Raw genomic sequence first — 57,671 nt, forward strand, 5'->3', positions numbered from 1 at the left:
CCTCTCCTTTTCCTTTTGTCTCGACAACTTTAGGATAACAAAAGAGAGGGGAATGAGTGTATTTTTTTGACTTCTTTTAAAGCCTTGATAGAACTGAGGACACCACCACATTTAGTATAGAGCCAAATTTAGTGTTTTGAATGAAACGAAAAACCCTTGTAACTTATTTAAAGTAACAAGGGTTTAACTCTATTTTCGAGTGGGTATAGATTATTATACTGATGAAAAAATCTATCCGTTTTTAAAATACATTTGCCGGATTCACTCGGCTACCATTTTTATAAACTTCAATGTGTAAGTGAACGCCTGTAGAATTACCTGTACTTCCCATTACTCCAAGTTTTGATCCTTTAGTAACTGTTTGACCAGAACTTACACTAAGAGAAGATAGATGTGCGTATATTGTTTTATAACCATTATTATGATTAATAACTACTTTATTTCCATATCCGCCGCTATCCCAACCAGCAGATTCGACTACTCCATTGTCCGCTGCTAGAATCGAACGATTACTTACGCCTGCAATATCCATTCCTTTATGATAAGAACCCCATCTTGGACCCATATGGCTAGTTACTCTACCACCAACAGCAGGCCAACCGAATTGTCCAGAACCACGTGAGGGCACGACTTTTGTTCCTTTAATAACAATATCTTTAACAGGTTCTTTTGTAGTCTCTTCATTAACTACTTCTCTAGATACTACTTGTCCATTTCGTTTTTCAATAGCATATTGAACTTTCTTTTTACCGTTTTGACCCTCTTGTTTTATTTTAGTGTCACCTTTATAAAGGTCATCCGATTCAACTACTTCTTTTTCAAAAGCTATTGTTTCTTCAACTAGCTCTTCTTGTATAACGATGACATCCAAAAATGGCTTATACTCTGTAACATTAATTTCTTGACCGATTTGTAGGATTGAATCCTCAGTAAGTGATGGGTTTAATTGTAAAAGCTTTTCAGCACTTAAATCATACTTACTAGCGATTTTTCCTAGGACTTCACCTTTTTCAACTTCATGTTTTTTATCTTCTAACGTTCCTTTTTTCAATAGTGTTTGTCCTTCTTTTTCATTAAGTACCTCTTGGGGTGAAACTTTTTGGGTAGAATATGAAACTTCTTCTGATAATTGTACGTCTATTATTTGAGAATCACCGATAGATAAAGTTAATTCTATTTCTTGATCTTTTTCTTTGGCAACCTCTATGCTTTCAAGGACTTCTTGATCTACGTAGTTTGCTTTATACTGACTTAAGGTGTCTTCGGCAGTTTCTTTATTCTTAAAGTAACCTAGGACCTTATCACCTATTTTTACTTCATGTGCATTTACTTTTATAGAAAGTTGTTCTTCAGCTGCATCAATAACTTTTTGGGTAGAAGTAACTGGGTCAAATACTTTCTCCTCAACGTAGGTAATCTCTTCACCCACCGTTAGAGAATAATCGTCATAGTTTCCTTTTTGCTCATTGAGCATATCGTCTATGTAGGATTGAATTACTTGTTTATCATCAACCATTCCTACATGTTCACCATCTATATATACATGAAAGATTGTGTCCAAAGCAGAATCATCCGCATGAACAACTCCAAATGTAAGTCCAATACCAAGACATGTTGTTAGTGCTATTTTTTTAAAAAATCCATTAGAGTTATTTTTAACTCTTGGATGAACTTTTGTTCTATTATTCTCCATGTTTTGTTATGTTCCTCCTATTACCTATCTATAATTCTGTTAAAAAATAGGTATTTATCACTAATCTATTATTACCTACTATAATCTAACATAATAATGATAGATAATTAAACCGTTTTTGAATAATGTAATGTAATTGTATAATAAGTTCCAAAATTTACCATTTTAAATACGCGTTTTTAGTTGTTATCTGTACTATTAAGTCCAATTTTTGTGTTTATTGTCTTGAAATGTTTCAACTATATTACAGTGGTTTTATACAAAAACCGGAGAAAAGATTGTAATTTTTAGGTTAAATGTAACTTTAATTAGAAAATCCCATAATTAAAAAGGCATGGACAGCGAGTACCGCTGTCCATGCCTCTTTAATTAACTATAGACACTTCTAACCACATTTGTCTGTGTTCGATCTGGTCCCACTGAAAATACAGAAAGTGGAATACCTGTCAATTGAGATATTCTCTCTAAATAGTGTCTTGCATTCTCAGGTAATTGATCTAAGCTTTTCACTCCGGTAATATCTTCAGTCCAGCCTGGCATTTCTTCATAAACCGGCTCACACTCGGCCAAAACTTTTAGACTTGCCGGAAATTCATCCATCAATTCTCCATTATAACGATATGCTGTGCAGATTTTAACCTTTTCAATCCCGGTTAGAACATCAATTGAGTTTAACGATAAGTCAGTTATTCCGCTCACTCTTCGCGCGTGACGGACAACCACACTATCAAACCAGCCGACACGACGTGGCCTGCCTGTTGTAGTCCCATACTCTCGTCCTACTTCTCTAATTTGATTTCCAACTTCATCATCTAATTCAGTTGGAAATGGTCCATCACCAACTCGCGTAGTGTATGCTTTAGATACCCCAACAACATGGTCGATTTTTGATGGGCCCACGCCAGAACCAATCGTAACTCCTCCGGCAATTGGGTTAGAAGAAGTAACGAATGGATATGTCCCTTGGTCAATATCAAGCATTACTCCTTGTGCACCCTCAAATAATACCCGTCTTCCTTCATCTAATGCATCATTTAATACGACTGAAGTGTCACAAACATATTTTGCAATTTGTTGACCATAATCATAATATTCATCTAGAATATCTTCTACCTGAAATGGTTGTGTTTCATAAACCTTTTCAAACAAACGGTTTTTTTCTCTAATATTCTGTTCCAATTTCTCTTTAAACGTTTCTTTATCAAGTAAATCTGCAATACGAATACCAACGCGGGCCGCTTTATCCATATATGCTGGGCCGATTCCCTTTTTGGTTGTCCCTATTTTATTAATACCTTTTTCTTCTTCTTGGAGTTCATCCAATTTTAAGTGATAAGGTAAAATAACATGTGCACGATTGCTAATTCTCAAATTATCTGTACTAACATCCCTATCATGCAAGTACTTTAATTCTTCTAAAAGTGCTTTAGGGTCTATTACCATTCCATTTCCGAGCACACACGTCTTATCATTAAAAAAGATCCCTGAGGGAATCAAATGTAATTTATATGTAATTCCATCAAATTTAATCGTATGACCAGCGTTATTACCACCTTGATATCTGGCAACAACCTCTGCATTCTGTGAAAGAAAGTCTGTTATTTTTCCTTTCCCTTCGTCACCCCATTGGGTTCCTACAACAACTACTGAGGACATACAGGCACCTCCGCCAACTTTTTTTGTATTTTAAAGACAACAAACTAATTTTATCAATCAAAACGAATAAAGTCAATCATATTAACGAACGTTTTATAATTCTATCAATCTTTCGTTCGTAATTGTAAGGTTATTGGCTTCTCACAGACTTGAGATTTAAAAAATAGATAGCTAGCCATAAAGAAAATGGTTAGCTATCTATTAAGAAGGTAGTAAGGACTATGCCCCACTAGCTACACTTGCTCCAACAGGTGGGACATCACTTTCTGAATATCGGTGGTCTAAATCTACGAATTTATTATACTCTTTGACGAATGCTAATTCGACAGTTCCAATTGGACCATTACGCTGCTTCGCTAAAATTATTTCAATAATATTCTGTTTCTCTGACTCTTGGTCATAATAATCATCACGATACAAAAATCCAACAATATCAGCGTCTTGCTCAATACTTCCTGATTCACGTAAATCGGACATCATCGGACGTTTATCTTGTCTTGATTCTACTCCACGAGAAAGCTGAGAAAGAGCAACAAGTGGTACATTCAGTTCTTTAGCAAGCCCTTTTAAAGACCTAGATATCTCAGATACCTCTTGTTGGCGGTTCTCTTTTGAATTCGCACTTCCTTGTATTAATTGCATATAATCAATCAAAATCATCCCTAAGCCATGTTCTTGTTTTAACCTACGACACTTAGTTCGTATTTCATTAACTCTAATTCCTGGGGTATCATCAATGAAAATCCCTGCATTAGAAAGGCTTCCCATCGCCATTGTTAACTTGCCCCAGTCTTCAGCTTCAAGAGTACCATTACGTAATCGTTGAGCGTCTATATTACCCTCAGCACATAACATACGAGAAACTAACTGATCAGCGCCCATCTCTAAACTAAAAATCGCAACATTCTCATTTGTTTTAATTGCAACATTCTGAGCAACATTTAATGCAAACGCTGTTTTACCAACAGATGGTCTAGCTGCAACGATAATTAAATCATTGCGCTGGAACCCGGATGTTATTTTATCTAAATCTCTAAATCCTGTGGCTATACCAGTAACATCTGAGTTGTTGTGCTGCAATTGCTCTATATTATCATATACATCAATCAGAACATCTTTAATATTTTTAAACGCCCCTGAGTTTTTTCGATTAGAAACTTCAAGGATTGTTTTCTCTGCATCGTTTAAAACCTCATCAACCTCTTCTTCTCTAGAAAATCCTGATGTAACAATGTCAGTAGCTGTTCTGATAAGTCTTCTTAATAGTCCTTTTTCTTCAACAATTCTACTATAATAGACAACATTGGCAGCGGTAGGAACAGAGTTTGCTAGATCACTAAGATAGGAAACACCGCCTATTTCATCTAAGACTTTCTCATTTGCAAGTAACGTCGTCACAGTGACTAGATCAATCGGCTCACCTTTGTCTGATAGACTCATCATAGCACCAAAAATTCGTTGGTGACTTGCACGATAGAAATCAGTAGGAATTAATAGCTCTGAAACACTTGAAAGTGCTTCAGGCTCTAAAAATATAGCACCAAGTACAGCCTGTTCAGCTTCAATATTATGGGGCGGTGTACGGTCATTCCATAATTCACTCATGCATCTCTGCTCCTTTCCTCTAAATTAAGGGAGCTTATCCCCACATCCTTACTCTTCTATAACATGTACTTTAATAGTACCCGTTACTTCAGGATGAATTTTAACTGGAACATTTGTATAACCTAAAGCTCTAATAGGGTTGTCCATTTCAATTTTCCGTTTATCCATCTTAATATTGTTTACTTTCTTTAATTTCTCTGCAATTTGTTTACTTGTAATAGAGCCAAACAAACGTCCATTTTCACCGGATTTTGCTTTTAATTCCACCGTAATACCTGCTAATGTTTCTTTTAAACGATTAGCTTCATCTACTTCTTCTTGCTCTAATTTCTCTTCTTTATTTTTCTTAGCTTCATGAGCTTTCATATTTCCGCTTGTTGCCTCTACAGCTAAATTGTTTTTTAACAGGTAGTTTCTAGCGTAGCCTACTGATACATTCTTCACTTCGCCTTTTTCGCCTTTACCCTTTACGTCCTCAATAAAAATTACTTTCATTCTGATTTGCCTCCTTCAAAATAGTCGTCAATAATATCTTTTAATTGCTCACAAGCATCTTCAATTGTTGCACCTTCTAATTGCGTTGCTGCGTTAGTTAGATGACCTCCACCGTTCATTTTCTCCATAATAATTTGGACATTTACATCACCTAGAGATCTAGCACTAATTCCTATTCTGCCATCTTTTCTTTCAGAGATTACAAACGAAGCACCAATCCCACTCATAGTAAGAAGTGTGTCAGCTGCTTGGGCAATCACGACAGGCCCAAATGTCTCTCCTACTTGCCCTAACGCTATTGCAATTCCATCACGATAAATAGTTGTATTCTCTATTAGATGACTACGTCTCACATAAATATCAAGATCTTCCTTCATGAACTTTTGCACAAGTATAGTGTCTGCACCCTTAGATCTTAAATAGGATGCCGCATCAAATGTCCTTGATCCAGTACGCAACGTGAAACTCTTTGTATCGACAATAATTCCTGCAAGTAATGCAGTCGATTCTAACATATTCACTTTTAAGTTCTTTGGTTGGTATTCAAGTAATTCTGTCACTAATTCAGCAGTTGAAGACGCATATGGTTCCATGTACACAAGTGTTGGCCTATCGATAAATTCCTCCCCACGTCTGTGGTGATCAATAACAACTACATGCTCCGTTTTACTTAAAAGCTTTGCTTCGGCTACCATTGATGGTTTATGTGTATCAACAACAACTAATAACGTGTTTTTAGTGACTATATCAAGTGCATGGTTTGGTTCAATGAAATTAGACCATAGCACATCATCGTCTCTTATTGCTTCAATTAATCGCTGTACACCCGTGTCAATATCATCAGAGTCGAGCACAATTCGACCTTCAACTCCATTTGCCTGAGCTACTTTTAATATTCCAATTGCAGCACCAACCGAATCCATATCTGGTGACTTGTGTCCCATAATTATAACTTGGTCGCTGTTTTGAACTAGTTCCTTTAAAGCGTGGGAAATAACCCTTGCTCTTACTCTTGTTCGCTTCTCCATTGGATTTGTTTTTCCTCCGTAGAAACGAACCTTACCTGATTCCTCTTTAATAACTACTTGGTCTCCACCACGGCCTAAGGCAAGGTCTAAACTAGATTGTGCTAATTCGCCTAAAGATGGTATTGAATCACCTTCTAAACCAACACCAATACTAAGTGTCAGTGGCACATTTTTATCAGATATTAACTCCCTTACTTCATCTAGAATTTCAAATTTAGTTTTCTCTAATTTGTTTAAAATTTGTTGATTCATAACGGCTAGAAAGCGCTCTTGAGATATCCGTTTTAAATATATTCCGTTGCCAGATGACCACTCATTTAAAATAGTAGTCACTCTCGAATTAATGTTACTTTTCGCTGTATCATCCATTGCTTGAGTTATTTCTTCATAATTATCTAAGAAAATAATACCTAAAACTGTTTGCTCGTTATGATATAGGTTTTGAATTTCTGTTTGCTTTGTTCGATCAAACAAATAAAGCAAACGTTCATCCCTCTTTATTGAAGTTTGAAATTGATATCCATCTAATCTTAACCAGACTTCATTTTTTTCCTCTTTAATTTTTGAAATGACGTCTGGCGAAAGTCCATTTAATGATTTTCCTACGAGTGTATCTTCCTCTGCAAACTGGTTCATATATGGATTTGTCCATTCTATCATATAATCTTCACTAAAAAGAACAATCCCAATAGGCATCTCAAGTAACGCCTCTTCACCAACCTTTTTAACACGGTAGGATAATGTTGTAATATATTCTTCTGTTTCTGTTATTTTATTTTGTTCAGATTTAATACTATTGTATAGCGACGCAACTAAAAACACAGTCATAATCAACCCTAAAAACCATTGGTAATACCAAAGAAAGATTAATAATACTAATGATAAAGAGTAGATGATTAATAAATGATTACTCATAGTTGGCTTTTTAAAAAAATCTGGCATGTCATTCAGCTCCTACGTTATAATCTGAGCTATTTCTTAGCATTCGACAATCGATCTCTTAAAGAAAAACCTAAGTCAATTATACCTAAAATTCTCATCATATAAAGTCCTATAAAAGGTAAAAGAATAGCAACTAATATAGTAATTATTGGTATTGCTTTTGTAAGTTTTTTTGTATAAGTATAATACAATATAAAAGAGAAACCCTGTAATGTGATTAGTAAACCAACTAGGTTTGTTACATTAATAATTACTTGGTAAAAAGGACTTCCTGAGTCGATGTTAAACCATGTAAAGAGAATTGCAATAAAGTAAACCCAAATAATCACTTTAGGTAATACAAAGTCTCTAAACGGCGGAAAGCGCAAACCAAGCCCATCTAAACGATTAAGCACCTTAAATCCAAGCCACTGCGTAATGAAACCTAAAATCATTGATACTATTACAAGTATTACAGGTAATAAATTTAAAAATTGTTCCATTTGTTGTGTTAACATTTCATGATTTTCTGTTGAAGTCTCTAACCCAAACTGTTCCATCATTTCTTCACTAGTCGCAATTGAATCATTAATTATTAGTTGAAATTCACTGGATAAATTAATAGTAAATATCACTTGCACAAAGATATAAATAAAAACAAATCCTAAAACAAACCCCAGGGTACCTTTCGCCCATACTTCATACGGTGTTACCTTTTGATGAATAGCACTTCCTATCAGAATGCCACTAAAGCCTGTTAGTATTGTTAATGGAATAGATACATTCATTGCAACGATCGATGCAAATAGTAAAACGATAAGAAGTAATATACTAGATGACTTCCACCCATGACGAGCAGAAAAAATAATAAAGGGTATTGGCAATAGAAATATCGTGACAACCTCTATAAAAGGTACGAGTATTGTTAAATAAAGTAATAACAGATATATACCACCAAATAGTGCACCCTGTTTAACTAAGTTCTTTTCAAGCATGAAAATGACTCCTCTTTTTATTAACCGATCTAAGATAAGATATCAAACACATCTATTTATGAAACAAAAGACTTATTATGATACCATTCTAATTTTCTTGTTAGAAAAAGCACAGCTTTCGCGCTGTGCTTTTATAATTAAGGTTAACTAGTATCCACGATTTTCTGTAGTGTATCTCACTAATAGATTATAAACGATATATAGCTATTTTTACAAATCTTAATCTTTTCCAGCTAGGATGAATTTATTTTTTATTTAGTATTAATTTAAAACTATATGCGAAAGTTGTATTGCGTATTCATCTTATATATAGTTACTAAATTGTAGTATTAGTTGTCTAGATTTAATAGCTAATTTAATTTAAACTAGATATAGTTCAGTCAATTTCAAAATTACAATATCAAGCACTATTCCAACAACATATAGTTGGAAATTGATTAAATTGTAATAATTAATTTAACGGGGGCTTACATATGATAAATGCTATTTTCTTTGATTTAGACGACACACTTCTTTGGGATAAAAAAAGCGTCAAACAAGCCTTCTTAGTTACCTGCCGTCTAGCAGAACAAAAGCATGGTGTGAAACCAGAAACCTTAGAAAAAGCAGTTCGATCTGAAGCAACAAAACTTTATAAAACTTATCAAACATATCCATTCACACAAATGATTGGCATTAACCCTTTTGAAGCTCTTTGGGGGAATTTTCTAGATGAAAATAATAATAATTTTCGAGAAATGAAAAAAATAGTTCCTACTTATAGAAAAATGTCTTGGACAAATGGACTATCAGCTATTGGGATTGATGATCCAGCACTTGGACTTGAATTAGCAGAACAGTTTCCTATTGAGCGACATAAACATCCATTTGTTTACGAAGAAACCTTTAGTGTTTTAGATAAACTAAAAGAAGATTTCCAACTATTATTACTTACTAATGGATCACCCGACTTACAACACACCAAACTTAAAATCACTCCAGAGTTAAAGCCATATTTCGATCATATTGTCATCTCTGGTGATTTTGGTCGAGGTAAGCCAGATCCAGAAATATTTAACTATGCCCTTAATTTAATATCTAAACCTAAAGAGGAAGTTGTTATGGTTGGCGATAATTTAATGACTGATATTCTCGGGGCAAACCGCGCCGGAATAAAAACGATATGGATTAACCGTGAGGAGAAACCACGGAGTGAAATTACTCCTACCTATGAAATAACCGATTTAAATGACATTTTCCCTATACTCCAAAAAAATAATCAAAAGTAACAAATAGCGGCCACCATTCCAAATGGAATAGCGGCCGCTATTTTCTTTACAAATCAATTGCAGTTACAGCATAAATATCTGAAAGCTCGTTTATTTTCTCTAAATCCACTTCATCTAGAACCTTATCAATGGTTAACATCATAATTGCATCTCCGCCGATATCAGATCTTCCTACCTGCATTGTGGCAATGTTAATATTCTGTTCAGCTAATAAGCTCCCTACTCTTCCAATTGCACCAGGTTGGTCCTTGTGTCTAATAAAGACAAGGTGACCTTGTGGCACCACATCTACGCTGTAATTATCTACTTTAACGATTCTGGCACCAAGCCCATTTAATAACGTTCCTGATACAAGTCTCGTTGCTGTTTTTGTTTTAACCTCAACAGTTAGCAAGTTAGTGAATCCTTTTGTTGAGCTAGATTTATGCTCGTTTACCGTAATGCCTTTCTTATCTGCTATGAAAGATGCATTTACGTCATTTATATGCTCACCTAGGTGTCGCTTCAGTAAACCTTTCAATGTATTCCGTGTTAATGGCGCAACTTCTACTTCTGCTAATTCTCCTGAATAATAAATATTAACTTCTTCAATAACATCTTGCGTTAATCGAGTTAAGAACGCTCCTAGTTTTTCTGATAAATAAAAGTATGGTTCGATTTTCTTCATAATTTCTTTAGGTACAGACGGCAGGTTAACAGGATTTCGTGCAAGGCCTCCAGTTAGAAAATGAACAACATCATCACTAACATCAATTGCAACATTTTCTTGAGCCTCTACTGTACTTGCTCCTAAGTGGGGTGTAGCAATTACCTCTGGAAGTTCTAATAATTTATGATGAACGGCAGGCTCCTCCTCAAATACATCGAGTGCTGCTCCTGCTACTTTTTTATTTAAAATTGCTTCATATAAGGCATCCTCATCAATAATACCACCACGGGCACAGTTGACAATTTGGACTCCATCTTTCATCATTTTGAATGCTTCTGCATTTATCATGTGTTTTGTTTCTTTTAGTAACGGCGTATGAACTGTAATAAAATCAGCCTTACGGATTACTTCCTCAACCGTGCCGTAATCGACACCCATGTTATTTGCCTTTTCTTCTGTCAAAAAAGGATCATAAGCTATTACATTCATTCGTTGACCCTTCGCTCGCGCGGCAACTTCAGCACCTATTCTTCCAAGTCCTACTACGCCTAAAGTTTTATTCTTTAGTTCTACTCCAACATGTGATTTACGATCCCATTTCTGGTGCTTTAGTGCGTAATAAGCTTGAGGTATTTTTCTTGCCAATGACATAAGCATCGCCATTGTATGCTCAGCTGCTGAATTTGTATTGCCATCAGGTGCATTAACAACGATAACTCCAAACTCGGTAGCGGCATCCAAATCTATATTATCGACACCAACTCCAGCTCTACCGATAATTTTCAAATTAGTAGCATTACTAATTATCTCTCTCGTAACCTTTGTTTGACTACGTACCAAAAGTGCATCATAATTTCCTATTACCTTTATTAATTCTTCGTTACTGAGATTTGTTTCCATTGTTACTTCAATATCCTTAGCTTCTCGTAAGGGTTTAATACCATCTTCACTTAAAGGATCACTAATTAAAACTTTCAATACCATAATTAAACCTCCTAATTTAATGTGTTCTTGTTTTAGAATTTCACTATAACTAGCATGTTATCTATTTTGAATACTTCTTGTTTAACAATTAGAACCAAGATCAATAATAACTAATCTTTCATTAAAGACAAAAAAACTTCCCACCCCTTAACTTAGTAAGGGGCGAAAAGTTTAACTCACGCGGTACCACCCTTTTTCGCTGCTAATTAACAACAGCCTTCATTGGCGCCATGCATAACGAGCATGCTCCGAACAGATCTACTACTATTCAATCCGTCTATTCAGAAGTGCCATCTATCGATAGAAACACTGATTTTCACCACCCATCAGTTCTCTGAAGTTTCATATTCAATAAATTTATCTTCATCTACATATTTATTAATAATTTTGAATTTTCATTTATGATAGCAGAATTAAAAAGATTGTCAACATATTTAACAAAAAAATTATTTTGTAAGCGTTTTTAATTTAAGTGATTAATATAAGTACACAAGGAAACCTTTTAGAGATTGGTCAAAAAGTCACCATGAAAAGCGTCGAATATCTTCGTTGCCGAACAAAAACAAAAGTCGTGTCTAGATTGCTCTGGGCATTGTTACAGAGAGGCTTGTCTTAAGACCTCAGGCGGGGTATCCGCCTGAGGTTGACACGGCCTAATCCTCTGCAAAAAATTATCCACACGAAACCAATTTCATCATTTCCTAAGTAACAAGAAAAAGCCCCCTTAGCATTTGCTAAAAGGGCTTCTTATTTTACTCGCTCACATACGGCAATAATGCCATTTGACGAGAACGCTTGATTGCTCTAGTTAATTTACGTTGATATTTTGCAGAAGTTCCAGTTACACGACGAGGAAGAATCTTTCCGCGTTCAGAAACGAAACGTCTTAGCAAATCAACGTCTTTATAATCGATGTGCGTAATACCGTTCGCTGTGAAATAACACACCTTACGACGTTTTGCACGACCACGACGAGCTGCCATAGGAATTACCTCCTTTTTGATTTAAAATGGTAAATCATCATCCGATATATCAATAGGTTCTCCGTTGTCTTTAAACGGATCCTGTTCATTCTGATTTGCATAATCATTGTTGTTATTGTTAGGTCTGTTTTGGTTCTGATTCGGTTGGGATCCTGATGACGCTTGTCCTCCACCTTGAGAAGAACCCTTTGTTTCTAAAAATTGCACAGTATCCGCTACTACTTCAGTAACAAATACTCTTTTTCCATCCTGACCTTCAAAACTACGTGATTGTAAGCGTCCATCTACTCCAACTAAGCTACCTTTATTCATAAAGTTTGCTAAGTTTTCTGCTGCACGTCTCCAAACCACACAGTTAATAAAATCAGCTTCTCTTTCTCCTTGTTGATTAGAAAAAGGTCTATTTACAGCTAAGGTAAAGTTGGCTACTGCCACTCCATTTGGTGTATAGCGTAGGTCTGGATCCCTCGTTAACCTGCCGACGAGTACGACACGATTCAACATCAGAACCACTCCTTTTTATTGGTCATCTGTGCGAATAGCCATGTGACGAATAATATCATCAGAGAATTTTGCTTGACGATCAAATTCGTTTATAGCTGTTTCATCACCTTCAAAGTTAATTAAAGTATAGTATCCATCACGAAAATCGTTGATTTCATAAGCAAGACGCTTCTTGCCTTTTTCTTCAACCTTTTCAATTTCCGCACCATTATCAGTAAGGATCTTGTTAAAACGCTCTACTAAAGCAGTTTTAGCTTCTTCCTCAATGTCTGGGCGGACGATGTACATGATTTCATATTTTCTCATCCGTTTGCACCTCCTTTTGGTCTTAGCGGCCCCTTTTGGTAAAAGAGCAAGGAGTAATAATGTTAATTACTCACAATGTATAATTTTATCAAAGTATCTGGCAAAGTGCAAGTACCTTTATAAAATATACTGGTTTGTTCGCTAAAATGCTTTATGAAAATTTAATATAAGCGATCTTAGACTTACACATTAAAACGGAAATGGATTACGTCACCGTCTTGCACCAAATATTCTTTACCCTCTAGCCTAACTTTACCTTTTTCTTTAGCAGCAGCCATCGTGCCGCCGTCAACAAGATCGTCATAGGAAACTGTTTCAGCTCTTATAAAGCCTCTTTCAAAGTCAGTATGAATAATTGCAGCCGCCTGTGGTGCTTTTATCCCTTTTGTAAAGGTCCAAGCTCTTACTTCTTGTTCACCAGCTGTAAAATAAGTAGCCAATCCTAAAAGTTGATAAGTAGCTTTAATTAACTGGTCAAGACCAGATTCAGCAATACCTAGTTCTTCTAAGAACATCTCTTTTTCTTCACGATCAAGCTCAGCAATTTCTGATTCAACCTTCGCGCTAATTACGATTACTTCTGCTTGTTCGCTAGAAGCAAACTCCCTCACTTTACCTACATGAGGGTTTTTATCTGCTTCTAACAACTCATCTTCTCCTACGTTAGCTACATATAGTATCGGTTTATTTGATAGTAAATGAAGACCTTTTACTAGCTTTTCTTGATCCTCAGAAAAGTCCACAGCTCGTGCCGGTTTTTCATCTTCAAATGCTTCTGTTAACTTAACAAGCACATCGTATTCTGCAGCTGCTTCTTTATTTTTTTGTTTTGCCAATTTCTCAACACGCTGCATTCTTTTAGTCACTGTTTCAAGGTCAGCTAATATTAACTCTAGGTTGATCGTTTCAATATCCGAAATAGGATCAACAGTTCCAGATACATGTGTAATATTTTCATCTTCAAAACAACGAACCACATGACATATTGCATCAACCTGTCGAATATGAGAAAGAAATTGGTTTCCTAAACCTTCCCCTTTACTGGCGCCTTTTACTATACCTGCAATATCAGTGAATTCAAATGCAGTTGGTACTGTTTTCTTTGGTTTTACTAATTCAGTTAGTTTGCCTAAACGGGAATCAGGAACATCTACAATTCCTACGTTAGGATCTATTGTACAAAATGGATAATTTGCCGATTCTGCCCCTGCTTGTGTTATTGCATTGAATAACGTAGATTTTCCTACGTTAGGTAAACCGACAATTCCTGCTGTTAATGCCATTAAAACTTCCACTCCTTAAGGATACTGCTCATATGAACGTTTCAGTCAATCTTAATTATAGATACACTTGTACAAAATGACAAGCAATCTAAATAAGAAAATACGGATAGTAACTACCCTCATTTTCTTAATTTCCTCTTAACTATTTTAGAAAAGCTGTTTCTTTTCAGCTTGAAAATCTAGTTTTTCTTAAGTTTAGAAATTAATTTAAGATTTATGTTTCACGTGGAACAATTTTTATTCTGATCTTTCTAATACCTTTTTTAATTTACTTTCGAATTTACGACGAGGGATAAGGACACTATGTCCACATCCTTCACACTTAATTCGAACATCCATCCCCATTCGAATGATTTTCCACCGATTTTCTCCACAAGGATGTTGTTTTTTCATTTGTACAATGTCATTCATTTGATAATCTTTTTCTGACATCTTTACTCACCCCTATTAATTGAGTCCATACTATCGTTATCTCTAGAATACATTACTAATCTAGGCAATGGAATGTCTATTCCATTCTGATCAAAAGTTGTTTTGACATCTTTCCTTATAATTCGAGCCATTCCCCAATGTTCCATAGGACTAACTTCAGCTATAATTCTAAGTACAAGATGAGAGGTATCTAGTGTTTGAACTCCAAGAGACTCTGGTACATTTATCAACTGAGGATATTTACTTGGCATTTCAGCTAATAATGCTTCAATTACTTTTTCCGCTTTTGCTATATCAGTTTCATACGGAATATTAACATCTACGACTGCAATACTATTATGAATCGAATAGTTGGTTACCTGTTGTATATTACCATTTGGAATAATGTTTAGCTCACCTGTCCAACTCATAATCTTTGTTGTTCTTAAACCAATCTCTTCAACTATCCCCTCTACACCAGATGTTCTGACATAGTCACCAACTGAAAACTGATCCTCAAAGATAATGAAAAAACCTGTTATAATGTCACGCACAAGATTTTGAGTTCCAAAGCCTATTGCTAATCCAGCAACTCCAGCACCAGCTAAAAGAGCACCAATTGGGATGGTCAAAGTATCCAATACCATTAGAAAAGCAGTAAAATAAACAATATAACTTAATGCATTTTGAACAAGTTTTTTAAGAGTATTTTCTCTTCTTTCTGTAATTCGGAATGGTCCACGATCCCTTTTCCGAAATAATCGATTTACTACAGAAGTTCCTATCCGGACAACTAAGACAGCAAGAATTATGATAAGTAAGATTCTAAATAAACCATTACCAAAAGTAATCCACAAATCAGGACCGGATATACTCTCCCACAATTCGTTCCATTGACGTTTTATTAAATCCACTTCTTTTCCTCCAGCACTTAATCTATATATATATTCTATCATTTCTGCCCTATTTTGTACCGATTTATAATTGGATATAAAATAATGGATGAAAGTACATATAGATTAAGCAAGCCATATAACGGATAGAGATATTCTATTAAAGTAGAAAAACCGATTCTAGTTAATGGAATCATAGCTATTAATGTAAGTGCAGCAAGCATCCACAAAGGAGCGTCGACTATACTTCTAATTCTTGTTACTAAACCTAATGTTCCAGATACAGCAGTTGTGAAAATTGCAAACCATAATAAAATTGTAATAAACACAAACATACCATAGGGATAGTGTCTCAATATCGCAAACAAGGGTATCTCATACAATAACACTTGATCAGATATTTGAATTAAACTATTGTTATAAATATATGAAATAGTACCTAATATCAGCCCACTACCTAAACTAGCTATCCATAGTTCCCCTTTCCCCTTTGTTTGATTACCTATCGCACCAAGTACCGCTATAAGCGGCAATATATTTAGAGCAGTAAATGTAAAAGCAGCTGTCCAATTTCGTTGCTTATTAAGATCCGGAATAAATGATAACTGCTGTTGTATGGAAAAAATCACTAACACTGATAGTAATCCAACTATTAATAACGGTAAGATAACACTATTTAGTGAAAGAACCCCCTTGATATCCCAAACAAAAATTAATATTAATGGAAATACTATTAACAGGACGCCCCACCAATTCGGGAAGTGAAAAGCTTCTAATGTTGCACCACTCCCTGCTAACATAATAACCGTTGTTGTAAATAAATAAATAATAATCATACCATCATATAAATAAGCTAGCTTATCACCTACAAGGATCCTTAAAACTGGTAAGTAGTGCGTTGATTGGTTTTCATGACTTACTTTTAAGATGACAAAGCAGCAAAGAGAAAATAAAATGGTGAATAATAGTATAGCTAGTCCACTTTCATTGCCAAAAAATTGCCAAAGCTCCCTGCCAGAAGCATAGCCCGCTCCAATCGTCGTACCAATAATTAAAAACATCCATTTAAAACCAGAGCTCCACATATTCTTTCCTCCACATTCTTTTTTCATGACGTATAGATTTAAATAAAAATTCGTATACTAATACCATTATGTTTGTGGAGGAGAAGCTATGAATCTAATGAATAAATTTTCTTCTGAGGAGGAAAGATTTAACTATACTGACCCTATTGTTTCTTTACAAATTAGGGATTCTATTTTAAAAGTACTTCCCTACTATCGAAGGGATATTATTGTTGTCTGCATTGGAACAGATCGTTCTACTGGAGATGCGTTAGGACCATTAACTGGTACATTAATAAGTGAAAGAAAAATTGATAACTTTACTGTGTTCGGAACACTAGAAAACCCTGTACACGCTGTTAATTTAAATGAAAAACTAATGGAAATAAATAATATTTATAATAAACCTTTCATTATCGCCATTGATGCTTGCCTAGGAAAAGCAAAATCGATTGGTACAATTGTTACTGCGAGAGGTCCTATAAAGCCTGGAGCTGCACTTAAGAAGAAATTACCTGATGTTGGTGATATGCACGTGACTGGTATTGTAAATATTAGTGGTTATATGGAGTACTTTGTTCTACAAAACACACGACTTCATACAGTGATGCAAATGTCTAAAAAAATAGCAGACTCCTTTCATTTATTGGATAGTTCCCTAACTATAATTCAGAATAAAGCAAATCATTTTTCTACAACTTAGATGAATCAAATGATAACGAATTATATTAAATAACTTTAGTTATTTAATTAACTTTAATCACTTCTGAAAATTTCTCGTCCTGTCTTTAGCAGTGAATTTTTATTTCCTAACTTCTATCCTTCAATTAATAACAACCTATTAATAAAAAGGATTTTTTCATAAGTTTTGTTGCTTTTAAATCGTCGCAGTTGATAGAAAATGCGACGTAACTTTTGCTTTTTCCACTCTTTCTAAAATGAGTGCTAAATTCAGCGCTGCGGAAATACACTTCGCTTTCCGCGGGTGGCTGCTGAGCCTCCTCGTGCTTGCGCACTGCGGGGTCTCATCTATGCCTTTCCTCCCGCAGGACTTGAATAGACATCCTTGAATCTTCATCGCACGCAGAAAATTCGGTTTGTGAATTTTCAAGGAGTCTTCGTGTATTTCCTCCGCTTAGAATAGCTTTTTGTTCAAGTGGGAAAACCCCCACGAAATGTTGTTTTTTACGGTGTATTGGCACTCATTAATCAGAACACCCATGTCCAGCGTAGGCAGAATACGAAGACTCCTGTGGGAACAGCAGGAGTTCGAAGACCCCGGAAGAATCGTTTTTTGATTCTGAGGAGGCTGAGGCCGTGCCCACGGAAAGCGAAGTATTCTGACGAAGCGATCGTAGACCACTCGATTCAATTAGAGTGAAAGATAGCAAGTCCAAGTTCATGAAAAGTTACGTCGGAGTCTATAGTATTTGTGTCAAAAACAACAAGTATTTTTGTTAGACGAGTAGCTTTGGTACCAACCTTTTAGAAACAGCCTAACAAAAAAAGTGCCAGTCATAAACTAGCACCTCTCTCACAATGTAATATACATATAAATATAGTAAATTAACCCCACCGTTAATAATGCTGGCAATAAATTTGCTACTCTTATCTCTGTTAACTTTAATAGATTTAATCCGATAGCAACAATTAGTAAGCCACCTGTTGCTGTCATCTCAGTGATGAAACCATCTAGAAACACCTCTGGAAGCCAGTTCTCTATTTTAGTAGCTAACAAGGCTATTGTTCCCTGGTAAAGAACAACAGGAATTACAGAGAAAACTACCCCTATTCCTAATGTCGTTGTTAATACCAATGATACAAATCCATCTAATATGGATTTTGTTAACAACACTTCATGGTCGTTGCGCAAACCACTATCTAGCGCTCCAATGACAGACATAGCCCCAATCACAAAAATTAGTGTTGCGGTAATGAAGCCTTGTGCTAATGTAGAATCCTCGTTCGATTTTGTCTTAATTTCTATCCATTTACCTATGTTATTCAATTTTCTTTCTAAATGAAAAAGTTCACCTAGTATTGCTCCGGTTAGTAAACTTAATAATACAATTATAATATTGGAAGTTTGAAATGCCATTTGAAATCCAATTAATAAAACCGACAATCCAATTCCGCTCATAATTGTTTGTTTGTAACGTTCCGGAATTTTAGTGAAAAACAATCCAAACATTGTCCCGACTATAATACACAACCCATTTACTAGAGTCCCAAATAAAGCCATATCTACATCTCCATTTACGAATATAACTTAACTTCTTTTTTAAGAAGAATTTCTAACTAGTTGATGACTTCATTGCTTTCTTTTTTCTTGGGTTCAGTTAACCTAAACCAGGCAATTCAACTCTAATACTTCTTCGTCTCCTCTAACATAGACTTGTTACTAGAATAAGCATTTCAATCAACAGTTACTAATTGTTTCACGTGGAACAATTCTCTTTGAGATATAAAAGATCTGACTTTAAGATAATTATCTTAAAGTCAGACAGTTAAACAACAATATATTTTTATGATTAATTTGATTGGAACATGTCAAGAATTCTTTCTAAATCCTCTTCAGAAAAAAATTCAATTTCTATTTTCCCCTTTTTCTTGCCTTTATGAATGGTTACACCTGTTCCTAAATGATCTCTTAAAATATTTTCTCTTTCAACAAGAAAAACATCCTTTTTAGGCTTTTGACTCTTTGTTTGAGGTGCATTTTCATTGATTTTTATAATAAGTTGTTCCACTTGTCTTACATTTAATTGTTCTTTTCTGATCTTATCAACCAAGGGTATTAATTTTTGTTTATCCTTTAACCCTAGTAAAGCTCTACCATGACCCATTGTTAATTCACCATTGTTAATTAAAGCACTAACATGTTCAGGTAAAGATAGCAGTCTAACTAAGTTCGCAATGTGTGACCTACTCTTACCAAGTCTTTTAGACAAATCTTCTTGCGTTATCTTTAATTCTCTCATTAAGTTAGAATATGCATAAGCTTCTTCAATCGCGGTCAAATCTTCTCTTTGTAAATTCTCAAGTAATGCCAGTTCCATCATGTTTTCATCTGTTAATTCTTTAATAATTACAGGAACTGTGTCCAACCCTGCTTCTTTTGCAGCACGAAACCTTCTTTCTCCCACTACAATTTCATAGCCCTTTATACTTTGTCTTACAATTAAAGGTTGTAATATGCCGTGTTGAATAATAGATTCTTTTAATTCATCTATTGCATCTGCACGAAATGTTTTTCTAGGTTGGTATGGATTTGGTCTACATTCTTTAACTGAAATGTCTTGAACAGACTCATCTTCAATTGTATCTAACTCAGGAAAAAAAGCATTAATTCCTTTCCCCAACCCTTTCGCCATTCGCGATCACTTCCTTTGCTAATTCTAGATAAACCTGCGCGCCTCTAGATTTCGGATCATAAAGAATAATAGGTTGTCCATGACTTGGTGCTTCTCCAAGTCTTATATTTCTAGGTATAATTGATTGATAAACTTTATCTCTAAAATACTTCTTCACTTCATCGATTACTTGAATACCAAGGTTTGTTCTTGCATCAAACATCGTAAGTAAAACGCCTTCAATCGCTAATTGTTTATTCAAATGTTTTTGAACTAGACGTATTGTATTTAAAAGTTGGCTCAAACCTTCTAATGCATAATATTCACATTGCACAGGAATTAACACACTATCAGCCGCTGTTAATGAGTTAATTGTTAATAAGCCTAGTGATGGTGGACAGTCTATAATTACAAAATCATAGTCATCTTTTACATCATCGATGGCCTTCTTAAGTCGCACTTCTCTCGAGATTGTTGGTACTAGTTCAATTTCCGCACCTGCTAGCTGAATAGTAGCTGGAATAATATCTAAATTTTCTACACATGTTGGAACACAGACTTTCTCAGCTTCTAAGTCTTCTACTAAAACATTATAGATACACTGATCCATGTCAGCTTTATTTATTCCTACTCCACTAGTAGCATTACCTTGAGGATCAATATCAACTAATAATACTTTGTGATTTTGATATGCTATACACGCACTTAAGTTTACTGCGGATGTGGTTTTTCCTACGCCACCCTTTTGATTCGCAACGGCGATTACTTTTCCCATGCTGTCACCTACCTACTTTTAACTCTTTATTATCCATTCTATCATTTTTTATATAGATTGGACTACTTTTAATAGATTTGTAATAAAAAAACTAAAAATATCGTCGTATTTTGTTATTATTGTTCATTTGTCTAACTAAAATAGTTATAAAACAATGAAAAACACCCATCTTATAAAGTAAAGATGGGAGATTTGTTTTTAATTTTTCTTTTTTGGAATTTTTATTGTTATTTGATAATAGTCTTCATGATCTTGTTCATCTGTTTCCAAATCTATTCCTGTATCAGTCACCATACTTAACGATTGTCTAATCGTGTTCATAGCGATTCTCATATCTTTATTAATTCCCTTTAATTTAGGTCTTTTCTTTTTCGGTTTGTCTTCAAAAAGTTTTGCTATTTTCTCTTCCGTTTGTTTAACATTTAAATCCTTCTCTATTATTTCCTCTAAGATTTTAATTTGAATATCAGGTTCTTTTAATCCTATTAAAGCTCTAGCGTGTCGTTCAGTTATTTTCTTCTCTAAAACTGCTTGTTGTACTTGTTCAGGTAGCTTTAATAGTCGCAGTTTATTGGCAATAGTGGACTGACTTTTTCCCAGTCTTTGTGCTAATGCTTCTTGTGTCAAACCGTGAATTTCTAGTAAACGACCATAGGCCATTGCCTCTTCAATAACTGTTAACTCTTCACGCTGTAAGTTTTCAATTAGAGCAACAGAAGCGGTTTCTGCATCGGACATATCTCGCAAAATTGAGGGAACATTTTCCCATCCAAGAAATTGGACAGCTCTCCACCTACGTTCCCCAGCAATTAATTCATAACCACTTTGCCCTTCATCAATCTTTCTGACAACTATAGGTTGAATCATACCGTGTGTATGTATTGTTTGAGCAAGTTCCTCTATCTTTTCTTTGTTAAAGACAGCACGAGGTTGATAACGGTTTGCTTCAATCTGATTGACAGGTATTTGAATAACTTCATCTGGAGGATATTCGGGATCTATTTTTTCTTCTGACTTATCACCTACGCCAAATATTCGGCTGAAAGGGTGTAACATGTTCAGACACCACCTTTTTATGCATTCCTAGGTTATCTATGTTTCTACCCCCAGCATAAATGTTTCACGTGAAACATAGGAGTTTTAATCAACTTACCCTATTAAATATATTAAACGAAATGTATTCCTTCTATTATTCTATCATATTTCTTAAAATATGAGTATGATTGAACTTAGTTTATTTTGATAAAAACAACATCTATTAAAAAATATTCCGTCAACAAAATAAGTACTTTAATTATGCTACTGCTTTTAATAGCATCAAGTACATATATTATGTTTTATATACTTTGTTAGCAAAAGAAAATTTTAAGACTTTCCTGTATCGGAAAGTCTTAAAAACTATAACGGAATTTTATTGGGTACGCCTGGTTTTCTCGGATATTTATTTGGTGTTTTTCTTTTCTTGTTTATTATCGCTATATTTCGCTCCCCGTTATTATCGGGTAAATCGAACTTATGCACTTGTTTACTTTCTCCACCTAATAGATCTAAAGCTGATTTAGAATCTTGCAACTCTTCTTCTAGGTTCGGGCCCTTCATGGCAATAAAGGTGCCATTTTGCTTGCATAAAGGTAAACATAATTCACTGAGTACGGACATTCTTGCCACAGCCCTCGCCATTACTAGGTCAAAAGTTTCTCTAAATTTACTATTTTTACCAAAAGACTCTGCTCTATCATGGTAGAAAGACACTCCTGATAGCTCTAATTGATTAGCAAGATGGTTTAGAAACGTAATTCTTTTTTGCAAAGAATCTACAATTGTTACTTTTATATTAGGAAAGCATATTTTTAGTGGGATACTCGGGAAACCAGCACCGGCTCCCACATCGCATACATGTATTTCCTGTGAAAAATCGAAATAAAAAGCAGCCGTAATGGAATCATAAAAGTGCTTTACATACACTTCTTTTTTTTCAGTTATTGCAGTTAAATTCATTTTTTCATTCCATTCGACAAGTGTTTGAAAATACATGTCGAATTGTGATATTTGTTTATCGGACAACTCTATCCCTTTTTCTTTTAATAAAGCACAAAATGTATTTACTTCCATACAGATAATCAATTCCTTCTTTAGTATTCGTTGGAAACTCGAGCAATTTTTCCTTGTTCTATATATACCAGTAAAATAGAAACATCTGATGGATTGACTCCTGAGATTCTAGATGCTTGACCGACTGACAAAGGACGTACTTTTTTCAGCTTTTGTTTGGCTTCTGTTGCTATTCCACCAATGTCATCATAATCTATATTATCAGGGATTACCTTGTTTTCCATCTTTTGCATGCGTTCTACTTGTTGATTAGACTTGTCGATATACCCTTGATATTTGATTTGAATTTCCACTTGTTCTTTTACATCCCAAGTCAAATCGAGAGTTGCTGGAGTTAACTTCTCAATCATTTCATATTTCATTTCAGGTCTTTTTAATAAGTCAACTGCTCTGACAGCCTCCTTAAGTGCTGTGCCACCCGCTTCCTCAATTATTTTTTGGACTTCATCAGTTGGTTTTAGCATCACATCTGTTAACCTTAGCTTTTCTTCCCCAACTAATCGATTTTTTTCTAAGAATGACCGATATCGTTCTTCACCAATCATTCCTAAATTATATCCAATTTCAGTTAATCTGATATCTGCGTTATCGTGCCTGAGAAGTAACCTGTACTCTGCTCTTGAGGTAAGCAAACGATAAGGTTCATTTGTGCCTTTCGTAACTAAATCGTCAATTAACACGCCTATATAAGCCTGAGAACGATTAAGAATGAAGGATTCTTTATTAAGTGCTTTTGAAGCAGCATTAATACCTGCCATTAGACCTTGTCCAGCCGCTTCTTCGTAACCAGATGTTCCATTAATTTGACCAGCAGTAAATAATCCTGGGATATTCTTCACTTCTAATGTTGGCCATAATTGTGTCGGAACAACAGAATCGTATTCAATTGCATAGCCCGCTCTCATAATTTCTGAGTTCTCTAAGCCTGGAATGGTTCGCAGCATCTCTCTTTGCACAAACTCTGGCATTGAAGTTGACAGGCCTTGAACATATATTTCTTCCGTATTTCTACCTTCAGGTTCCAAGAAAATTTGGTGTCGTGGTTTATCATTAAACCTAACCACCTTATCTTCAATCGAAGGACAATAGCGAGGTCCTGTTCCCTTGATCATTCCTGAATACATAGCAGATAATGCTAAGTTCTCATCAATTACTTTATGGGTAAACTCATTTGTATAAGTTAACCAGCAAGGAATTTGATCAAGTATCGCGTCTTTTGTTTCATATGAAAAGTGTTTTGGATCATCATCTCCAGGTTGAATTTCAGTCTTGGAGTAATCAACGGTGTGACTATTCACTCTTGGAGGTGTACCAGTTTTAAATCGTACTAGATCAAAACCTAGTTCTTCCAAATGCTCAGATAACTTTACAGAAGCACGTTGGTTGTTTGGTCCACTTTCATACGATAAATCTCCAATGATAACTCGACCACGCATAAAGGTTCCTGTTGTAATTATGACAGATTCTGCATAGTAGGCTGCTTTGGTTTCCGTAATAACACCCTTGCATTCGCCGTTTTCAACAATTAATTTTTCTACCATTGCCTGTCTCAACGTAAGTTTTTTCTCATTTTCCAAGATACTTTTCATTTCTTGTATATATAATGGTTTATCAGCTTGGGCACGTAAAGCGCGGACAGCTGGTCCTTTTCCTGTATTCAACATCCGCATTTGAATATACGTTTTATCAATCACTTTACCCATCAGACCACCAAGAGCATCGATTTCTCTTACTACAACACCTTTAGCAGGTCCACCAATCGATGGATTACACGGCATAAAGGCAAGCATATCTAAATTCAACGTAAGCATTAATGTTTTAGCTCCGCGACGAGCAGCAGCAAAAGCAGCCTCACACCCTGCGTGACCGCCACCAATGACAATTACATCGTAATGTCCAGCATCATAAGTCATATTGTTGACTCTCCTTTTTAGAGGCTTTATAACCTCTTCAATAATAAGTATTACTTACCTAAGCAAAACTGTGAAAATAATTGATCAATTAAACTTTCCTGTACAGTATCTCCAACAATTTCACCTAAAAGCTCCCATGTCCTAGTAACATCAATTTGAACTAGGTCAATTGGCATTTTGTCCTCAATTCCATTAATTGCATCTGTTAAAGATTGCAAAGCCTGTTTTAACAGTTGAATATGTCGAACGTTTGAAACATAAGTAAGATCTCCTACATCTAACTCTCCTGCAAAAAAGGTATCTGCAATTGCTGTTTCAAGTGCATCAATCCCCACTTCTTCGATCAGTGCAGTAGTAATAACAGGACGACCATTTGCATAGTGTTTTATTTTATCTATATCAATTTTCTGATCTAAATCTGTTTTATTTACAATGACAATAATATCTAAATCTTCGACAACTTTAAATAAATTGAGATCTTCCTTAGTTAATTCTTCTCCATAATTTAATACCAGTAAAATTAAATCAGATTCTTTTAAAACTTGTCTCGATTTCTCTACACCGATTCGTTCAACGATATCTTCTGTTTCACGAATACCAGCAGTATCAACCAAACGTAAAGGTACACCACGAATGTTAACATATTCTTCGATGGCGTCACGAGTAGTACCAGGAATATCAGTAACAATTGCCTTGTTTTCATGCACTAAAGCATTCATCAATGATGACTTACCAACATTAGGTCTACCTATAATTGCTGTTGAAATACCTTCTCTAAGTATTTTACCTTGCTTAGCCATCTGTAATAAACGTTCTATTTCGACATAGACCTGATTGGTCTTTTTAACCATCATTTCAAGTGTCATTTCTTCAACATCATCATATTCAGGATAATCAATATTAACCTCAACATGTGCAACCGTTTCTAGTAGTTCTTGTCTTAAACTTTGGATTAATTTTGATAATCGACCATCCATTTGTTTTAGAGCAACATTCATTGCTTTATCAGTTTTAGCACGGATTAAATCCATTACCGCTTCAGCCTGCGATAAATCAATTCTTCCATTTAAAAAAGCTCTTTTTGTGAATTCTCCTGGTTCAGCTAATCTCGCACCTTCTGCCAAAACCAGTTCTAAAAGTCGATTTACAGAAGCAAGTCCCCCATGACAGTTTATCTCAACCACGTCTTCACGTGTGAATGTTCGTGGTCCTCTCATTATTGTAACCATTACTTCTTCAGCTACTTCGCTGGTACTCGGATCAATTATTTTCCCATAATGAATCGTGTGTGAATTCACACTTGTTAAATCATTTCCTTGAAACAATTTATTTGAAATCTTAACTGCCTCTGGACCACTCAATCTTACAATTGCAATTGCTCCTTCTCCAATTGGTGTCGATATTGCAGTTATTGTATCTGTATCCATTTTTCCACCCCCAAAGTACATTCCTAGTTGATTATATTATCTATCCACATGTGTATAAAGTTTATTTAGTCACTAACTAATTAGAATACCATAAAAATTTCTAATTTGGAATATCCACAACTACATTTTATTCTACCTTATTATCTTATCCACATGTGCATAAAACATAATGTTTTCTTTATTTAGTTATCCACATTAGCTTTAAAAAAAGACAAAAAAAATAAGTCCCTTAGTAACTAAGAAACTTATTATTATTATGGTTTAATTACAACACGTCGATTCGGCTCAACACCATGAGAATAAGTCGATATTTCTCGATGGTTTTGCAATACTGAATGAATAATTTTTCTTTCAAATGACGGCATCGGCTCTAGTGAAACCTCGCGTTTAGTACTAACCGCTTTACCAGCTAAACGATTTGCTAAGTTTTCTAACGTTTCTTTTCGACGTGCCCGATAACCTTCTGCGTCAACAACAACAGTATAATACTGATTCGACTTTCTATTTATTACTAAGTGCAATAAATATTGTAGCGCATTTAATGTTTGTCCACGTTTTCCAATTAAAATTGCTATTTTTTCACCTGTTAACTCAAATGTAACTTCATTTTGCTTAGTTGTCGTTTTAATTTCCACATCCACACCAAGTTGACTTGTTACATTTGCTAAGTATTTTTCTGCAATTTGTAATTGATTATCTGATAAGGAAACCTTTACAATCGCTGGCTGAGAACCAAAAAGTCCTAAAAAACCTTTTTTGCCCTCATCTATGATTTTTACGGTTACTTGGTCCTCTGAGGTGTTTAACTGCTTTAATGCTGATTGGACCGCATCTTCGACTGTTTGTCCAGAAGCAGTTATTTGTCTCACTTTTTGTTTCCTCCCATTTCAGCTTCCATTTTCTTTTTAAATGGATTGTTGATCAATAACGTTTGACCTACCATAAAAATGTTACCTACTACCCAATATAATGCTAGTGCAGATGGGAAAAATATTGCTACAACACCAATCATGATAGGCATCATGTAAAGCATCATCGTCATTTGAGCAGCCATTTGGCCACCTTGTTGCATACCCGCATTTCCAGCCATCATTAGCTTTTGTTGAAGGAATGTTGCACCAGCAGCAACTATCGGAAGAATATAAAATGGATCAGGTTGTCCTAACTGGAACCATAAGAAACTATGTTCCTTTATTTCTGCTGTTCTCATTATTGCATGATAGAATGCAATTAAAATAGGCATCTGCACAACTAACGGCAAACAACCAGCAAGAGGATTAACTCCATTTTTCTGAAATAACTCCATTGTTTCTTTCTGTAGTGCTTGTTGTGATTTAGCATCTTTAGAACTGTATTTCTCTCTTACTTTTTTTAATTCAGGTTGAACTTCCTGCATCGCTTTTGAACTCTTCAATTGTTTAATATTTAATGGTAATAACACTAAACGAATTAAAATGGTTACAATCACAATTGATAAACCATAGTTTTCACTCATTGATTCTGCAGCAAATGTTATTAGCCATGACAAAGGATAGACGAAATATACATTCCAAATTCCTGTACTTTCATTAGTTATATCTTGGTCCACTTCCATACAACCAGATAGAACCGCCAGCATCCCAGTCAAGATCACTAATAGCAAGATCTTTTTACGCAATTCTTCTTCCTCCTTACTAAAAATGCCGATATGTAGAAATTATATAAATAGCTTAACATTAAAAATGATGTTTAGAAACAATCCAAACAATAATCAAGAAAAACTATCAATTTTTTGTGAACAATTTTGATTTTGATAAAACATGGATAAGACTTTTTTTAATTTGATGAAAATTCATATCTTTCGTTGGATTTCTTGCTATTACTATCAAGTCAAAGTCATTAGCTAGCTTGCCATCTAATTCTGTAAAAGCTTGTCTAATATATCTTTTAATTTGATTGCGAACTACAGCATTACCTACCTTCTTACTAACAGAAAGGCCAAAACGAAAGTGTTGTTGTTCTCTTTTTCTTATATAATAGAGCACCAATTGACGATTAGCAAAAGATTGTCCCTTATTAAATACCAGCTGGAACTCTTCATTTTTCTTTAAACGATAAGCCTTTTTCATGGGATGATACCCTCCATCCTAAAGAAAACAATCCCCATAGTCTAGAGGATATAAACAGAAATTGACATTTTATTCTCATTTTTAATAATCGGGTGATTTTTTTCTAAGATCACCCGATTTAATGTTTCCAGAAGTAAAAGGAATTATAACTATAGAAGTAATATAGAAAGATTCTATCTAAATTTATTATTATTTTCAAACTCTTATTTTAAACCTTGGAATCTTCACTAAATTACTAGAAAAAAGACCACTGACAAATTTTCAGTGGCCTATGCAGATAATACCTTTCTTCCCTTTTTACGGCGACGTGCTAAAACATTACGTCCGTTTTTCGTACTCATACGCGAACGGAAGCCGTGAACTTTTTTACGTTTACGATTATTTGGTTGAAATGTACGTTTCATCTATAATACACCTCCCTGAGGAATTTAGAAATTAAATGTTAAAAGACAGTCCAATACATTATACGTAATACATACTTCTCCTGTCAACTAAAGTTAAAAATAGACTTCACTAAAAAGAAAGACACATAAATAAGCAACTTACGTATTATAACAAACAGTTCCTACTTTTCTCAAGCTATTCAAAAACTCTATTTTCATTTATAACATTTTTTTGAACAGATATAAATTCTTTTTCAAATAAAAATATTACCATTTTTCCTCACATCACAACTTATCCACAACTCCTGTTAACTTAAAATTATCCACAGTCGACTTTCCACAACAGTTATCGACAAATTAATCACAAAATATAGTGTTGTGGATAGTTTTTGTCTACAACCTGTAGATTTTGTGGATAACCGTCGTAAAACCATTGCTTTTACTGTGTTTTTTTGATACTATATTTGTGTTTTAACATAACTAAAAGTAAATCGCATTTATTAGTTATGCACAGGTTGTGGATATCGTGTGGACATTTACACACACTCTTGTTTGTAATGTTATCAACACCTTTGTGGATAACGTAATAACTCATTTGATTCCTGATTATATCCGGTTTTACTATCCACAGACCATAGAATAAAAAATAACACCTTTCGATATTTCACTAACTAGTGGCAAACGGCTAGTGAAAAGATTGCGAGAGGTTTTTTATTTCAAACGTTCAATTAGTGAAAGGGGTGACAACTGTTTGGAAAATATTCAAGAATTATGGACAAGTACGCTAGATTCTATTAAAGAGAAAATAAGTAAACCAAGCTACGACACATGGTTGAAAAATACTACTGCCGATAGTCTTGAGGACGATACTTTAGTTATTTCAGCACCAAATGAATTTGCTAGAGACTGGCTAGAAAGTAGATATACTAATCTAATCTCTGATGCTTTATTTGAAGTAACGGGTGCCAAATTAAAAATTAAATTCGTTATCCCAGAAACAGAGAGTGAAATAAATGAAACGAAACCTATTGTTAAGAAGGTAACCAATGTAAGAGATAATCGAAATGGTGAATCACCAAAATCAATGCTAAATGATAAATACACTTTTGATACTTTTGTTATTGGTTCAGGAAATCGCTTTGCTCACGCTGCTTCACTTGCTGTTGCAGAAGCACCCGCAAAAGCATATAATCCTTTATTTATTTATGGTGGTGTTGGCCTTGGAAAAACACACTTAATGCATGCGATTGGTCACTATGTAACAGATCATAATCCATCAGCAAAAGTAGTTTATCTATCATCAGAAAAGTTTACTAATGAATTTATTAATTCAATTCGTGATAATAAAGCTGTCAACTTCAGAAATAAATATCGTAGCGTAGACGTACTATTAATTGATGATATCCAATTTTTAGCTGGTAAAGAACAAACGCAAGAGGAATTTTTTCATACTTTTAATACTTTACACGAAGAAAATAAGCAAATTGTTATTTCCAGTGACCGTCCACCAAAAGAGATTCCTACATTAGAGGATCGTCTGCGTTCTCGATTTGAATGGGGATTAATCACAGATATTACACCTCCAGATTTAGAAACTAGAATTGCAATACTAAGAAAAAAGGCAAAAGCAGAAGGTTTAGATATTCCCAATGAAGTAATGTTATACATTGCAAATCAAATAGATACAAACATTCGTGAATTAGAAGGGGCATTAATACGAGTTGTTGCTTATTCTTCACTTATTAATAAAGATGTAGATGCATCCCTTGCTGCCGAAGCTTTAAAAGACATCATTCCAAGCTCTAGACCTAAGGTCATTACAATTAGCGCTATTCAACAAGTGATCGGGGAAAAATATAATATCAAACAAGAGGAATTTGTTGCTAAAAAAAGAACAAAATCAATTGCTTTTCCTAGACAAATTGCTATGTATTTATCTAGAGAGTTAACTGATTTTTCATTACCTAAAATAGGTGAAGAATTTGGTGGAAGAGATCATACTACTGTAATCCATGCACATGAAAAAATATCTAAACTGATCAGTCATGATCAATTACTTCAAAGAGATATAGAAGAAGTAAAAGAACAATTAAAATCTATATAAAAATTAGCATGGCAAAAAAATATTTTGGACTACTTTTTAAACCTCTCCTATCTTAATAATATTGGAGGATCCCAGTCTTTAATTATCGATTTTATTTTAATAATTGAATCGCATATAAAGAAAAAGAGTTTTCCACATGTGTATAACGTGAATAACTAATACATTTTACCAACATCTTATCCACAGTGGATATCACTACGGTCAAATAGGTGAATTTTAGTTATCCACATATTCACAGTCCCTACTACTATTACTACTATATTTATTAATAAAAGATATATAATATAACTTCCACTAGGAGGATTTTATTTCATGAAATTTATTATACAAAGAGATCAGTTAATGGATAGCGTTCAAAATGTAATGAAGGCTATTTCTTCACGAACAACTATTCCAATTTTAACTGGTTTAAAAATTGAGGCAAAAGAAGATGGAATTAAATTAACAGGTAGTGATTCTGATATATCCATTGAATCATTTATTCCAAGCGAAGAAGATGGAATTGTTTATGTAGAACAAATCGAACCAGGTAGTATTGTCTTACAAGCTAAATATTTCCCTGATATCGTAAGAAAATTACCTCAAAAAACCGTAGAAATTGAATCGGATGAGCAGTTAAAAGTCACTATTAGATCTGGAGGATCTGAATTCCATCTTAATGGACAAGATTCTGAAGAGTATCCACAATTACCTAAACTTAATACAGAGGATAGCTTTGAATTACCAACAGATTTGTTAAAGAATTTAATAAAACAAACAGTTTTTGCTGTATCAACTGTTGAAACCCGACCAATCTTGACCGGTGTGAATATGAAATTAGAAGAAGGTCAACTGAATTTTATTGCTACAGACAGTCATCGCCTTGCTTCTCGAAAGATTCCACTAGAAAAAGAAACGCAAGACTTAAAATTCACTAGTGTAGTTATTCCTGGTAAGAGCTTAATTGAATTAAATAAAATATTAGAAGATAAACAAGATAGTATTGAAATCAGTGTTACTGAAAACCAAATTTTATTCAGAACAAAACACCTTCATTTCTTATCAAGATTATTAGACGGAAATTACCCTGAAACATCACGGTTAATTCCTGAACAAAGCAAAACAATTGTTCATGGTACAACAAAAGAACTTTTACAATCTATTGATCGTGCTTCTTTACTTGCAAAAGAAAGTAGAAACAACGTAGTACGATTACAAACGAAACAAAATGAACAAATAGAGATTAGTAGTAATTCTCCTGAAGTAGGACAAGTAGTAGAGGAAATAACTGCAAAATCAATTGATGGTGAGGATTTAAAAATATCGTTTAGTGCAAAATATATGATGGATGCACTAAAAGCAATCGACAATGACCAAGTAAGAATAGAGTTCACGGGTGCAATGAGGCCTTTCATTATTAGACCTATTGATAATGACCAGGTGCTTCAATTAATTCTACCTGTAAGAACTTACTAGTAATTATCTTGTTATAAATAACCCTTTTTGAATTAAAATATATTCATTAAGGGTTATTTTGTATAGTTTAGCCAATTTCAAAATAATGATTTTTTGTTAGTTGTCATCGGTATAAAGTTGGGATAGACCATTTACAAACTATATGCTGATGATAATTGTTACATAAGGTAATCATGAAATTGATACCGTTGATAAATTAAACTTGAGATGTAATAAGAATGTTAATTACGTTTCCTTTTCTTATTGACTAATATTTAGTAAAATAGATAGAAGGATAAAGAAAAAAGGTGATAAAATGAGCGAAGATATAATTATTGAAACTGAATATATTCAATTGGGACAATTCCTTAAGCTTGCAAATGTATTAGAGACTGGTGGTATGGTAAAAGTCTTTTTATCTGAATATGAAGTTTTGGTAAATGGAGAATTAGAAAATCGTAGAGGCAAAAAATTATATTCAGGAGATAAAATCGATATAGAAGACGTTGGATCTTTTATAGTCCGTGCTAATTAAAGCATGCTATTAATTATGTTTTAAAAGACAAAGATATGATGCTGCACTCTAAAAGTGAGCATTCGTAATAGACCGGAATTTACTCTTGGAAGCCCTTCTAGAACCAAGCTTAGATAGAACTTGGCAATTATCAGTTTTTCTTACGGTCTAGAAAATTACAAAATGGACACTGTGGACAATTCATTCCTAAGGTAGCCACGTTCAGCTTCGGCGCCCACCCGAGAATAAGTGGTTTGCTTATTTCGAAGGCGCCACTTGAGCTTTTGTTCCGTATGGAGAAAGGGAAATACAATGCACATTCACCACTTAACCCTTAGAAACTACCGTAATTACGATCAGTTACAATTAAAGTTCGATGATAGAATTAATGTAATTATCGGTGAGAATGCTCAAGGAAAAACAAACTTGATGGAATCTATTTATGTATTAGCATTTTCAAAGTCTTACCGAACCCCTAAAGATAAAGAACTTATCCAATGGGAGCAAGAATATGCTAAAATAGAAGGTAGTGTATTTAAAAGAAAGCGAACTTTTCCTTTAGAAATTGTAATCTCACAAAAAGGTAAAAAAGCAAAACTGAATCATATTGAGCAAAGACGTCTTAGTGATTATATTGGGGCTTTAAACGTGGTTATGTTTGCACCAGAAGATTTAAACCTTGTAAAAGGAAGCCCTCAAATTAGAAGGCGTTTTATTGATATGGAGATAGGACAAATACAACCTATGTACATATATCATTTAGGTCAATACTTAAAAGTTCTAAAACAGCGTAATCACCTACTTAAAAACCTTCAAAGAAATAGACAAACAGATCGAACAATGCTGCATGTTTTAACCGAGCAATTAATAGAACATGCAGCTGTAATAATAGAGAAACGGTTCAAGTTTCTAGATATGCTAAGAAAATGGGCAGGCCCAATTCATCAAGGAATCACTAGAGGAATTGAACAGTTAGAAATTAGGTATAATGCCTCCATTGATGTATCAGAACAGGATAATAGGGAGAAAATAGTAAACATATATTACCAAAAATTTTCTGAGATAGAAGATAGGGAGGTTGAACGTGGAAGTACCTTAATTGGTCCACATCGAGATGATCTCTTATTTTACGTGAATGATAAAGATGTACAAACTTATGGTTCCCAGGGTCAGCAAAGGACTACTGCATTATCTTTAAAATTAGCAGAAATAGAGTTAATCAATAATGAAGTAGGAGAATACCCGATTCTATTATTGGATGATGTACTAAGTGAGCTTGATGATTTTAGACAATCTCATTTATTAGATACCATCCAGGGAAAAGTACAAACGTTTGTCTCCACTACAAGTGTTGATGGTATTAAACACGATACTTTAAATAAAGCCGAAATATTTCGAGTGAAGAATGGTATAATAGAAAGTTAGAAATGGAGGAAAACAATGTTTATCCACATTGGAGACGATAATGTTATCCGATCAGAAGAAGTTATTGCTATTATCGATCATCATTTAATTAGTTCTTCAACGATAAATGAACAAATGATGTTTAATCAAAGTAAAAATAAAAAGGTGCTAGACCCTCAAGAAGAAGGGGTGAAATCTATTGTTATAACAAAGGATTTCATCTATTATAGTCCTCTTTCTGTTTTAACATTAAAAAAACGCGCGAGTATGATTACTTCGATAAGTAAGCTAGAAAATTACTCAGATGCGTTATAATTTATCAGTTATAAGTATGGAATTATTTATTGTGTTTAATGTCATGCACTAATGATTAGAAACTATTTGTTGGATATCAACAAATTTAAATAGAATCCTCTTAAAGAAGTGTAGGTGAATCAATTGGCAACGGAAGAAAATGGTACAAACGAACAAGTATATGATGAAAGTCAAATACAGGTATTAGAAGGTTTAGAAGCAGTTCGGAAAAGACCTGGAATGTATATTGGTTCTACAAATGAAAAGGGATTACACCACCTTGTATGGGAAATTGTAGATAACAGTATTGATGAAGCATTGGCAGGTTATTGTGATCATATAAAAGTAACTATTGAAAAAGACAATAGTATTACTGTAATAGACAATGGACGAGGTATTCCTGTTGGTACGCATGAAAAAACAGGAAGACCTGTTGTTGAAGTTATTATGACAGTACTTCACGCTGGCGGTAAATTTGGCGGAGGCGGATATAAAGTTTCAGGTGGCCTTCATGGTGTAGGTGCTTCGGTTGTAAATGCTTTATCAAGTGAATTAAATGTTTATATACATCGTGATGGAAAGATACACTATCAACGATTTGAGCGTGGTATCCCACAAGGAGAGTTAGAAATAATAGGGGAAACAGAAATAACTGGAACCCGTACCCATTTCAAACCGGATACTGAAATATTTGACGTGGAAACAATAGAATATAATTTTGAAACATTGTCTAATCGATTACGTGAGCTAGCCTTTTTAAATAGAAAATTAACTATTTCTGTTGAAGATAAGCGCAATGATTCTGAACCAATAAACTTTTATTATGAAGGTGGTATTGGTTCTTATGTAGAACACTTAAATAGAACGAGAGAAGTGCTACATGAACCTTTCTTTGCAGAAAAAGAAGAAAATAAAATCACGGTAGAAGTAGCTATTCAATATAATGATGGATTTGCTAGTAATATTTACTCGTTTGCTAATAATATTCACACCTATGAAGGTGGTACACATGAATCAGGTTTTAAAACTGGTTTAACACGTGTAATTAATGACTATGCCAGAAAGAAAAATCTATTCAAAGAAAACGATCCGAACTTAACAGGTGATGATGTACGCGAGGGATTAACTGCCATAATTTCAGTTAAACACCCTGATCCACAATTCGAGGGACAAACAAAGACAAAACTTGGAAACAGTGAAACACGTGCAATCACTGATTCGGCATTTAGTGATATGTTTTCTAAGTTTTTATTTGAGAACCCTGATACAGCTAAAGTAATTGTTGAAAAAGGCTTAATGGCCTCAAGAGCTAGAATAGCTGCCAAAAAGGCACGGGAATTAACTAGACGTAAGGGTGCTTTAGAAATTTCCAATCTTCCTGGTAAGCTTGCAGATTGTTCATCAAGAGATTCTAGTATTAGTGAATTATATATTGTAGAGGGTGACTCTGCAGGTGGGTCAGCAAAGCAAGGTCGTGATCGCCATTTCCAAGCAATATTACCTCTACGTGGAAAAATTCTTAATGTTGAAAAAGCACGATTAGATAAAATATTGTCTAATAATGAGATTAGAATGATGATAACAGCACTTGGTACGGGTATTGGTGAAGATTTCGATATAAGTAAAGCAAGGTATCATAAAGTTGTCATTATGACTGATGCGGATGTAGATGGTGCCCATATCAGAACATTATTATTAACCTTTTTCTACCGGTTTATGCGACCATTGATAGATTATGGATACATTTATATTGCCCAACCCCCACTTTACAAAATACAACAGGGGAAAGCAGCGCATTATGCGTATAATGATAAAGAAATGGAAAGAATTTTAAGCGAACTTTCGAAGGTACCAAAGCCAGGTTTACAGCGTTACAAGGGTCTTGGTGAGATGAATGCTACACAGTTATGGGAAACAACCATGGATCCTGAAACTAGAACATTGCTACAAGTAAACTTAGAAGATGCAATGGAATCTGACCAGGTTTTTGATATGTTAATGGGTGATAAAGTTGAACCAAGAAGAAACTTTATTCAAGACAATGCCCAATATGTTAAAAATCTTGATGTTTAATAGTTAAAGGAAAATTCATTTCGTGAAAAGTAGTTAATCAATTTCATACTACCTATTTACCGTCAACAGGGTATGTTGAACCAGAACCTTTTCCAACTATGATGTTGTCAGGATATGGTTTGAGATTGTAATTTTGAAATTGACTCGTAATAGATAACGATTAAATAAGTGTAGAGACTGTGGCCTGAAAAATAGGCAAGTCTCTTTTCCTCATTTTGATAGGGAGGTAATCTCATGGTGGATCAACAACGGCCACACGTGCAAGAAATAAATATTAGCAATGAAATGCGTACATCTTTTTTGGATTACGCAATGAGTGTTATTGTAGCCCGCGCTTTACCAGATGTTAGAGATGGGTTAAAGCCAGTGCATCGTAGAATACTATATGCAATGAATGATTTAGGAATACAAGCAGATAAGGCATACAAAAAATCTGCTCGTATTGTAGGGGATGTACTAGGTAAATATCACCCACACGGTGATTCCTCAGTATATGAGGCAATGGTTCGAATGGCTCAAGATTTCAGTTATCGATATATGCTAGTAGATGGACATGGTAACTTTGGATCTGTTGACGGAGATTCTGCTGCAGCGATGCGTTATACGGAAGCACGTATGTCAAAAATATCGATGGAATTGTTACGAGATATTAACAAAGATACCATTGACTACCAGGACAACTATGATGGATCGGAAAGAGAACCAATCGTTCTTCCTTCACGTTTTCCAAATTTGCTTGTTAACGGAGCTTCAGGAATAGCTGTTGGGATGGCTACCAATATCCCGCCACATCAGTTAGGCGAAACAATTGATGCTGTGTTAGCGGTAAGCGAAAATCCAGACATTACTATTGAAGAATTGATGGAAAACCATATCTTTGGACCGGATTTTCCTACAGCAGGACAAATCTTAGGCCGAAGTGGGATAAGAAAAGCGTTTGAAACAGGAAAAGGTTCGGTAACAGTCCGAGCGAAAGTACGTATTGAAGAACACGCCAATGGTAAATCTACAATCATTATTACTGAGCTTCCTTATCAAGTAAACAAAGCTAGATTAGTTGAAAAAATTGCTGATTTAGTCCGAGATAAACGAATCGAAGGCATAACAGATTTAAGAGATGAGTCAGACCGGACAGGTATGCGTGTTGTTGTTGAGTTACGCAGGGATGTTAACCCGAATGTCGTCTTAAATAATCTATATAAACAAACATCTCTTCAAACTACTTTTGGTATTAACATGCTTGCGCTAGTAAATGGGCATCCAAAAGTTTTAAATTTAAAAGAGTGTCTAAAACATTATTTAGATCACCAAGTAGTAGTTATAAAAAGACGTACAGCTTTCGAATTAAGAAAAGCTGAAGCTAGGGCACATATATTAGAAGGCTTACGAATAGCTTTAGACCACCTAGATGAAGTAATTACCCTAATTAGACAATCTAAAACAGCAGATATTGCAAGAGAAGGTCTAATAAATCGTTTTGAGTTATCAGATAAGCAAGCACAAGCAATTCTTGATATGCGATTACAGCGTTTAACTGGGTTAGAACGTGAAAAAATCGAACAAGAATATAAGGACTTAATGGAATTAATATCGGAGTTAAAAGCAATTTTGGCTAATGAAGAAAAAGTATTAGAAATTATTCGTGAGGAATTGACAGAGATAAAAGAACGTTTTAATGATAAAAGGCGTACTGAAATTATCGTTGGTGGCGCAGACTTTATTGAAGATGAAGATTTGATTCCGGTAGAGAATATTGTTATCACGTTAACGCACCAAGGATATGTAAAACGACTACCTTCTTCTACTTACCGTACGCAAAGAAGAGGTGGACGTGGTGTTCAAGGTATGGGAACAAATGAGGATGATTTTGTTGAACACCTTGTTTCAACATCGACACATGATACAGTCTTATTTTTCTCAAATAAAGGTAAGGTTTATAAAGCAAAAGGCTATGAAGTTCCTGAATTTAGTCGAACGGCGAAAGGTATTCCAATTATCAACCTTCTAGGAATAGAAAAAGGTGAATGGATAAATGCAGTTATTACTGTGAGTGAGTTTGCAGAAGACTGGTATCTCTTCTTTACGACCAGACAAGGAATATCTAAACGAACAACCCTATCGCAATTTGCTAATATTAGAAAGGGCGGGCTGATAGCATTAAATCTCCGTGAAGAAGATGAGTTAATTGCAGTTCGTTTAACTGATGGTAACAAGCATATTATGATTGGTACAAAGAATGGTTACTTAATTCGATTCCCTGAAGAACAAATACGTTCAATGGGCCGTACAGCTGCTGGTGTTAAAGGCATCTCACTGAGAGGCGATGATATCGTCGTTTCTATGGAAATTATCGAGGATGGACTTAACGTTTTAAATGTTACAGAGAATGGTTATGGCAAGCAAACTCCTGCTAGCGAATACCGAATTACAAACCGCGGTGGTAAGGGAGTATTTACTAGTAACATAACTGAAAAAACAGGTAGAATTGTAACAGTGAAAGCAGTAACAGGTGAAGAAGATATTATGATTATTACTGCACTTGGCGTTTTAATCCGGATGCCTGTTAAAGGAATTTCTGTAACTGGAAGAAACACCCAAGGTGTTAGACTTATTCGTTTACAAGAAGATGAAAAAGTCGCAACAGTTGCAAGAATTGAAACAGAAGAAGAGGAAGAAATTGAGCCATCATTACCTGAAGGCGAAGAAGTGATTGATGATATTGAAACTTCATCATCAAAAGAGAAAGATGCCGAGGAAAGATTAGATAAAGAAGAATAATTAGTTTTACTTTTGCTAAATAACTGACTTCATATACTAGCGGAACACTCTAATAGTATGGAAAATCCCCTACTGTTAAAAGGTAGGGGATTTTTTAAAAATGTAGTTAGAAATGAGGAGTGGACTGGATGTGGGTACATCCTAAACAATTAGTTCCTGGTTGTCTAATTATGAAGGATGTGATGGGAAAAACGAATCACCCAATTGTCCTTAAAAATACCGTTGTTACGGATCGACATATAACAATACTAACTAAATTTTTGGTTAAAAAAGTAGAAGTAGCTGATCGCTTGAATTTTGGTGTGAAATTTAATCCTAAAGATTTAGAAGAAGAAAGTAACGAGGGAAAAACGAGTCAAACAGAAAATGAAGTCAGTACTAAAACATTCTATCAACACTATATTGAGGCTGTAGAAGGCTACAAAAAACTATTTGTTCATTGGCAAAGTGGTGCTTCTTTAGACATAAACAGAGTAAGAAAATTAATATTTCCTTTGTTTGAACAAATTGATCAAGCGGGTTTTGACCTATATCTATTACACCAGTATTCCTCTAAAAAGGACTATTTTTTTCACCATTGTATATCTATTTCCCTTATTTCTGCTTTTCTAGCGAAAAAAAGAAACTACCAAAAAGAATGGGTACAGGTTGGTCTAGCTGGTTTATTGGCAGATAGCGGTATGTCTAAAATTAATCGAAACCTATTTAATAAAGAAAGCACGTTAACTTTACCTGAATATGAAGAAATAAAAAAGCATCCGACATATTCATATCGTTTAGTAGAAAAGGTTCCATCTTTGTCAATGGGGGTGAAATTAGCTGTCTTGCAACACCATGAGCGTTTTGATGGTGCTGGCTATCCTTTAGGAGTCGAAAAAAGTAAAATACATCCTTATGCAAGTATTCTCGCTATTAGCGATACATATCATGCGATGACTTCAGAACGTATCTATCAAGGAAAACAGTCACCTTTTAAAGTAATCGAAGAAATGATGCAAGACAAGTTTAATAAGTTTGATCATCAAATATTACAAACATTTGTTGAAAGCTTATCGAGTTTTTCAATTGGAACAAAAGTTCGATTATCTAACAATAAAAAAGGTGAAATAGTTTTTATTGAAACAAATCATCCTACAAGACCGATGATTAGATTTGAAGATGATCATCAAATTGTCCCATTAACAGAGAACCGCAATATTTATATTGAAGAAATACTAACTTAAAACACAAGGATTAGCTGATAATTGCTAATCCTTGTGTTGTTTTAGTAGAAAGTAGCCTAATAATGTAGGTACCTTCGTTGATGTTACTGTCAAAAACTGCTGTATAAAGGGGTAGTCTTCGGTTGGAAGTGTGTGTAGCAGGTCACCCCACCATTCTGTTTCATAACGACTAATCATACTAAGATTATAAAGTAATAAGTAATGGTTCATAACTTCATGACTAGTTGAAAAGTAGTGTCTACTTTTAGGAAAATAGAATGCCTCTTCACTAGCGTGGAAAAAAAACGGTCCTTTCGATGATGGGGATAAAGGCTTTGATAATGTAATCATAATTTTGTCTTTATCGTTTAAGTTACTTTCAATGCCTACAAGATAATTAGTTAGTTTATTAATAAAGTTGGTTTCCGTTATATGATAACTATCTAATAGGGATGAATCAAAAGTAAGTATCGATTCTTTCAAATATCCAATCTTGGTTAGTTTACCACTTCCTCTATGGTGCATGAAAAGATCATTTAATTCTGGTATGGCAGCCAGTAATTGATTCATATTAATTTTTTGAAAGGGAAGTTGATTTACTTCAAATAAATACTTAGAAAAATATGGAAACAAACCTTTGTGTTGAATTTTTATTTCATCATTTAAAAAAGCATATTGTTGCTTTTTAAGTTTTCTGGTCGATACCCCGTGTGAAAGCATAGCAGTATTTTCAGGATAGTCAGGACGTTTTGTTAAAAGGCAAGCCTTTAACAAATGAACCATTCCGTAGAAAAATAAAATAGGTTTAATTACGATATCTGATTTAATTCCTGATTGATAAAATGCCTGGCCGTGCTCCAGATAATATAAGAATCGATAACAATTTTGATAACTTCTTTTTTCTGGATCTTGAATTTGATTTTGAATATAACAGTTTTTTAAATATTTTTGTGAAGTGTGGGCAGATTTTAGATAAACAAGAAAATTTGAAATGTCCTGTTGAAACATAGAACAATTCCTTTCTAAAAATGCTTTAGTAATGTCAAGTAAAAATTAAACTTAATTAACTCTTGAAAAAGGTGAAAAAAGGTTGAAAAAGCTAGTACGATGTCGTATTGTAAATAACAATAGAATTTATTAAAAGGATTAAAACTACTAAGAAATCAGCTGTTTTTCCCTTTTAAATGGGAAAAAGTTAATTTAATTATGCTGTATTTCTTATTGTAACCAACTTTATATAATCCATTTCATTTCAAGGAGGATATTCATGAGAGACGACAAATTTGTGAAAGAAGGACTCACGTTTGATGACGTTTTACTTTTACCAGCAAAATCAGATGTGTTACCTAGAGACGTATCGGTAAAAACTAAACTTTCATCTAAAATTAATTTAAATATTCCTTTCATTAGTGCAGGAATGGATACAGTAACAGAGGCAGCAATGGCAATTGCTATGGCGCGTCAAGGCGGTGTGGGAATTATCCATAAGAATATGTCTATCGAAGAACAAGCGGAAAAAGTTGATCGTGTAAAGCGTTCAGAGAGCGGTGTTATAACCAACCCATTCTTCCTCTTACCAGATAACCAAGTGTTTGACGCTGAGCATTTAATGGGTAAATTTCGAATTTCAGGGGTACCTATTGTAAATAATAATGAAGATCAAGTACTAGTCGGAATACTGACAAACCGTGATTTAAGGTTTATTGAAGATTATTCAATACGTATTTCTGAAGTTATGACAAGCAATAATTTAATTACCGCACCAGTTGGTACAACTTTAGAAGAAGCCGGAAAAATACTGCAACAACATAGAATTGAAAAGCTTCCACTTGTAGACGAAGATGGTATATTAAAAGGATTAATAACGATTAAAGATATTGAAAAATTGATTGAATTTCCAAATTCTGCAAAAGACTCCCAAGGTCGTTTATTAGCTGGAGCAGCTGTTGGAGTAACTGCAGATGCAATGACTAGAATCGACAAACTTGTTGAAGCTGGAGTTGATATACTAGTTTTAGACACAGCACATGGTCATTCCCAAGGTGTCCTTGATCAAGTTAAGAGAGTAAGAGCAAAATACCCAGAAATTGATATTATTGCTGGTAACGTTGCGACAGCTGACGCAACACGTGAGTTAATCGAGGCAGGAGCCAATATTGTAAAGGTAGGAATAGGTCCTGGATCTATTTGTACAACACGCGTTGTTGCTGGTGTTGGTGTCCCACAAATCACAGCTATCAATGATTGTGCGACTGAAGCAGAAAAACATGGAATTCCAATAATTGCAGATGGAGGAATTAAGTACTCAGGAGACATAGCTAAAGCTTTAGCTGCAGGTGCACATGCGGTGATGCTTGGTAGTCTATTTGCAGGTGTCACAGAAAGTCCTGGAGAAACAGAAATTTTCCAAGGCAGACGATATAAGGTTTATCGTGGTATGGGCTCCGTTACTGCAATGAAATCTGGATCTAAGGACCGTTATTTCCAGGAAACAGAAGAAACAAAAAAACTAGTCCCAGAAGGAATTGAAGGAAGAGTAGCATATAAAGGTCCTCTTGCGGATACTGTTCATCAATTACTCGGTGGATTAAGGTCTGGTATGGGTTACTGTGGTTCGAAAAACCTAGAACTTCTTCGTAATGAGGCACAATTCATCCGAATGACAGGCGCTGGTTTAAGAGAAAGCCATCCGCATGATGTTCAAATTACTAAAGAGTCACCTAACTATTCAATTTAGAAGAAAGTTTTAAAAGGGCTGAATCCTACTACTAGGATTCAGCCCTTCTTAAAAGTTAAGGAAATATAAAATTTTGCGATTCGATGTCTAGCTCCAGCGCCTAGCCGGAAATAAGCGGTTTGCTTATTTCGAATGCACACCCCGCCTCAGGGACCTAGGCTAACAAGGAGCCTTGCGCTTTTCTTATAGGAGGAGAAATAAGGATGTTAATACCTGATAACACACACCGTTCATGGAACAAATTTTTAACTACGGATATTTTAAATGAGCTGTTAAGAATTGAGCAACAAATTGGAGAAGAATACAATCCAACTGACCCCAAAAACATATTGCGTTTTCTAACGATAGACCTTGACCAGGTTAAAGTTATTTGGCTTGGACAGGATGTATATCCAGCTATTGGTGTGGCCACTGGAAGGGCATTTGAGGTTGGTGACTTATATGACTGGGATCAGTCATTTCGACAGGTATCAATCAAAAATATAATTCGTCTCTTACATAAAAATTATTTTGGAATAACTGACTATCAGAATATAAAGACGTTCAATACGATTAAAACTGATATAAAAAATGAAAAGTTTCCGATTAAATCACCGAAAAAGTGGTTTGATTCACTTGAAAATCAAGGAGTATTGTTTCTTAATACCTCTTTTACTTGTCAGGTTGGAAAGGCTAATAGTCATAAAAAGATTTGGAGTTCATTTTCTAACAAGGTAATGGCTTATATTTCCGAGCAAAACCCAAAGGCTAAATGGTTTTTATGGGGAAATGAAGCAAAATCGAATAAAAAACAAATAAAAAATGGAGTGCATTTGGAAAGTAGGCACCCGATGATGTGTAGCAATAAGTACACGGATGACTTCTTAAAATCTAACTGTTTTCTCTCTACTTGGGAAGATATCAATTGGTTAGGCTAGCTCATTTTCAAAAAGTGAAAATGGGTAACTAGCTAGTGTAATCAGAAATATAAAACGATATACTTAGAATAGTGGTGATGATATGAACGATATAATTTACCGATTATTTGACTATATTAATAATCATAAAGATAAGGATATTAATTATCTGATTGCATTAACATTGTTACATGATGTGAAAAGCATTCCAAATATGAACATAAGTTTACTAGCAAACAAATGCTTTACATCCCCAGCAGCCATTACTAGGTTTTGTCGTAGAATTGGTTACAATAGCTTTCAAGAGTTTAAGGAATATGCGAGATTATCAGTCGAGCAACATAACATGGAGACAAAAAGTATTCAAGACTCTGATTTAGAAAGCGTTGGCAAAGAATTGCAAACTTCTTTTTACAATAAAATTGTAAGTTGGTTAAATTCTTCTAAAGATATGATAGATATAGATAATGTTTTAAAAATGATTGATTTAATTCATGACTCTAGTAAAGTATCTTTTTTCGGAAAACAACTTTCCCAAGCTATGGCGCAGGATTTTCAAGTTCGATTAATTCAATTTAATAAATTTGTTAGTGCATTCTCGGATATTCTAGAACAGCAAAACGATATAGATGAGCTTGACGCTAGTTCTTTAAGTGTCGTTGTCAGTCCTTCAGGAAGATTTATTCAAGCGAATAAAGACCTGATCCAATCAATTGTTGATAGTAAGAGTAAATTAATTATTATCACTCATAACCAGGATAGCCCGTATCTAAATAAAGCGGACATTGTTATTCATTTAAATGGGACAACTTATGATGAGATAGGCTTGTCATCTGAACGATTTTCGTTAATGTACTTATTTGATTTCACGATTGCATACTATAGCCAAATTTATCAAGATAATAAGATTTAAAGGGGGATTTAAAATGAGCAAACAAACTAATATAATTCCAGATGATTTTCTATGGGGTGGAGCGGTAACCTCGTTTCAAACGGAAGGTGCTTGGAATAAGGGTGGAAAAGGTCCTTCTACTGTAGATGCTAGACCCATTCCTGAGGGACACTCTGATTGGAAAGTTGCTGTGGATTTTTATAACCGTTATATAGAAGATATTGATTTATTCAAAGAGATGGGTTTCAATGCTTACCGGACTAGTATTTCTTGGTCAAGGATTTTTCCAGACGGAGAAGGAGAAGTAAATGAAGAAGGATTAGCATTTTATGATAAAGTATTTGATTACATGATAGCTTGTGGAATCAGGCCTGTTATCACTCTTTGTCATTTTGATTTACCATTACAGTTAGCTGAAAAATATAATGGATTTGCATCAAGAAAAGTAGTTGATTTATTCGAGAAATATGCCAGAGTGGTATTTGAACGTTACAAAGATAAAGTAAAATATTGGCTAACGTTTAATGAGCAGAATTTAGTTTTATTAAACCCAGAGTATTGGGGTGTTACAAGAGATGAAGATTCTGAAGCATTAAGATATCAGGTTGCTCATAATGCCTTTGTTGCTCATGCAAAGGCAACTAAAGCATTGCACGAAATTATCCCAGGTGGGCAAATGGCAGGTATGATTACATACTTTACAACTTATCCACTAACACCAAAACCAGAGGATGCAATTGCTAACTATAAGGCAAAAGAACTTCTCAATGACTTTTACTTTGATGTTTTTGCTAATGGTGAATATCCTACGTATGTTTCTAGTGATCTAAAATCAAAAGGTATTATGCCCACTTTTGAAGATGGCGATGAACAACTACTAAAAGAAAATACAGTAGATTACTTATCAATTAGCTATTATCAAAGTCATACAGTGCAAGCTACAGCTGAAAAAGGAATCACAGCTGGTGTCACCAAAAATCCATATTTAGAGGCAAGTGAATGGGGTTGGACAATTGATCCAATTGGATTTAGAATTGCGCTAAAGGATATGTATTCGCGTTATAAGTTACCAATATTTATTACTGAAAATGGAATTGGCGTCAAAGAAGAGTTGGACAACAATAACACTGTAGAAGATGACTATCGAATTGATTATTTAAGAGACCATATTGAACAAATGAAAATTGCAATGGAAGAAGGCGTTGATATATTTGGCTATCTTACATGGGGTGCAACGGATATTTTAAGTTCAAGCGGCCAAATGACAAAGCGATATGGATTTATATTTGTAAATCGTGATGAAACAGATTTACGTGATCTTAACAGGTACAAGAAAAAAAGCTTTGATTGGTTTAAACAAGTTATTAAAACAAATGCAGAAGAATTATAATAAAAAAAGAGCTTTACCTAACTAATCAAGTGAAGGTAAAGCTCTTTTTATAAATAAAATTAATTCACTATAAGAAAAAAAGCATGTGAAACAGTAACAGAAGGTTAATTGTTTTTAATCTATTAGGATACAAAATGACTAGAATTATCTACTAAATAATTCCAAATGGACCTACTAAAAGGACATTCCCCTTTTCAAACTAATATGATAAAATAGTTGAGGTGCATACTAATATTGGTGGGGGTAGAGAAAGTTGAGACATAAATTAAAGACATCTTTTTTAATAATAACAGCATTAATCATCGCAATTTCGGTATTAATGGTGAATCCAGATAAAAAAAGTGCAGAAACTTTTGATGTAGAGGCAAAAGCTGCTATTTTAGTGGACGAAGAAACAGGAAAAGTACTGTATGCAAAAAATGTTGAAGAAATATTACCAATAGCAAGTATGACTAAAATGATGACAGAATATCTTGTGATGGAAGCAATTAATAAAGGTGAAATCAGCTGGGATACAACAACACAAATCAGTGATTATGCCTTTCAGGTTTCTGGAAATTCAAGTTCTTCAGGAATTGGTTTAATTCAAGATATAGATTATTCAGTTAAACAGTTATATGAAGCAATGGCTATCAATTCTGATAATGCTACCACAATTGCTCTAACTGAGTTAATAGCTGGTTCAGAAAGTGAATTTGTAAAATTGATGAATCAAAAAGCTGATGAATTAGGGTTACCTGGTTATGAGTTTGTTAATTCAACTGGACTGAATAACGCTGATTTAGGAAACAATTATCCTGAAGGTACAGACGCTGATGCGGATACGGTAATGTCAGCTAAATCAACAGCATTGTTAGCTTATCATCTTATAAACGATTATCCAGAAGTACTTGAGTACTCGAGTAAGCTAACGTCTGAACTTAATGGCATAGAATATGAAAATTGGAATTGGATGTTACCATGGGAAAACAATAACTATACGCAATTTTATGCTGAGGGTGTAGATGGTTTAAAAACTGGATATACACAAAATGCCGGAAATAGTTTTACTGGAACTGCTGAACGTGATGGAAGGCGACTTATTAGTGTTGTTATGAATACCGAAAGTAGAGCAGAAAGATTTCAACAAACAAAAAAATTATTAAATCATGGGTTTTCACAGTTCTCTAATAATGAGATATATCCAGAAGGTTATCAAATAGAAGGAGAATCTATCATACCAGTTGCAAAGGGAAAAGAAGATCAGGTAGAAATTTCTTCAAACCAAGCAATAGTTGACACAGTTAAAAATGGCGATGAAGAAAACTACAGCGTGTCATATAATTTTGACGCTGAACTTCTAAATGAAGATGGAGAACTAACAGCACCAATAGAAAAAGGAACTAAAATTGGAACGATGGAAGTTGTTTATAATGGTGAGGGTAATTATGAATATATTAATGGAGTCGGAACCGTTCAAACTGCTGATATAGTAACCACTAGTAAAGTTGAGAAGGCAAACTGGTTTATGTTAATAATTGGTTCAATCGGTAACTTTTTTAGTAATATTTTCACAAGTATAACTGACACTGTGACAGGTTGGTTTTAATAATATTTTAAATAGTTGGGATTTCTTTGAAAATTGCGATACAATATTGAATAATACTGTATGATGAAAGTTATAGATAGAGATAACTTTTAAAAATGAATTGGTATGAGTAATTTCAACAATAGTTAGACGATGAGCTAGTGTTGAATTTTATGAATGCAAATATAGGAGGATACAATATGTCTAATTCAGGTACTGATCGAGTAAAACGGGGAATGGCTGAAATGCAAAAGGGCGGCGTTATTATGGACGTTGTTAATGCTGAACAAGCTAAGATTGCTGAGGAAGCTGGTGCTGTTGCTGTTATGGCACTAGAAAGAGTGCCATCAGATATTCGTGCAGCTGGTGGCGTTGCTAGAATGGCAGACCCAACAATTATAGAAGAAGTTATGAATGCTGTTTCTATTCCGGTAATGGCTAAAGCTCGTATTGGTCACATTGTAGAAGCTCGAGTATTAGAAGCAATGGGTGTTGATTACCTTGATGAGAGTGAAGTTCTTACTCCAGCTGATGAGGTCTATCACCTAAATAAGCGTGACTATACAGTACCTTTTGTTTGTGGATGTCGTGACCTTGGAGAAGCAGCTCGCCGTATTGGTGAAGGTGCGTCTATGTTACGTACTAAAGGCGAGCCAGGTACTGGTAATATTGTTGAAGCAGTTCGTCATATGCGCGAAGTACAAGCTCAGGTTCGCAAGTTAATTGGAATGTCAGAAGATGAAATTATGACATTCGCTAAAAATCTTGGTGCACCGTATGAAGTTCTTCTTGATATCAAAAATCAAGGACGTTTACCAGTTGTTAACTTTGCAGCAGGTGGAATTGCAACTCCGTCCGATGCTGCATTAATGATGCAACTCGGAGCAGATGGTGTATTTGTAGGTTCTGGTATTTTTAAATCAGATAACCCAGAGAAATTTGCAAGAGCAGTTGTAGAAGCTACAACTCATTATCAAGACTATGAATTAATTGGAAGAATTTCCAAAGGTCTTGGTACGGCTATGAAAGGTATTGAAATAGGTACAATAGCTCCTGAACAACGCATGCAAGATCGTGGTTGGTAATAGACAAAAGGAGATAGATTTTATGATTAAAATTGGAGTATTAGGACTTCAAGGTGCTGTTCGTGAACACATTAAATCTGTGGAAGCATCAGGAGCTGAGGGACTAATAGTGAAGAGAAAAGAGCAGTTAGATGAAGTAGATGGTTTAATCTTACCAGGTGGTGAAAGTACAACAATGCGCCGCCTTATCGATAAATATGACTTCTTTGATGCTTTAGTCAACTTTGGTAAACATAAACCTATTTTTGGAACGTGTGCGGGCTTGATTTTACTAGCAAAAGATGTGGTTGGGCAAGATAATGCACATTTACAACTAATGGATATTAAGGTAGAACGTAATGCTTTTGGAAGGCAAAAAGAAAGCTTTGAAGTTGACCTAGATATTAAAGGTATTGCGGATGGATTTGAGGCTGTTTTTATTCGTGCACCATATGTTGTAGAAGTAGGAGAAAATGTAGAAGTGTTAGCTACTTTTAAAGACACTATTGTTGCTGCAAAACAAGGTCATTTTCTATGTAGTGCATTCCACCCTGAATTAACTGATGATCATCGTTTGACTGCATATTTTGTTAAAATGGTGGAGACTGCTAAACTTGCATCGTAACTCTTTTTTAGCTATTCTATATTTAAATATACAAAGTGTTGATAGGAAATAGTAACAGCATTTCTTTCTTAAGAGAACCGGTGGTTGGTGAGAATCGGTGTAAGAATTCTGTGAATCCACCCTGGAGCTGGTATGCTGATTTAAATAGCATACCCGGTTAAAACCGTTATCAATGTGAGCCGGAAGATTGATATCTTCAATAAGGGTGGTATCGCGGGAAAATTAAACTCTCGTCCCTACTAATATTAGGGATGGGAGTTTTTTGATGTTTTGGAAATTATAGAATGGACTGCTGTGAATAATTAGTTTATAAGTTAGCCACGTCTGGCTCCTGCACCTATCCGGAAATAAGCGGTTTGCTTATTTCGAATGCACCTGCATTTTTGTTCTAATTTTAAAATGAGTTGAAAGGGAGGAAACTACTATGCTAGACATGAAATATTTACGTACGAATTTTGATGAAGTAAAAGAAAAATTGCAGTACCGAGGTGAGGACTTATCAGATTTAGATAAGTTTGGTGATTTAGATAATAAACGTCGTGAATTAATAGCAGAAACCGAAGTGTTAAAGGCAAATAGAAATGAAGTATCTAAACAAATATCTGTACTTAAAAAAGAGAAAAAAGATGCTGAGACAATGATTTTAGAAATGCGTCAAGTTGGTGAAAAAATAAAGACGATTGATACCGAGTTAAGACAGGTAGAGGAACAATTAGAAACTTTACTTTTGTCTATTCCTAATATCCCACACGAGAGCTCTCCAATTGGAGAAAGTGAAGACGACAACATTGAGGTTAGACAATGGGGTGATGTTCCAGCCTTTATATTCGATACAAAACCACATTGGGATATAGCAACTGATTTAGATATATTAGATTTTGAGCGTGCTGCGAAAGTAACAGGAAGTCGTTTTGTATTTTATAAAGGGCTTGGAGCTAGACTTGAAAGAGCATTAATGAATTTCATGATGGATCTTCACTCCGATCATCATGGCTATCAAGAAATGCTTCCTCCTTATATGGTTAATCGTAAAAGTATGACGGGCACAGGTCAACTACCTAAATTTGAAGAGGATGCATTTAAAATACAAGACTGGGATTATTTCTTAGTTCCAACAGCTGAAGTACCTGTTACTAATTACCATCGTGATGATATACTAAGTCTCGGTGACTTACCTAAGAAATATGTTGCATTTAGCGCTTCTTTCCGCTCAGAGGCGGGATCCGCAGGAAGAGATACACGTGGATTAATACGACAACATCAATTTAACAAAGTTGAATTAGTGCAATTTGTTAAACCTGAAGACTCATATCAAGCTCTAGAAGAATTAACAGCTAATGCTGAAAAAGTTTTACAATTATTAAAATTACCTTATCGAGTTATGAGCATGTGTACAGGAGATTTAGGTTTTACAGCTGCAAAGAAATATGATATAGAAGTATGGATTCCAAGTAATGATACCTACCGAGAAATTTCTTCTTGTTCAAACTTTGAATCTTTCCAAGCACGCCGAGCTGGTATCCGTTTTAGAAGAGAAGAAAAAGGCAAGCCTGAATTTGTCCACACTTTAAATGGTTCTGGATTAGCTATAGGTCGAACTGTTGCGGCTATCCTAGAAAATTACCAACAAGAAGATGGCTCTGTCATGGTTCCTGAAGCGCTACGTCCTTATATGGGTGGAAAAGAACTGATTAAGTAATTTAGTACGAATCAACTTTCGTTTTTTAAATGGTTACCTACCCTCTTCTATTAAATTTAGTAGAAGAGGGTAAAAAAAAATACATAAAAATGTTGACAGTAACTATTAAAAGTAGTATAGTTAGTATTGTCGTCAGCAGGGAGGAGTACCCAAGTTTGGCTGAAGGGATCGGTCTTGAAAACCGACAGGGGCTTCATCGCCCGCGGGGGTTCGAATCCCTCCTCCTCCTCCATATTACCTATACGCATATAAGAAAATTGGAGATTATATATAAAAAATCGCTACGAAATTAGCGATTTTTTTGTGTTTAAAAGTGTAAATTGCAAATTATCGTAATTTAGTTTGATTATAAATAATCTGAATTATGAAAAAATAACTTGACATATGTATAAAATCAATTCATAATACGAAGAAATAAACAAAGATAAAAAAGCAATGAACAGGCCAAGTAAATAATAGCGAATGAAAGAGAATGGAATTCACTGGCTGAAAGATTCCTACATTTAGACATTATTGAAACCTACCTGGGAGCTGTTAAGTGAAACTTGACCGTCTGCTGTGCGTTAATCGGTAACAAAGTGGATATCTTAAAATTAAGATATCAAACCAAGGTGGTACCGCGGATTCCCAACCCTATTTCGTCCTTTTAAGTAAGGGCGGAGTAGGGTTTTTAAATTTATTTAATGGAGGGATTAAATGTTCCAGAAAATTGCTTTTGTTGGTGCAGGATCGATAGCTGAGGCTATGATTTCTGGAATTACGTCAAAGGGATTTTTAAGTCCAGAACAAATCGGTGTAACAAACAAATCAAGTAAAGAAAGACTAGACTATTTAAAAACGAAATACAATATTAATTGTTCTAGTAATAAAAAAGAAATTATAACCGGTTCAGATATAATTATACTAACAATGAAACCGGCTGATATTTCTCAAGCAATTAAAGATATCAAACCTTACCTAGAGAAAAGTCAGTTAATCATTACTGTTTTAGCTGGTGTATCGACAGATTATATCGCAGAAGCAGCTGAAATGGAGATTTCCGTTATTAGAGCAATGCCTAATACTTCTGCAACAATCGGTTATTCTGCAACAGCGATTGCAACTGGAAAATATGCAGACGAGAACCATTTGCGAATGGTTGTATCATTGTTTAATACAATTGGAACAACAACAGTAGTTGATGAGAAAGACATGCATACCATTACCGCTTTATCAGGAAGTGGACCTGCATATTTTTACTATACGGTCGAGTCGATGGAAGCTGCTGCGCTTGAGGCTGGGTTAGAAGAAACTGTAGCTAAAGAACTGATCCTTCAAACACTGATAGGTGCTGCAGAAATGCTTAAGGCATCTAAAGACCATCCATCATTATTACGAAAAAAAATAACTAGTCCCGGAGGAACTACCCAAGCAGGGGTCGAAGTATTAGAGCAATTTCACTACCAAGAAGCGCTTATCGCATGTATTAAACGAGCTTCAGAAAGGTCTGAAGAACTAGGAACTGCTTTTCAAGTGAAACAGTAGCATTACCCTGAACAAAGTAGGATTTTAACGAATAAAAATGGATTACAACTCAGTTGTAATCCATTTTTATTCGTTATGTTAATTGTCTAGACTTCCACTTTCTTGATTGTTGTATAAAGTGGCCGATTTTTTCTAGTACTGGTTCTATTGAGGTTTCATCATTTAAAAGGTCGTAATCAGCAATATTTATCCGAAGAATTGGACATGAATTAAAATTATCAATCCAATCTTCGTAGCGATTATACATTTCGTTCCAATAGCTAACTGGAGTTTGTTGCTCCATAGGTCGCCCTCGTTCTTTTATTCGTCCAACAACATCATCAAAAGAACCTTCTAAATAGATGAGTAAATCAGGATGTGGGAAGTAGGGAGTCATCACCATTGCGTCGAAAAGTCCACGATAAGTTTCATAGTCCACTTCAGACATTGTACCCTTTTCATAATGCATCTTAGCAAAGATACCTGTATCCTCATAAATAGATCTGTCTTGTATGAACCCACCACCGTACTCAAACATACGCTTTTGCTCTTTAAAGCGTTCAGCAAGAAAGTAGATTTGTAAGTGAAAACTCCAACGCTCAAAATTTGCATAAAATTTATCTAAGTAAGGATTAGTATCTACTTTTTCTAATGAAGTTCGAAAGTTCAAGGAGTTTGCTAATGCGTTAGTCATTGTAGATTTTCCAACACCAACAGTACCTGCAATCGTAATAACACTATCGTGAGGGATATTATAGCGTTCTCTTAAATTCATAGGATAACTTCCCCTTTATTTATATACTCTTTAACTTGATCAATAATCCATTCTAAATCCCGCTGATGTTTGACGAAATCTATTTTATCACCATTAATCCTTATAACAGGAATGTCAGGGTTCATTTTTTCAAATTCATCCATAAATACTTGATAGTCCTGTGACAACTGTTCTAAGTAGGCGGGTTGGATATTTCTCTCAACTTCCCGGCCACGAAGGTGGATTCGATTCAATAGCGTTTCTAAGCTTGCATCTATATAAATCATCATATTTGGTTTAGGCATATCATCGGTTAATATGTGATAGATTTGGGCATATTTATTAAATTGTTGCTCAGGTAATGTTCGTTTTGCAAAAATCATATTTTTTGATATATGATAATCAGCGATAACAGAATTTCCATATTTAAGAAATTTCTTTTCAATGTCCTCTAACTGTTTGTATCTATTGCATAGAAAGAACATTTCAGTTTGGAAACTCCACTCATCTATGTCATCATAGAACTTTCCTAAAAAAGGATTTTCCTCCACAATCTCTCTAAGTAAATGTAAATTTAAATAGGAGGCTAGCTTCTTAGACAATGATGTTTTCCCTACACCAATAGGTCCTTCAACAGCAATAAAAGGCAACTGTTTCATTACTCATCCTCCAATCAATGATAAAATTCGATATATTATGACAGACAAATTATATTTTACCATAGAAGAACATCAATCGGACAGTAGCAATAAAATTTACCACATTTATATCATGGACTAAATTTCCTTAAAGTATGAAATTGTAGGTCGCGTGTTAATTCAATGTTCCATTTGTTTAACACGAACCGAAATTGGGAAAAGTACTACAACAGATAATGAGAGGATGAGGAGCACATGGGAAAAGTAATTCGCAGTTACTTTAAAAGTGAAAATGATGCAGAATCTACTCATGCAATGTTGAAGAAACTAGCTGTTAATAACGTAATTATTGATGAAATTCCTGAACAGTCTAGTACGACTATACTTGTTCCACTAGCAAATACCAATAGTGGTACTTCAGCTATCCCTACGTTAATTAAACCTATTGATATCGAAAAATATTATGGTGAGAGTGAAGTGGCAGCACGTAAGCATCTACTAGAATTTAAAGTGACAGATCAAGATTATCAACAGGCTTTGGCAATTCTAATGGACAATGATGGTTTTGTAGACCCATCACAATTTGAGTGAAATAATAAATAGAGTAAGGCACTTACTAACTCCGTAAGTGCCTTTACTAATCGGTATAGAGATATATAAGTAATAGGCTTTAAAAATTTAAGTTTGTCCTGTATAATGATTAAGCGTCACAAAAATATAATTTTGTATGGCCCCATAGCTCAGGGGATAGAGCGTTAGTTTCCTAAACTATGCGTCGCAGGTTCGAATCCTGCTGGGGCCATCACTAAAGAGAGAGACAGCAAGTGCTGTCTCTCTCTTTTTACTATGAACCAAAATTTATCTATAAACAAAGATTATAATAGGAGAGGCAAGAGATAGTAAAATCATCATAACATAAGCAAATGCAGCGAGCTTATTATCATTCTTAAAATAAGCCCTTGCATAGGAAAGGCAATAAATACCTGAATAAATAGAAATGGCTGATAGTAGCAATAAGCCCACTAATCTCTCACCTCGTTAAGATGTGTGTCATCAATCATTTTTCCGAATTCTAATGTCTCTAAACGATAGGTAATGGTAATATCTGCATGCGGAAATATTTTTTTATTCCAATCCGCTTTTTCATACTCCTGAATTGTCTTAAAATTATTTCTTACATACAATGACCAATAAAACGGTTCAGTTTCATATTTTTCTTGGGATTTTTTAACTAAATCTTCTGCTGCTTTTGTCAGGCTATCCTCGATTGACTTTCTTAGCTTTTCCCTGTTCTTAGCATTTTGTGAGTAATTAGTCAGGCTAGGGATTGCAAATATTTCCATTTCAAATGGAACTGTCACATCTATTTTGGTAGTACCATTTTCTTTATAATCAATTTTAATAGCAGTATTTTGTTTTTTTGCAAATGCTCCAGCAACCCGGTAGTTTGGATCAACCGGATCTTCGTAGGTAGAATAAATATCTGATAAATCAATTGTATTATCAAGTGTTTGAGCAATTCTCGTTTCTGCACCGGTAAGAACGTCAATCATTTTTCCTTCTTTAAAAACGGCAGAACCCATAAATTGTGATCTGCTACCACCTTCTTGTGGAACCTCACCAGCAATATAACCATCTTCAGTACCATTTTCTTTTGGTTTTTCATCGATTTCAGTTGAAGCATACGGGGCTAAAAACAAATCAGCATCGCCTTCTGTTATTTGAAAAAAACGGTGAATATCGGTATTTGGTATAATACCTATTTCTGAAGCTCGATTTAACATTACTTGATAATATTTGTGTGGCCTAGTTTCCATTTTGGGATTGTTATTATCAATAAAATCACGGGCTTTTTCTTTGGATACGATAATTTGAACCCCGCCTCGTATTTGTTTCGTACGTGAAGAGACCTGGATGGCTCGTAACAAATCCCCAGAGCGAGCAAATTTCTCTGATAGTACAAGTACCTTTGTATGATCTAGTTTTAATTCTTTTGATACAAATGAATTGGCAGTAGCGGTAGCAGAAATTATATCTGTTCCTTCTACTGTGACGGTCTCTCTAGGCGGCTCATCAGGACCACTACCAGTCATCGAAGTCCCTACCTCCGGATTAGCTATTTGGAAGGTGATTTTATACAATCCATTCTTATCCGTCAGGTCAACTCCAATTGCAATAACATATGATTGCTCTTCTAATTCGGTACGATCATAACAACCAGCTAGAAGGATGGTAAACAATATAAGTGAGCCCAAATGAAGTTGCTTCATATTTTTTTTAATTCTCCTTTACTTTTAGCTACAATCCACAGAAGTATTGGCATAAAAATAAAAATAGGAGTAGCGATGGTAAATAGATTATTGCGAAAAGATAATTCATTAGTAATTGTGTTTTCGGCAATCAAGCTTAAAGGAAAAACAAAGAATGTTAAAGGGAAAATTAGAGGTTCAAATTCATCTAAATTTAATGTTTCTCCCAATATCCAACTAACTAAGTAAATAAGAATAATAAATCGTAAAAAAGCTGCACCTAGCCAAAAGACCATAAAAAACGTTTCTACGTTTGTAAAGAACACACCGAAATTGACATATTGTGTTATATCATGAAATAGAAAGGCACGTTTATCAATCGAATTATAGTCAAATACGGTTGTATATAACAAAAAGAATATTGTAATTTCAATCCAAGAGAATAAGCTCCCAAAAATAAGCCCTTTTGAAAATGCCTTACTATTTGAAAAGGCAGTATAGGCAATAGTAACAATAAATAAATCAGCAAATATAGAACCTCTTCTTGCGCCTTCCAATAGAAGCACACCTAATCCATCACCGAAAATAGGGAATATTCTTAGCCAAACTATTGACTGAGCTATTAATAGGGCTAATAAAATAATAGATATTTTAAGATATGGAAGTGTGATATAGGTTGAAGTACCAATGGATTGGAGACCTCTTTTGGCACCGTAAAATATAACTATTAAAAAGATCATTTGAATAATTGGGGTTGGTGATTCTGGGAAATAAAGGATCTTAATTTGATCGGCATAATTTCTTGCATCAACAATTAATAAACTATAAGCGACCAGAAAAATGATAAGACTAACAAATAACCCAACGTGTTTACCTAATATTTTTTTGATCAGTTGAATCAAGTTTTTATTCTTGTATTTTTTTAATAGGTACATCAATAGTAGAAGGGAAGGTATCATTATTAAAAATGAGACAATAGGCATTAACCAAAATGCATTTTTCCCTTCTTGTGCATAGTTTGAGGCTGTTGTATCAGCAAGCTTAA

General features: G+C 34.6%; 50 protein-coding genes, 2 tRNA genes and 3 other annotated features (1 of these 55 running past the window's edge). Of the genes, 22 read left to right on the forward strand and 30 right to left on the reverse strand.

Annotated features, from left to right (window positions below; genetic code table 11):
- Positions 1–241: 241 nt before the first annotated feature.
- The 6 genes from LD272_RS19480 to LD272_RS19505 form a co-directional block, all read right to left on the reverse strand.
- Positions 242–1,693 (reverse strand): M23 family metallopeptidase, encoded by a 1,452-nt coding sequence (locus tag LD272_RS19480; protein WP_226038275.1) that lies wholly within the window; start codon positions 1,691–1,693, stop codon positions 242–244.
- Between the two features lie 369 nt (positions 1,694–2,062).
- Positions 2,063–3,349: an adenylosuccinate synthase gene (locus LD272_RS19485; RefSeq protein WP_226038276.1), complete on the reverse strand. Its 1,287-nt coding sequence runs from the start codon at positions 3,347–3,349 to the stop codon at positions 2,063–2,065.
- 219 nt (positions 3,350–3,568) lie between these two features.
- On the reverse strand, positions 3,569–4,954 hold the full coding sequence (gene dnaB / locus LD272_RS19490; RefSeq protein WP_226038277.1) for a replicative DNA helicase: 1,386 nt from the start codon (positions 4,952–4,954) through the stop codon (positions 3,569–3,571).
- Between the two features lie 48 nt (positions 4,955–5,002).
- A complete protein-coding gene (rplI, locus tag LD272_RS19495) occupies positions 5,003–5,449 on the reverse strand; it encodes a 50S ribosomal protein L9 (RefSeq protein ID WP_226038278.1) in 447 nt (148 codons plus the stop codon).
- Positions 5,446–7,419 (reverse strand): DHH family phosphoesterase, encoded by a 1,974-nt coding sequence (locus LD272_RS19500; RefSeq protein WP_226038279.1) that lies wholly within the window; start codon positions 7,417–7,419, stop codon positions 5,446–5,448. The genes rplI and LD272_RS19500 overlap by 4 nt, the downstream gene beginning before the upstream one ends.
- Before the next feature lie 29 nt (positions 7,420–7,448).
- Complete coding sequence (locus LD272_RS19505) at positions 7,449–8,393, reverse strand: YybS family protein (protein WP_226038280.1); 945 nt, start codon at positions 8,391–8,393, stop codon at positions 7,449–7,451.
- Between the two features lie 473 nt (positions 8,394–8,866).
- Between LD272_RS19505 and LD272_RS19510 the strand changes: the two genes are divergently transcribed.
- Positions 8,867–9,661 carry an HAD family hydrolase gene (locus tag LD272_RS19510; RefSeq protein ID WP_226038281.1) on the forward strand — a complete coding sequence of 265 codons (795 nt, stop codon included), beginning with the start codon at positions 8,867–8,869 and terminating at the stop codon, positions 9,659–9,661.
- A 46-nt stretch (positions 9,662–9,707) separates the two neighbouring features.
- Here LD272_RS19510 and serA read toward each other — a convergent pair whose 3' ends face one another.
- From serA to LD272_RS19550, 8 genes are all read right to left on the reverse strand, one after another.
- The gene (serA, locus tag LD272_RS19515; RefSeq protein WP_226038282.1) at positions 9,708–11,294 is read right to left on the reverse strand and encodes a phosphoglycerate dehydrogenase; all 1,587 of its coding nucleotides are present in this window, start codon (positions 11,292–11,294) and stop codon (positions 9,708–9,710) included.
- Positions 11,295–11,449: 155 nt separating this feature from the next.
- Positions 11,450–11,673: a binding site (T-box leader), on the reverse strand.
- A gap of 373 nt (positions 11,674–12,046) precedes the next feature.
- Positions 12,047–12,277: a 30S ribosomal protein S18 gene (gene rpsR, locus LD272_RS19520; RefSeq protein ID WP_153737990.1), complete on the reverse strand. Its 231-nt coding sequence runs from the start codon at positions 12,275–12,277 to the stop codon at positions 12,047–12,049.
- Between the two features lie 21 nt (positions 12,278–12,298).
- Positions 12,299–12,781 (reverse strand): single-stranded DNA-binding protein, encoded by a 483-nt coding sequence (gene ssb, locus LD272_RS19525; RefSeq protein WP_226038283.1) that lies wholly within the window; start codon positions 12,779–12,781, stop codon positions 12,299–12,301.
- 15 nt (positions 12,782–12,796) lie between these two features.
- Complete coding sequence (gene rpsF / locus LD272_RS19530) at positions 12,797–13,087, reverse strand: 30S ribosomal protein S6 (RefSeq protein ID WP_226038284.1); 291 nt, start codon at positions 13,085–13,087, stop codon at positions 12,797–12,799.
- 182 nt (positions 13,088–13,269) lie between these two features.
- Entirely contained in the window at positions 13,270–14,370 is a 1,101-nt protein-coding gene (ychF, locus tag LD272_RS19535) for a redox-regulated ATPase YchF (RefSeq protein ID WP_226038285.1), read from the reverse strand.
- A 237-nt stretch (positions 14,371–14,607) separates the two neighbouring features.
- Positions 14,608–14,802, reverse strand: coding sequence for a DUF951 domain-containing protein (locus LD272_RS19540; protein ID WP_226038286.1), 195 nt, complete (start codon positions 14,800–14,802; stop codon positions 14,608–14,610).
- A 2-nt stretch (positions 14,803–14,804) separates the two neighbouring features.
- Positions 14,805–15,695, reverse strand: coding sequence for a mechanosensitive ion channel family protein (locus LD272_RS19545; protein ID WP_226038287.1), 891 nt, complete (start codon positions 15,693–15,695; stop codon positions 14,805–14,807).
- A gap of 38 nt (positions 15,696–15,733) precedes the next feature.
- Positions 15,734–16,759 (reverse strand): YkvI family membrane protein, encoded by a 1,026-nt coding sequence (locus LD272_RS19550; protein ID WP_226038288.1) that lies wholly within the window; start codon positions 16,757–16,759, stop codon positions 15,734–15,736.
- An 88-nt stretch (positions 16,760–16,847) separates the two neighbouring features.
- On the opposite strand from LD272_RS19550, the gene yyaC reads away from it, so the two are divergent.
- Entirely contained in the window at positions 16,848–17,441 is a 594-nt protein-coding gene (gene yyaC, locus LD272_RS19555) for a spore protease YyaC (protein ID WP_226038289.1), read from the forward strand.
- A gap of 831 nt (positions 17,442–18,272) precedes the next feature.
- Here the strand turns inward: yyaC and LD272_RS19560 are convergent.
- From LD272_RS19560 to rpmH, 11 genes are all read right to left on the reverse strand, one after another.
- Positions 18,273–18,980 carry a DUF554 domain-containing protein gene (locus tag LD272_RS19560; protein WP_226038290.1) on the reverse strand — a complete coding sequence of 236 codons (708 nt, stop codon included), beginning with the start codon at positions 18,978–18,980 and terminating at the stop codon, positions 18,273–18,275.
- Positions 18,981–19,269: 289 nt separating this feature from the next.
- The gene (locus tag LD272_RS19565; RefSeq protein ID WP_226038291.1) at positions 19,270–20,112 is read right to left on the reverse strand and encodes a ParB/RepB/Spo0J family partition protein; all 843 of its coding nucleotides are present in this window, start codon (positions 20,110–20,112) and stop codon (positions 19,270–19,272) included.
- On the reverse strand, positions 20,084–20,866 hold the full coding sequence (locus tag LD272_RS19570) for a ParA family protein (protein WP_226038292.1): 783 nt from the start codon (positions 20,864–20,866) through the stop codon (positions 20,084–20,086). The genes LD272_RS19565 and LD272_RS19570 overlap by 29 nt, the downstream gene beginning before the upstream one ends.
- Positions 20,867–21,064: 198 nt before the next feature.
- Positions 21,065–21,922: a nucleoid occlusion protein gene (noc, locus tag LD272_RS19575; protein ID WP_226038293.1), complete on the reverse strand. Its 858-nt coding sequence runs from the start codon at positions 21,920–21,922 to the stop codon at positions 21,065–21,067.
- Between the two features lie 342 nt (positions 21,923–22,264).
- A complete protein-coding gene (gene rsmG / locus LD272_RS19580; protein ID WP_226038294.1) occupies positions 22,265–22,978 on the reverse strand; it encodes a 16S rRNA (guanine(527)-N(7))-methyltransferase RsmG in 714 nt (237 codons plus the stop codon).
- 20 nt (positions 22,979–22,998) lie between these two features.
- Complete coding sequence (gene mnmG / locus LD272_RS19585; RefSeq protein ID WP_226038295.1) at positions 22,999–24,891, reverse strand: tRNA uridine-5-carboxymethylaminomethyl(34) synthesis enzyme MnmG; 1,893 nt, start codon at positions 24,889–24,891, stop codon at positions 22,999–23,001.
- Positions 24,892–24,941: 50 nt separating this feature from the next.
- Positions 24,942–26,318, reverse strand: coding sequence for a tRNA uridine-5-carboxymethylaminomethyl(34) synthesis GTPase MnmE (gene mnmE, locus LD272_RS19590; protein ID WP_226038296.1), 1,377 nt, complete (start codon positions 26,316–26,318; stop codon positions 24,942–24,944).
- A 254-nt stretch (positions 26,319–26,572) separates the two neighbouring features.
- Entirely contained in the window at positions 26,573–27,187 is a 615-nt protein-coding gene (gene jag, locus LD272_RS19595) for an RNA-binding cell elongation regulator Jag/EloR (protein ID WP_226038297.1), read from the reverse strand.
- Positions 27,184–27,975 carry a YidC family membrane integrase SpoIIIJ gene (spoIIIJ, locus tag LD272_RS19600; RefSeq protein WP_226038298.1) on the reverse strand — a complete coding sequence of 264 codons (792 nt, stop codon included), beginning with the start codon at positions 27,973–27,975 and terminating at the stop codon, positions 27,184–27,186. Before spoIIIJ ends, jag begins: the two co-directional genes overlap by 4 nt.
- Positions 27,976–28,081: 106 nt before the next feature.
- The gene (gene rnpA / locus LD272_RS19605; protein WP_226038299.1) at positions 28,082–28,426 is read right to left on the reverse strand and encodes a ribonuclease P protein component; all 345 of its coding nucleotides are present in this window, start codon (positions 28,424–28,426) and stop codon (positions 28,082–28,084) included.
- A 269-nt stretch (positions 28,427–28,695) separates the two neighbouring features.
- Positions 28,696–28,830: a 50S ribosomal protein L34 gene (gene rpmH / locus LD272_RS19610; RefSeq protein WP_017471599.1), complete on the reverse strand. Its 135-nt coding sequence runs from the start codon at positions 28,828–28,830 to the stop codon at positions 28,696–28,698.
- Positions 28,831–29,560: 730 nt separating this feature from the next.
- On the opposite strand from rpmH, the gene dnaA reads away from it, so the two are divergent.
- The 8 genes from dnaA to LD272_RS19650 all read left to right on the forward strand — a co-directional run bounded on the left by dnaA (position 29,561) and on the right by LD272_RS19650 (position 40,633).
- Entirely contained in the window at positions 29,561–30,913 is a 1,353-nt protein-coding gene (dnaA, locus tag LD272_RS19615) for a chromosomal replication initiator protein DnaA (protein WP_226038300.1), read from the forward strand.
- Between the two features lie 312 nt (positions 30,914–31,225).
- On the forward strand, positions 31,226–32,368 hold the full coding sequence (gene dnaN, locus LD272_RS19620) for a DNA polymerase III subunit beta (RefSeq protein WP_226038301.1): 1,143 nt from the start codon (positions 31,226–31,228) through the stop codon (positions 32,366–32,368).
- Positions 32,369–32,663: 295 nt separating this feature from the next.
- Positions 32,664–32,882 (forward strand): S4 domain-containing protein YaaA, encoded by a 219-nt coding sequence (gene yaaA / locus LD272_RS19625; protein ID WP_226038302.1) that lies wholly within the window; start codon positions 32,664–32,666, stop codon positions 32,880–32,882.
- A 291-nt stretch (positions 32,883–33,173) separates the two neighbouring features.
- Positions 33,174–34,286 carry a DNA replication/repair protein RecF gene (gene recF / locus LD272_RS19630; protein WP_226038303.1) on the forward strand — a complete coding sequence of 371 codons (1,113 nt, stop codon included), beginning with the start codon at positions 33,174–33,176 and terminating at the stop codon, positions 34,284–34,286.
- A 15-nt stretch (positions 34,287–34,301) separates the two neighbouring features.
- A complete protein-coding gene (gene remB / locus LD272_RS19635) occupies positions 34,302–34,580 on the forward strand; it encodes an extracellular matrix regulator RemB (RefSeq protein WP_226038304.1) in 279 nt (92 codons plus the stop codon).
- 123 nt (positions 34,581–34,703) lie between these two features.
- Entirely contained in the window at positions 34,704–36,632 is a 1,929-nt protein-coding gene (gene gyrB / locus LD272_RS19640) for a DNA topoisomerase (ATP-hydrolyzing) subunit B (protein ID WP_226038305.1), read from the forward strand.
- A 234-nt stretch (positions 36,633–36,866) separates the two neighbouring features.
- Complete coding sequence (gene gyrA, locus LD272_RS19645; protein WP_226038306.1) at positions 36,867–39,410, forward strand: DNA gyrase subunit A; 2,544 nt, start codon at positions 36,867–36,869, stop codon at positions 39,408–39,410.
- A 128-nt stretch (positions 39,411–39,538) separates the two neighbouring features.
- Positions 39,539–40,633: an HD-GYP domain-containing protein gene (locus LD272_RS19650; RefSeq protein ID WP_226038307.1), complete on the forward strand. Its 1,095-nt coding sequence runs from the start codon at positions 39,539–39,541 to the stop codon at positions 40,631–40,633.
- A gap of 24 nt (positions 40,634–40,657) precedes the next feature.
- On the opposite strand, the gene LD272_RS19655 is transcribed toward LD272_RS19650, so the two are convergent.
- Positions 40,658–41,620 (reverse strand): YaaC family protein, encoded by a 963-nt coding sequence (locus LD272_RS19655; protein ID WP_226038308.1) that lies wholly within the window; start codon positions 41,618–41,620, stop codon positions 40,658–40,660.
- Positions 41,621–41,879: 259 nt separating this feature from the next.
- Here LD272_RS19655 and guaB point away from each other — a divergent pair, with 259 nt between their 5' ends.
- From guaB to proI, 10 genes are all read left to right on the forward strand, one after another.
- Positions 41,880–43,349: an IMP dehydrogenase gene (gene guaB, locus LD272_RS19660; protein WP_226038309.1), complete on the forward strand. Its 1,470-nt coding sequence runs from the start codon at positions 41,880–41,882 to the stop codon at positions 43,347–43,349.
- A gap of 203 nt (positions 43,350–43,552) precedes the next feature.
- Positions 43,553–44,266 carry a uracil-DNA glycosylase gene (locus tag LD272_RS19665; protein WP_226038310.1) on the forward strand — a complete coding sequence of 238 codons (714 nt, stop codon included), beginning with the start codon at positions 43,553–43,555 and terminating at the stop codon, positions 44,264–44,266.
- An 82-nt stretch (positions 44,267–44,348) separates the two neighbouring features.
- Entirely contained in the window at positions 44,349–45,158 is an 810-nt protein-coding gene (locus LD272_RS19670) for a MurR/RpiR family transcriptional regulator (protein WP_226038311.1), read from the forward strand.
- 13 nt (positions 45,159–45,171) lie between these two features.
- Positions 45,172–46,527, forward strand: a complete 1,356-nt coding sequence (locus LD272_RS19675) for a glycoside hydrolase family 1 protein (RefSeq protein ID WP_226038312.1) — start codon at positions 45,172–45,174, stop codon at positions 46,525–46,527.
- A 253-nt stretch (positions 46,528–46,780) separates the two neighbouring features.
- A complete protein-coding gene (locus LD272_RS19680; RefSeq protein ID WP_226038313.1) occupies positions 46,781–48,115 on the forward strand; it encodes a D-alanyl-D-alanine carboxypeptidase family protein in 1,335 nt (444 codons plus the stop codon).
- 179 nt (positions 48,116–48,294) lie between these two features.
- Positions 48,295–49,179: a pyridoxal 5'-phosphate synthase lyase subunit PdxS gene (pdxS, locus tag LD272_RS19685; RefSeq protein WP_226038314.1), complete on the forward strand. Its 885-nt coding sequence runs from the start codon at positions 48,295–48,297 to the stop codon at positions 49,177–49,179.
- Between the two features lie 22 nt (positions 49,180–49,201).
- The gene (pdxT, locus tag LD272_RS19690; RefSeq protein WP_226038315.1) at positions 49,202–49,783 is read left to right on the forward strand and encodes a pyridoxal 5'-phosphate synthase glutaminase subunit PdxT; all 582 of its coding nucleotides are present in this window, start codon (positions 49,202–49,204) and stop codon (positions 49,781–49,783) included.
- Positions 49,784–49,812: 29 nt separating this feature from the next.
- Positions 49,813–50,024 (forward strand) — a binding site (T-box leader).
- Positions 50,025–50,207: 183 nt separating this feature from the next.
- Positions 50,208–51,482, forward strand: coding sequence for a serine--tRNA ligase (gene serS, locus LD272_RS19695; protein ID WP_226038316.1), 1,275 nt, complete (start codon positions 50,208–50,210; stop codon positions 51,480–51,482).
- Between the two features lie 139 nt (positions 51,483–51,621).
- Positions 51,622–51,714: transfer RNA gene (locus tag LD272_RS19700), tRNA-Ser, on the forward strand.
- A 194-nt stretch (positions 51,715–51,908) separates the two neighbouring features.
- Positions 51,909–52,131: a binding site (T-box leader), on the forward strand.
- Between the two features lie 47 nt (positions 52,132–52,178).
- Positions 52,179–53,006 (forward strand): pyrroline-5-carboxylate reductase ProI, encoded by an 828-nt coding sequence (gene proI, locus LD272_RS19705; protein ID WP_226038317.1) that lies wholly within the window; start codon positions 52,179–52,181, stop codon positions 53,004–53,006.
- Between the two features lie 73 nt (positions 53,007–53,079).
- Here proI and LD272_RS19710 read toward each other — a convergent pair whose 3' ends face one another.
- A complete protein-coding gene (locus LD272_RS19710; protein WP_226038318.1) occupies positions 53,080–53,760 on the reverse strand; it encodes a deoxynucleoside kinase in 681 nt (226 codons plus the stop codon).
- The gene (locus LD272_RS19715) at positions 53,757–54,398 is read right to left on the reverse strand and encodes a deoxynucleoside kinase (RefSeq protein WP_226038319.1); all 642 of its coding nucleotides are present in this window, start codon (positions 54,396–54,398) and stop codon (positions 53,757–53,759) included. The genes LD272_RS19710 and LD272_RS19715 overlap by 4 nt, the downstream gene beginning before the upstream one ends.
- A gap of 234 nt (positions 54,399–54,632) precedes the next feature.
- On the opposite strand from LD272_RS19715, the gene LD272_RS19720 reads away from it, so the two are divergent.
- Both LD272_RS19720 and LD272_RS19725 read left to right on the forward strand, forming a co-directional pair.
- On the forward strand, positions 54,633–54,968 hold the full coding sequence (locus LD272_RS19720) for a hypothetical protein (protein WP_226038320.1): 336 nt from the start codon (positions 54,633–54,635) through the stop codon (positions 54,966–54,968).
- Between the two features lie 138 nt (positions 54,969–55,106).
- A tRNA-Arg gene (locus tag LD272_RS19725) sits at positions 55,107–55,179 on the forward strand.
- A 220-nt stretch (positions 55,180–55,399) separates the two neighbouring features.
- Here LD272_RS19725 and LD272_RS19730 read toward each other — a convergent pair.
- Together LD272_RS19730 and LD272_RS19735 are read right to left on the reverse strand one after the other, a co-directional pair.
- Positions 55,400–56,647 carry a Ger(x)C family spore germination protein gene (locus tag LD272_RS19730; protein WP_226038321.1) on the reverse strand — a complete coding sequence of 416 codons (1,248 nt, stop codon included), beginning with the start codon at positions 56,645–56,647 and terminating at the stop codon, positions 55,400–55,402.
- Positions 56,644–57,671, reverse strand: partial view of a GerAB/ArcD/ProY family transporter gene (locus LD272_RS19735; RefSeq protein ID WP_226038322.1) — the 3' portion only. Its footprint extends 61 nt past the window's final position; 1,028 of the gene's 1,089 nt are visible here — the last part of the coding sequence; the start codon falls outside the window, past its right edge; it ends in the stop codon at positions 56,644–56,646. The genes LD272_RS19730 and LD272_RS19735 overlap by 4 nt, the downstream gene beginning before the upstream one ends.

The sequence above is a fragment of the Aquibacillus saliphilus genome, from assembly GCF_020404745.1.
GTDB lineage: Bacteria > Bacillota > Bacilli > Bacillales > Amphibacillaceae > Aquibacillus > Aquibacillus saliphilus.

What these genes read in the sequence shown, in the direction of transcription:
- LD272_RS19570 (WP_226038292.1), bottom strand. Translation starts at nt 20,866, where the DNA reads ATGGGAAAAGTAATCGCCGTTGCGAATCAAAAGGGTGGCGTAGGAAAA.
- pdxT (WP_226038315.1), top strand. Translation starts at nt 49,202, where the DNA reads ATGATTAAAATTGGAGTATTAGGACTTCAAGGTGCTGTTCGTGAACAC.
- serS (WP_226038316.1), top strand. Translation starts at nt 50,208, where the DNA reads ATGCTAGACATGAAATATTTACGTACGAATTTTGATGAAGTAAAAGAA.
- LD272_RS19560 (WP_226038290.1), bottom strand. Translation starts at nt 18,980, where the DNA reads ATGGCTTTATTTGGGACTCTAGTAAATGGGTTGTGTATTATAGTCGGG.
- proI (WP_226038317.1), top strand. Translation starts at nt 52,179, where the DNA reads ATGTTCCAGAAAATTGCTTTTGTTGGTGCAGGATCGATAGCTGAGGCT.
- LD272_RS19655 (WP_226038308.1), bottom strand. Translation starts at nt 41,620, where the DNA reads ATGTTTCAACAGGACATTTCAAATTTTCTTGTTTATCTAAAATCTGCC.
- LD272_RS19650 (WP_226038307.1), top strand. Translation starts at nt 39,539, where the DNA reads ATGTGGGTACATCCTAAACAATTAGTTCCTGGTTGTCTAATTATGAAG.
- rsmG (WP_226038294.1), bottom strand. Translation starts at nt 22,978, where the DNA reads ATGGAAGTAAATACATTTTGTGCTTTATTAAAAGAAAAAGGGATAGAG.
- LD272_RS19670 (WP_226038311.1), top strand. Translation starts at nt 44,349, where the DNA reads ATGAACGATATAATTTACCGATTATTTGACTATATTAATAATCATAAA.
- serA (WP_226038282.1), bottom strand. Translation starts at nt 11,294, where the DNA reads ATGGTATTGAAAGTTTTAATTAGTGATCCTTTAAGTGAAGATGGTATT.
- mnmE (WP_226038296.1), bottom strand. Translation starts at nt 26,318, where the DNA reads ATGGATACAGATACAATAACTGCAATATCGACACCAATTGGAGAAGGA.
- dnaN (WP_226038301.1), top strand. Translation starts at nt 31,226, where the DNA reads ATGAAATTTATTATACAAAGAGATCAGTTAATGGATAGCGTTCAAAAT.
- rplI (WP_226038278.1), bottom strand. Translation starts at nt 5,449, where the DNA reads ATGAAAGTAATTTTTATTGAGGACGTAAAGGGTAAAGGCGAAAAAGGC.
- LD272_RS19565 (WP_226038291.1), bottom strand. Translation starts at nt 20,112, where the DNA reads ATGGCGAAAGGGTTGGGGAAAGGAATTAATGCTTTTTTTCCTGAGTTA.
- ychF (WP_226038285.1), bottom strand. Translation starts at nt 14,370, where the DNA reads ATGGCATTAACAGCAGGAATTGTCGGTTTACCTAACGTAGGAAAATCT.
- LD272_RS19505 (WP_226038280.1), bottom strand. Translation starts at nt 8,393, where the DNA reads ATGCTTGAAAAGAACTTAGTTAAACAGGGTGCACTATTTGGTGGTATA.
- LD272_RS19485 (WP_226038276.1), bottom strand. Translation starts at nt 3,349, where the DNA reads ATGTCCTCAGTAGTTGTTGTAGGAACCCAATGGGGTGACGAAGGGAAA.
- LD272_RS19675 (WP_226038312.1), top strand. Translation starts at nt 45,172, where the DNA reads ATGAGCAAACAAACTAATATAATTCCAGATGATTTTCTATGGGGTGGA.
- recF (WP_226038303.1), top strand. Translation starts at nt 33,174, where the DNA reads ATGCACATTCACCACTTAACCCTTAGAAACTACCGTAATTACGATCAG.
- yyaC (WP_226038289.1), top strand. Translation starts at nt 16,848, where the DNA reads ATGAATCTAATGAATAAATTTTCTTCTGAGGAGGAAAGATTTAACTAT.
- remB (WP_226038304.1), top strand. Translation starts at nt 34,302, where the DNA reads ATGTTTATCCACATTGGAGACGATAATGTTATCCGATCAGAAGAAGTT.
- dnaB (WP_226038277.1), bottom strand. Translation starts at nt 4,954, where the DNA reads ATGAGTGAATTATGGAATGACCGTACACCGCCCCATAATATTGAAGCT.
- guaB (WP_226038309.1), top strand. Translation starts at nt 41,880, where the DNA reads ATGAGAGACGACAAATTTGTGAAAGAAGGACTCACGTTTGATGACGTT.
- LD272_RS19715 (WP_226038319.1), bottom strand. Translation starts at nt 54,398, where the DNA reads ATGAAACAGTTGCCTTTTATTGCTGTTGAAGGACCTATTGGTGTAGGG.
- rpmH (WP_017471599.1), bottom strand. Translation starts at nt 28,830, where the DNA reads ATGAAACGTACATTTCAACCAAATAATCGTAAACGTAAAAAAGTTCAC.
- LD272_RS19550 (WP_226038288.1), bottom strand. Translation starts at nt 16,759, where the DNA reads ATGTGGAGCTCTGGTTTTAAATGGATGTTTTTAATTATTGGTACGACG.
- LD272_RS19665 (WP_226038310.1), top strand. Translation starts at nt 43,553, where the DNA reads ATGTTAATACCTGATAACACACACCGTTCATGGAACAAATTTTTAACT.
- LD272_RS19500 (WP_226038279.1), bottom strand. Translation starts at nt 7,419, where the DNA reads ATGCCAGATTTTTTTAAAAAGCCAACTATGAGTAATCATTTATTAATC.
- rpsR (WP_153737990.1), bottom strand. Translation starts at nt 12,277, where the DNA reads ATGGCAGCTCGTCGTGGTCGTGCAAAACGTCGTAAGGTGTGTTATTTC.
- rnpA (WP_226038299.1), bottom strand. Translation starts at nt 28,426, where the DNA reads ATGAAAAAGGCTTATCGTTTAAAGAAAAATGAAGAGTTCCAGCTGGTA.
- LD272_RS19510 (WP_226038281.1), top strand. Translation starts at nt 8,867, where the DNA reads ATGATAAATGCTATTTTCTTTGATTTAGACGACACACTTCTTTGGGAT.
- LD272_RS19710 (WP_226038318.1), bottom strand. Translation starts at nt 53,760, where the DNA reads ATGAATTTAAGAGAACGCTATAATATCCCTCACGATAGTGTTATTACG.
- noc (WP_226038293.1), bottom strand. Translation starts at nt 21,922, where the DNA reads ATGTTACACCCTTTCAGCCGAATATTTGGCGTAGGTGATAAGTCAGAA.
- LD272_RS19730 (WP_226038321.1), bottom strand. Translation starts at nt 56,647, where the DNA reads ATGAAGCAACTTCATTTGGGCTCACTTATATTGTTTACCATCCTTCTA.
- LD272_RS19720 (WP_226038320.1), top strand. Translation starts at nt 54,633, where the DNA reads ATGGGAAAAGTAATTCGCAGTTACTTTAAAAGTGAAAATGATGCAGAA.
- rpsF (WP_226038284.1), bottom strand. Translation starts at nt 13,087, where the DNA reads ATGAGAAAATATGAAATCATGTACATCGTCCGCCCAGACATTGAGGAA.
- LD272_RS19540 (WP_226038286.1), bottom strand. Translation starts at nt 14,802, where the DNA reads ATGTCAGAAAAAGATTATCAAATGAATGACATTGTACAAATGAAAAAA.
- mnmG (WP_226038295.1), bottom strand. Translation starts at nt 24,891, where the DNA reads ATGACTTATGATGCTGGACATTACGATGTAATTGTCATTGGTGGCGGT.
- ssb (WP_226038283.1), bottom strand. Translation starts at nt 12,781, where the DNA reads ATGTTGAATCGTGTCGTACTCGTCGGCAGGTTAACGAGGGATCCAGAC.
- LD272_RS19480 (WP_226038275.1), bottom strand. Translation starts at nt 1,693, where the DNA reads ATGGAGAATAATAGAACAAAAGTTCATCCAAGAGTTAAAAATAACTCT.
- yaaA (WP_226038302.1), top strand. Translation starts at nt 32,664, where the DNA reads ATGAGCGAAGATATAATTATTGAAACTGAATATATTCAATTGGGACAA.
- gyrA (WP_226038306.1), top strand. Translation starts at nt 36,867, where the DNA reads ATGGTGGATCAACAACGGCCACACGTGCAAGAAATAAATATTAGCAAT.
- pdxS (WP_226038314.1), top strand. Translation starts at nt 48,295, where the DNA reads ATGTCTAATTCAGGTACTGATCGAGTAAAACGGGGAATGGCTGAAATG.